Annotated in this window: 56 protein-coding genes and 4 pseudogenes (1 of these 60 running past the window's edge); 24 read left to right on the plus strand and 36 right to left on the minus strand. The window is 59.0% G+C overall.

The window, feature by feature from the left end; all coding sequences use genetic code 11:
• Nucleotides 1–309: 309 nt before the first annotated feature.
• From F8N21_RS15085 to F8N21_RS30905, 10 genes are all read left to right on the plus strand, one after another.
• Nucleotides 310–2,250: a putative nucleotidyltransferase substrate binding domain-containing protein gene (locus F8N21_RS15085; protein WP_150642896.1), complete on the plus strand. Its 1,941-nt coding sequence runs from the start codon at nt 310–312 to the stop codon at nt 2,248–2,250.
• Nucleotides 2,247–2,954, plus strand: a complete 708-nt coding sequence (locus F8N21_RS15090) for a PolC-type DNA polymerase III (RefSeq protein WP_150642897.1) — start codon at nt 2,247–2,249, stop codon at nt 2,952–2,954. The genes F8N21_RS15085 and F8N21_RS15090 overlap by 4 nt, the downstream gene beginning before the upstream one ends.
• Before the next feature lie 294 nt (nt 2,955–3,248).
• Nucleotides 3,249–3,767 carry an RNA polymerase sigma factor gene (locus F8N21_RS15095; protein WP_150642898.1) on the plus strand — a complete coding sequence of 173 codons (519 nt, stop codon included), beginning with the start codon at nt 3,249–3,251 and terminating at the stop codon, nt 3,765–3,767.
• Entirely contained in the window at nt 3,764–4,744 is a 981-nt protein-coding gene (locus F8N21_RS15100) for a FecR family protein (RefSeq protein ID WP_150642899.1), read from the plus strand. The genes F8N21_RS15095 and F8N21_RS15100 overlap by 4 nt, the downstream gene beginning before the upstream one ends.
• Nucleotides 4,745–5,137: 393 nt before the next feature.
• Nucleotides 5,138–7,546: a TonB-dependent siderophore receptor gene (locus F8N21_RS15110; RefSeq protein ID WP_150642900.1), complete on the plus strand. Its 2,409-nt coding sequence runs from the start codon at nt 5,138–5,140 to the stop codon at nt 7,544–7,546.
• A gap of 69 nt (nt 7,547–7,615) precedes the next feature.
• Nucleotides 7,616–8,746 carry a PepSY-associated TM helix domain-containing protein gene (locus F8N21_RS15115; protein ID WP_150642901.1) on the plus strand — a complete coding sequence of 377 codons (1,131 nt, stop codon included), beginning with the start codon at nt 7,616–7,618 and terminating at the stop codon, nt 8,744–8,746.
• Complete coding sequence (locus tag F8N21_RS15120) at nt 8,743–8,931, plus strand: hypothetical protein (protein ID WP_150642902.1); 189 nt, start codon at nt 8,743–8,745, stop codon at nt 8,929–8,931. The genes F8N21_RS15115 and F8N21_RS15120 overlap by 4 nt, the downstream gene beginning before the upstream one ends.
• 221 nt (nt 8,932–9,152) lie before the next feature.
• Nucleotides 9,153–9,782, plus strand: coding sequence for a glutathione S-transferase (locus tag F8N21_RS15125; RefSeq protein ID WP_150642903.1), 630 nt, complete (start codon nt 9,153–9,155; stop codon nt 9,780–9,782).
• A gap of 334 nt (nt 9,783–10,116) precedes the next feature.
• Nucleotides 10,117–11,175, plus strand: coding sequence for an RHS repeat-associated core domain-containing protein (locus F8N21_RS15130; RefSeq protein WP_150642904.1), 1,059 nt, complete (start codon nt 10,117–10,119; stop codon nt 11,173–11,175).
• A 194-nt stretch (nt 11,176–11,369) separates the two neighbouring features.
• Nucleotides 11,370–12,401, plus strand: coding sequence for an RHS repeat-associated core domain-containing protein (locus F8N21_RS30905; protein WP_224788227.1), 1,032 nt, complete (start codon nt 11,370–11,372; stop codon nt 12,399–12,401).
• 102 nt (nt 12,402–12,503) lie between these two features.
• Here the strand turns inward: F8N21_RS30905 and creD are convergent, their stop codons facing one another.
• The 4 genes from creD to F8N21_RS15155 form a co-directional block, all read right to left on the minus strand.
• Entirely contained in the window at nt 12,504–13,880 is a 1,377-nt protein-coding gene (gene creD / locus F8N21_RS15140) for a cell envelope integrity protein CreD (protein WP_150642905.1), read from the minus strand.
• 235 nt (nt 13,881–14,115) lie between these two features.
• Entirely contained in the window at nt 14,116–15,534 is a 1,419-nt protein-coding gene (gene creC / locus F8N21_RS15145) for a two-component system sensor histidine kinase CreC (protein WP_150642906.1), read from the minus strand.
• Complete coding sequence (creB, locus tag F8N21_RS15150; RefSeq protein WP_150642907.1) at nt 15,534–16,214, minus strand: two-component system response regulator CreB; 681 nt, start codon at nt 16,212–16,214, stop codon at nt 15,534–15,536. Before creB ends, creC begins: the two co-directional genes overlap by 1 nt.
• A 59-nt stretch (nt 16,215–16,273) precedes the next feature.
• Nucleotides 16,274–16,780 (minus strand): ATP-dependent zinc protease, encoded by a 507-nt coding sequence (locus F8N21_RS15155; protein ID WP_150642908.1) that lies wholly within the window; start codon nt 16,778–16,780, stop codon nt 16,274–16,276.
• Nucleotides 16,781–17,100: 320 nt separating this feature from the next.
• Between F8N21_RS15155 and F8N21_RS31485 the strand changes: the two are divergent.
• A pseudogene (locus F8N21_RS31485) lies at nt 17,101–17,193 on the plus strand (acyltransferase); the annotation flags it as partial.
• Between the two features lie 5 nt (nt 17,194–17,198).
• Here the strand turns inward: F8N21_RS31485 and F8N21_RS15160 are convergent.
• Entirely contained in the window at nt 17,199–17,777 is a 579-nt protein-coding gene (locus tag F8N21_RS15160; RefSeq protein WP_150642909.1) for a DUF2780 domain-containing protein, read from the minus strand.
• Nucleotides 17,778–17,938: 161 nt separating this feature from the next.
• On the opposite strand from F8N21_RS15160, the pseudogene F8N21_RS15165 reads away from it, so the two are divergent.
• The 4 genes and pseudogenes from F8N21_RS15165 to F8N21_RS15180 form a co-directional block, all read left to right on the plus strand.
• Nucleotides 17,939–18,445: pseudogene (locus F8N21_RS15165) on the plus strand (anti-sigma factor domain-containing protein); the annotation flags it as partial.
• A gap of 551 nt (nt 18,446–18,996) precedes the next feature.
• Nucleotides 18,997–19,269 (plus strand): hypothetical protein, encoded by a 273-nt coding sequence (locus tag F8N21_RS15170; protein ID WP_150642911.1) that lies wholly within the window; start codon nt 18,997–18,999, stop codon nt 19,267–19,269.
• 240 nt (nt 19,270–19,509) lie between these two features.
• Complete coding sequence (locus F8N21_RS15175; RefSeq protein ID WP_150642912.1) at nt 19,510–19,845, plus strand: hypothetical protein; 336 nt, start codon at nt 19,510–19,512, stop codon at nt 19,843–19,845.
• A gap of 37 nt (nt 19,846–19,882) precedes the next feature.
• Nucleotides 19,883–20,884, plus strand: coding sequence for an RHS repeat-associated core domain-containing protein (locus F8N21_RS15180; protein WP_150642913.1), 1,002 nt, complete (start codon nt 19,883–19,885; stop codon nt 20,882–20,884).
• Nucleotides 20,885–20,957: 73 nt separating this feature from the next.
• On the opposite strand, the gene fdhA is transcribed toward F8N21_RS15180, so the two are convergent.
• From fdhA to F8N21_RS15220, 8 genes are all read right to left on the minus strand, one after another.
• Nucleotides 20,958–22,157: a formaldehyde dehydrogenase, glutathione-independent gene (gene fdhA, locus F8N21_RS15185; protein WP_150642914.1), complete on the minus strand. Its 1,200-nt coding sequence runs from the start codon at nt 22,155–22,157 to the stop codon at nt 20,958–20,960.
• A gap of 224 nt (nt 22,158–22,381) precedes the next feature.
• Nucleotides 22,382–23,239 carry a formyltetrahydrofolate deformylase gene (gene purU / locus F8N21_RS15190; RefSeq protein ID WP_150642915.1) on the minus strand — a complete coding sequence of 286 codons (858 nt, stop codon included), beginning with the start codon at nt 23,237–23,239 and terminating at the stop codon, nt 22,382–22,384.
• A 254-nt stretch (nt 23,240–23,493) separates the two neighbouring features.
• Complete coding sequence (locus F8N21_RS15195) at nt 23,494–24,126, minus strand: sarcosine oxidase subunit gamma (protein ID WP_150642916.1); 633 nt, start codon at nt 24,124–24,126, stop codon at nt 23,494–23,496.
• Nucleotides 24,127–24,335: 209 nt separating this feature from the next.
• Complete coding sequence (locus F8N21_RS15200) at nt 24,336–27,353, minus strand: sarcosine oxidase subunit alpha (protein WP_150642917.1); 3,018 nt, start codon at nt 27,351–27,353, stop codon at nt 24,336–24,338.
• Nucleotides 27,350–27,676 (minus strand): sarcosine oxidase subunit delta, encoded by a 327-nt coding sequence (locus tag F8N21_RS15205; RefSeq protein WP_150642918.1) that lies wholly within the window; start codon nt 27,674–27,676, stop codon nt 27,350–27,352. The genes F8N21_RS15200 and F8N21_RS15205 overlap by 4 nt, the downstream gene beginning before the upstream one ends.
• Before the next feature lie 14 nt (nt 27,677–27,690).
• On the minus strand, nt 27,691–28,941 hold the full coding sequence (locus tag F8N21_RS15210; RefSeq protein WP_150642919.1) for a sarcosine oxidase subunit beta family protein: 1,251 nt from the start codon (nt 28,939–28,941) through the stop codon (nt 27,691–27,693).
• A gap of 23 nt (nt 28,942–28,964) precedes the next feature.
• On the minus strand, nt 28,965–30,218 hold the full coding sequence (glyA, locus tag F8N21_RS15215) for a serine hydroxymethyltransferase (protein WP_150642920.1): 1,254 nt from the start codon (nt 30,216–30,218) through the stop codon (nt 28,965–28,967).
• 326 nt (nt 30,219–30,544) lie between these two features.
• Nucleotides 30,545–31,282 (minus strand): TraX family protein, encoded by a 738-nt coding sequence (locus F8N21_RS15220; protein WP_224788228.1) that lies wholly within the window; start codon nt 31,280–31,282, stop codon nt 30,545–30,547.
• Nucleotides 31,283–31,398: 116 nt separating this feature from the next.
• Here F8N21_RS15220 and F8N21_RS15225 point away from each other — a divergent pair, with 116 nt between their 5' ends.
• The 6 genes and pseudogenes from F8N21_RS15225 to F8N21_RS15250 all read left to right on the plus strand — a co-directional run bounded on the left by F8N21_RS15225 (nt 31,399) and on the right by F8N21_RS15250 (nt 36,972).
• On the plus strand, nt 31,399–32,439 hold the full coding sequence (locus F8N21_RS15225) for a low specificity L-threonine aldolase (RefSeq protein ID WP_150642921.1): 1,041 nt from the start codon (nt 31,399–31,401) through the stop codon (nt 32,437–32,439).
• Between the two features lie 30 nt (nt 32,440–32,469).
• Nucleotides 32,470–32,625, plus strand: a pseudogene (locus F8N21_RS15230) (MFS sugar transporter); the annotation flags it as partial.
• Nucleotides 32,626–32,964: 339 nt separating this feature from the next.
• A complete protein-coding gene (locus F8N21_RS15235) occupies nt 32,965–33,891 on the plus strand; it encodes a DUF72 domain-containing protein (RefSeq protein WP_150642922.1) in 927 nt (308 codons plus the stop codon).
• On the plus strand, nt 33,888–34,685 hold the full coding sequence (locus F8N21_RS15240; RefSeq protein WP_150642923.1) for an endonuclease/exonuclease/phosphatase family protein: 798 nt from the start codon (nt 33,888–33,890) through the stop codon (nt 34,683–34,685). The genes F8N21_RS15235 and F8N21_RS15240 overlap by 4 nt, the downstream gene beginning before the upstream one ends.
• Entirely contained in the window at nt 34,682–35,989 is a 1,308-nt protein-coding gene (clsB, locus tag F8N21_RS15245) for a cardiolipin synthase ClsB (RefSeq protein ID WP_150642924.1), read from the plus strand. Before F8N21_RS15240 ends, clsB begins: the two co-directional genes overlap by 4 nt.
• The gene (locus tag F8N21_RS15250; RefSeq protein WP_150642925.1) at nt 35,986–36,972 is read left to right on the plus strand and encodes a lysylphosphatidylglycerol synthase domain-containing protein; all 987 of its coding nucleotides are present in this window, start codon (nt 35,986–35,988) and stop codon (nt 36,970–36,972) included. The genes clsB and F8N21_RS15250 overlap by 4 nt, the downstream gene beginning before the upstream one ends.
• Nucleotides 36,973–37,173: 201 nt before the next feature.
• Here F8N21_RS15250 and F8N21_RS15260 read toward each other — a convergent pair whose 3' ends face one another.
• Nucleotides 37,174–37,929: an alpha/beta hydrolase family protein gene (locus tag F8N21_RS15260; protein ID WP_150642927.1), complete on the minus strand. Its 756-nt coding sequence runs from the start codon at nt 37,927–37,929 to the stop codon at nt 37,174–37,176.
• Nucleotides 37,919–39,028, minus strand: a complete 1,110-nt coding sequence (locus F8N21_RS15265; protein ID WP_150642928.1) for a DUF3182 family protein — start codon at nt 39,026–39,028, stop codon at nt 37,919–37,921. Before F8N21_RS15265 ends, F8N21_RS15260 begins: the two co-directional genes overlap by 11 nt.
• A gap of 235 nt (nt 39,029–39,263) precedes the next feature.
• Here F8N21_RS15265 and F8N21_RS30910 point away from each other — a divergent pair.
• Nucleotides 39,264–39,371 (plus strand): annotated as a pseudogene (locus F8N21_RS30910) (cysteine hydrolase); the annotation flags it as partial.
• 38 nt (nt 39,372–39,409) lie between these two features.
• Nucleotides 39,410–40,234, plus strand: a complete 825-nt coding sequence (locus F8N21_RS15275) for an alpha/beta fold hydrolase (RefSeq protein ID WP_150642929.1) — start codon at nt 39,410–39,412, stop codon at nt 40,232–40,234.
• Nucleotides 40,235–40,302: 68 nt separating this feature from the next.
• Here F8N21_RS15275 and F8N21_RS15280 read toward each other — a convergent pair whose 3' ends face one another.
• From F8N21_RS15280 to F8N21_RS15300, 4 genes are all read right to left on the minus strand, one after another.
• Nucleotides 40,303–40,749, minus strand: coding sequence for an RES family NAD+ phosphorylase (locus F8N21_RS15280; protein ID WP_150642930.1), 447 nt, complete (start codon nt 40,747–40,749; stop codon nt 40,303–40,305).
• Nucleotides 40,746–41,195: an antitoxin Xre/MbcA/ParS toxin-binding domain-containing protein gene (locus F8N21_RS15285; protein WP_150642931.1), complete on the minus strand. Its 450-nt coding sequence runs from the start codon at nt 41,193–41,195 to the stop codon at nt 40,746–40,748. Before F8N21_RS15285 ends, F8N21_RS15280 begins: the two co-directional genes overlap by 4 nt.
• 280 nt (nt 41,196–41,475) lie before the next feature.
• Complete coding sequence (locus F8N21_RS15295) at nt 41,476–42,000, minus strand: single-stranded DNA-binding protein (protein ID WP_150642932.1); 525 nt, start codon at nt 41,998–42,000, stop codon at nt 41,476–41,478.
• A 9-nt stretch (nt 42,001–42,009) separates the two neighbouring features.
• Nucleotides 42,010–43,407 carry an MFS transporter gene (locus tag F8N21_RS15300; RefSeq protein WP_150642933.1) on the minus strand — a complete coding sequence of 466 codons (1,398 nt, stop codon included), beginning with the start codon at nt 43,405–43,407 and terminating at the stop codon, nt 42,010–42,012.
• 177 nt (nt 43,408–43,584) lie between these two features.
• On the opposite strand from F8N21_RS15300, the gene uvrA reads away from it, so the two are divergent.
• Nucleotides 43,585–46,419 carry an excinuclease ABC subunit UvrA gene (gene uvrA, locus F8N21_RS15305; RefSeq protein WP_150642934.1) on the plus strand — a complete coding sequence of 945 codons (2,835 nt, stop codon included), beginning with the start codon at nt 43,585–43,587 and terminating at the stop codon, nt 46,417–46,419.
• Nucleotides 46,420–46,579: 160 nt separating this feature from the next.
• On the opposite strand, the gene bfr is transcribed toward uvrA, so the two are convergent.
• The 17 genes from bfr to rplE all read right to left on the minus strand — a co-directional run.
• A complete protein-coding gene (bfr, locus tag F8N21_RS15310; RefSeq protein ID WP_150642935.1) occupies nt 46,580–47,044 on the minus strand; it encodes a bacterioferritin in 465 nt (154 codons plus the stop codon).
• Between the two features lie 154 nt (nt 47,045–47,198).
• Nucleotides 47,199–48,647: a catalase gene (locus tag F8N21_RS15315; protein ID WP_150642936.1), complete on the minus strand. Its 1,449-nt coding sequence runs from the start codon at nt 48,645–48,647 to the stop codon at nt 47,199–47,201.
• A 226-nt stretch (nt 48,648–48,873) separates the two neighbouring features.
• Complete coding sequence (rplQ, locus tag F8N21_RS15320) at nt 48,874–49,260, minus strand: 50S ribosomal protein L17 (protein WP_150642937.1); 387 nt, start codon at nt 49,258–49,260, stop codon at nt 48,874–48,876.
• A gap of 41 nt (nt 49,261–49,301) precedes the next feature.
• A complete protein-coding gene (locus tag F8N21_RS15325) occupies nt 49,302–50,303 on the minus strand; it encodes a DNA-directed RNA polymerase subunit alpha (RefSeq protein WP_003176403.1) in 1,002 nt (333 codons plus the stop codon).
• 22 nt (nt 50,304–50,325) lie between these two features.
• The gene (gene rpsD, locus F8N21_RS15330; RefSeq protein WP_003210056.1) at nt 50,326–50,946 is read right to left on the minus strand and encodes a 30S ribosomal protein S4; all 621 of its coding nucleotides are present in this window, start codon (nt 50,944–50,946) and stop codon (nt 50,326–50,328) included.
• Between the two features lie 17 nt (nt 50,947–50,963).
• Nucleotides 50,964–51,353 carry a 30S ribosomal protein S11 gene (rpsK, locus tag F8N21_RS15335; protein ID WP_002555466.1) on the minus strand — a complete coding sequence of 130 codons (390 nt, stop codon included), beginning with the start codon at nt 51,351–51,353 and terminating at the stop codon, nt 50,964–50,966.
• Between the two features lie 30 nt (nt 51,354–51,383).
• Nucleotides 51,384–51,740, minus strand: a complete 357-nt coding sequence (rpsM, locus tag F8N21_RS15340) for a 30S ribosomal protein S13 (protein ID WP_003186020.1) — start codon at nt 51,738–51,740, stop codon at nt 51,384–51,386.
• A gap of 129 nt (nt 51,741–51,869) precedes the next feature.
• Nucleotides 51,870–51,986 carry a 50S ribosomal protein L36 gene (rpmJ, locus tag F8N21_RS15345; RefSeq protein ID WP_002555468.1) on the minus strand — a complete coding sequence of 39 codons (117 nt, stop codon included), beginning with the start codon at nt 51,984–51,986 and terminating at the stop codon, nt 51,870–51,872.
• A 28-nt stretch (nt 51,987–52,014) separates the two neighbouring features.
• Nucleotides 52,015–53,343, minus strand: a complete 1,329-nt coding sequence (gene secY, locus F8N21_RS15350) for a preprotein translocase subunit SecY (protein WP_150642938.1) — start codon at nt 53,341–53,343, stop codon at nt 52,015–52,017.
• Nucleotides 53,344–53,778: a 50S ribosomal protein L15 gene (gene rplO / locus F8N21_RS15355; protein ID WP_150642939.1), complete on the minus strand. Its 435-nt coding sequence runs from the start codon at nt 53,776–53,778 to the stop codon at nt 53,344–53,346. It lies immediately after the preceding gene.
• Nucleotides 53,779–53,781: 3 nt separating this feature from the next.
• Nucleotides 53,782–53,958, minus strand: coding sequence for a 50S ribosomal protein L30 (gene rpmD / locus F8N21_RS15360; protein ID WP_003444363.1), 177 nt, complete (start codon nt 53,956–53,958; stop codon nt 53,782–53,784).
• 2 nt (nt 53,959–53,960) lie between these two features.
• The gene (gene rpsE, locus F8N21_RS15365) at nt 53,961–54,461 is read right to left on the minus strand and encodes a 30S ribosomal protein S5 (RefSeq protein ID WP_003186035.1); all 501 of its coding nucleotides are present in this window, start codon (nt 54,459–54,461) and stop codon (nt 53,961–53,963) included.
• Between the two features lie 3 nt (nt 54,462–54,464).
• The gene (rplR, locus tag F8N21_RS15370) at nt 54,465–54,815 is read right to left on the minus strand and encodes a 50S ribosomal protein L18 (RefSeq protein WP_003186037.1); all 351 of its coding nucleotides are present in this window, start codon (nt 54,813–54,815) and stop codon (nt 54,465–54,467) included.
• Between the two features lie 10 nt (nt 54,816–54,825).
• Entirely contained in the window at nt 54,826–55,359 is a 534-nt protein-coding gene (gene rplF / locus F8N21_RS15375) for a 50S ribosomal protein L6 (protein ID WP_003176412.1), read from the minus strand.
• Nucleotides 55,360–55,372: 13 nt separating this feature from the next.
• The gene (gene rpsH, locus F8N21_RS15380; RefSeq protein ID WP_003186040.1) at nt 55,373–55,765 is read right to left on the minus strand and encodes a 30S ribosomal protein S8; all 393 of its coding nucleotides are present in this window, start codon (nt 55,763–55,765) and stop codon (nt 55,373–55,375) included.
• 208 nt (nt 55,766–55,973) lie between these two features.
• The gene (rpsN, locus tag F8N21_RS15385; protein WP_150642940.1) at nt 55,974–56,279 is read right to left on the minus strand and encodes a 30S ribosomal protein S14; all 306 of its coding nucleotides are present in this window, start codon (nt 56,277–56,279) and stop codon (nt 55,974–55,976) included.
• A gap of 13 nt (nt 56,280–56,292) precedes the next feature.
• Nucleotides 56,293–56,393, minus strand: partial view of a 50S ribosomal protein L5 gene (gene rplE / locus F8N21_RS15390; protein WP_003186044.1) — the 3' portion only. It continues 439 nt past the right edge of the window; only the last 101 of its 540 coding nucleotides appear in the window; its start codon lies off the right edge, out of view; it ends in the stop codon at nt 56,293–56,295.

The following is a 56,393-nucleotide window of genomic DNA, read 5'->3' on the forward strand; positions in this document are numbered from 1 at the left end:
ACTTGTGCGAGGCAAGGCGCGGGATGCCGCTAATGGTTGTTCCCTTGGCAAATCCCGCAACGCAGCCTCGCGCAAGTTGGCGCGCAACCCGAAGGGACGAGGCCCACTTGGCGCAGGGCTGCGTTGCTCGGAACTTATTTGGAACAACCAAACCACGTGGATCCGGCCTTGCCCTGCGCCAAGTGGGCCCCGTCACGGTCGTTACCAAACGTCAACAGACCCTTAGACTTACGTCCAATGGGCACCCGGGGCAGAGGGGTCGAGGATGACTGATGACTCGACAACAACAATTCCGAGAAAACTGCGGTAATGGCTATGAATAAAGCGGATGCCTTCACCCAGGCCGGGAAAACCGCGGTGTTGCAGAACATCCACGGCACCATGCAATTCCTTCAACGGTTCCCGCCCTTCAATCAGATGGAAAACGCTCATCTGGCCTACCTGGTCGAGCAATGCCAACTGCGCTTCTACGCACCGGGCGACAGCATCATCAAGCCCGCCGACGGCACGGTTGAGCACTTCTACATCGTCAAACAAGGACGAGTCGTCGGTGAGCGCCCGCATACCGCCAAGGGTGGCACCGAAACCACGTTTGACATCGCCACGGGCGAGTGTTTCCCACTCGCCGCGCTGCTCGGCGAACGTGCGACCCGCACTGAACACCTGGCGGCCGACGACACGTTTTGCCTGCAACTGAACAAGCCGGCCTTTATCAAGCTGTTCGCCCTGTCCAGCGAGTTCCGTGACTTCGCCCTGCGCGGGGTCAGCAGCCTGCTGGATCAGGTCAACCAGCAGGTTCAACAAAAAGCCGTGGAAACCCTCGGCACCCAGTATTCGCTCAATACCCGCCTGGGTGAATTGGCCATGCGCCATCCGGTGTCTTGCAGCCCGGACACACCGCTGCGTGAAGCCGTGACCCTGATGCACGAGCAACAGGTCGGCAGCATTGTGGTAGTCGATGAGCACAAAACCCCGGTCGGTATTTTCACCCTGCGCGACCTGCGCCAGGTGGTCGCCGATGGCACCGGTGATTTCAACCAGGGCATCGAACGGCACATGACCCAGGCGCCGTTTTCCCTGACACCCGATCACAGTGCGTTCGATGCAGCCATTGCCATGACCGAACGGCATATCGCCCATGTCTGCCTGGTCAAGGATCATCGCCTGTGCGGCGTGGTCTCGGAGCGCGATCTGTTTTCCCTGCAACGGGTCGACCTGGTGCATCTGGCGCGAACTATCCGCAACGCACCGCGGGTAGACCACCTGGTGGCGATTCGCGGCGAAATCGGCCAACTGGTGGAACGCATGCTCGCCCATGGCGCGTCTTCGACCCAGATCACCCATATTATCACCCTGCTCAACGACCATACCGTGTGCCGGGTCATCGAACTGACCCTGGCCGAGAAAGGCGACCCCGGCGTACCCTTCAGCTGGCTGTGTTTCGGCAGCGAAGGTCGTCGCGAGCAGACCCTGCATACCGATCAGGACAACGGCATCCTCTTCGAGGCCAGAGACGCCGCTCACGCCGCCGAGATCCGTGGCAAGTTGCTGCCATTGGCGCAGCAGATCAATCAGAGCCTGGCGCTGTGCGGTTTTACCCTGTGCAAGGGCAACATCATGGCCGGCAACCCCGAGTTGTGCCTGTCCCGCGCCGAATGGGCCCGCCGTTTCGCGGCGTTTATTCGTGAAGCAACGCCGGAGAACCTGCTGAGCTCTACCATCTATTTCGACTTGCGGGTGGTCTGGGGCGATGAACATGGCTGCGAGCAATTGCGTCACGAGATTCTCGGCCAGGTCGCCGACAATCGCTTGTTCCAGCGCATGATGGCCGAGAACGCCTTGCGCCAGCGTCCACCAGTGGGACGTTTCCGCGACTTTGTATTGACCCGCAACGGTAACGAGAAAGCCACCCTCGACCTGAAAGTGCAGGGCCTCACCCCCTTCGTCGACGGCGCCCGGCTATTGGCCCTGGCCAATGGCATCGAAGCCAACAATACCTTGGAACGCCTGCAGCAATTGGTGGCCCGGGACGTCATCGAACGACTGGACGGCGCGGCGTACGAGGAGGCCTACCACTTTATTCAGCAGACCCGCATGCAGCAGCATCAACTGCAAACCCGCGAGAACCTACCCTACTCCAACCGGGTCGACCCTGACAGCCTCAATCACCTGGATCGGCGAATCCTGCGTGAATCCCTGCGCCAGGCCCAACGGCTGCAAAGCAGCCTGGCCCTGCGGTACCAGCTATGAGCCTGTTCTCCTGGCTACGGCCTGATGGCCCGAAACTGACACTCGAGCAGCAACAGCGACTGGAGCACTTGATTGTCGCTGCGAACCTGAGCGAATGCAGCCTGCGCGAGCAGCGTTGGGTGGTGATGGACCTGGAAACCACCGGGCTCAACCTGCACAAGGACCTGGTGCTGTCCATCGGCGCGGTGGCGATCGAAGACGGGGCGATCGACTTCAGCCAGCAATTCGAACAAACCTTGCAGCGCGACGATCACAAGCTCAGCCCCAGCGTGTTGCTCCACGGTCTGGGTCCCAGCGCGATTGCCGCCGGGAGCGATCCGGCCGAAGCCTTGCTGGACTTCATGGAGTTCGTCGGCGACAGCCCGTTACTGGCCTTTCATGCACCGTTCGATCAGCACATGCTCCGGCGGGCCTTGAAGGACAGCCTGGGTTATCGCCTGCAGCATCCGTTTCTCGATGTCGCGGATATGGCGCCGCTGCTCTGCCCCCGAGCGCACGTCAGCAAAGCCGGGCTGGATCAATGGATTGATTACTTCAAACTGCAGGTCGGCGAACGCCACCACGCCAGTGCCGACGCCCTGGCCACCGCTGAACTGGCACTGATCCTGTTCAGCCGCGCGCGGCAGCAGCAAATTCACAGCCCGCTGAACCTGCAACAGCGGCTGAGCCAGTGGAAGCGTCGCAAGCAGGCGCATTCGTTCTGAGCGATACATATCACTGTGGTGAGGGGGCTTGCCCCCGCTCGCCTGCGCAGCAGGCGTAAAACCTGAGAATGCGGTGTGCCTGGCACAACGGGGATTACCGATTTTAGGGCCGCTTCGCGTCCCAGCGGGGCGATGCGGCGTTCCGACAAGCCCCCTCGCCACAGCAAGCACAGAATTTCGCCACACCCCTGAGTCCAGTCCTCGCCCGACCAGCGCCAATTGCTTACATCTCCCGCCTCTGACACAATCGCGAATAATTCTCGTTAGTTTAAACTTCTCGATTGGTGATGTTCCGTGTCGTCAGCCCAAAGTCCGCACAGTGAGCTTGTCGGCGCGTTATACCGCGACCATCGCGGCTGGCTGCTGGCCTGGCTGCGGCGCAATGTGGCCTGTCCACAGCGAGCCGAAGACCTGAGCCAGGACACCTTCGTTCGCCTGCTGGGCCGTGACGAGTTGAAAACCCCACGTGAACCGCGGGCGTTTCTGGTGGCCATCGCCAAAGGCCTGCTGTTCGACTACTTCCGCCGCGCCGCGCTGGAACAGGCCTACCTCACCGAGCTGATGCTGATCCCCCAGAACGAACAACCCTCTGTGGAAGAACAGCAGCTGATCCTCGAAGACCTCAAGGCCATCGACCGCCTGCTCGGCCAGCTCTCGAGCAAGGCCCGTGCGGCCTTCCTCTTTAACCGTATCGATGGCCTGGGCCACGCCGAAATCGCCGAGCGCCTCGGGGTGTCCGTGCCTCGAGTGCGGCAGTATCTGGCCCAGGGCATTCGTCAGTGCTACATCGCCCTGTACGGTGAGCCGGCATGAGCCAGGTCAGCTCCAAAGCGGTCTCGGCCAAGGTCCTGGATGCCGCCATCGCCTGGCAACTGTCACTGGACTCCGGCAACGGCAGCGCTTCAGAGCGCGAAGAATTCGCCAAATGGCACGCCGCCGCCGAGGAACACGCCCGCGCCTGGCGGCAGCTGGGCATGCTCGATCAACGCTTCAGTGCCGCCAGCGGTCCGGCCCGCTCGGCCTTGCTGCAATCACGCGAAAGCATTCGCCGGCGAGTACGCAAGCTCGGCAGCAGCCTGGCCAGTGTGGCGCTGATCTGCGGTCTGGCGCTGTTCGCCGGTGAACGTTATCTGCCGCTCGACTACTGGCTGGCCGACCAACGCACCGCTACCGGCGAGCAACGCACCCTGCGGCTGGCCGATGGCACGCTGATCAATCTCAACACCCACAGCGCGCTGGATGTGCGCTTCGATGAGAAACAGCGGCGAATCGTGCTGCTGGAAGGTGAAATTCTCATCGAAACCGGTCACCACGATGCCCGGCCGTTTATCGTCGAAACCCGCGAAGGCAGCATGCGCGCGCTGGGTACGCGGTTCCTGGTCAAGCTCGAGGAGCAAGGCACGCGGCTGAGCGTGTTGCAATCGGCGGTGGCCGCGCATCCGCAATCCACTGCGGATGAACGGATTCTGCATGAAGGCCAGCAAGTGCTGATACGCCGCGACGGCCTGGGTCCGCTGCTCGCATTGAACCCGGGGGCCGACGCCTGGACCCGCGGCATGCTGGTGGTAGATAACGCCCGGTTGGAGGATCTGGTCAACGAACTCAGCCGTTATCGCCGCGGCCATCTGGGCGTCGCGCCACAAGTGGCGGACCTGCGAATCACCGGCAGCTTCCCGCTGCACGACACCAACCTGGCGCTGACCGCCCTGCTGCCGACCCTGCCAGTGCAGATCGAACAGCACACGCCATGGTGGGTGACGGTGGCGGCCAAGGCCGAAACCAAACCCTGAAGCTGAATGCACAACCCCGTGGCGAGTGGACTTGCCCCGATGTCAGTCCGTTAAGACGTTACGCGAACTGTAGCAGCTGCCGAGCCTGCAAGGCCTGCATCCGGCTGCGCGTAGCAGCTGCCGAGCCTGCGAGGCTGCGTTCGGCTGCGCAGCAGTCGTAAAATCAGGCACTGCGGTGTGTCAGGTTGACCGCAGCCTCAGGATTTACGACTGCTTCGCAGCCGAACGCAGCCTCGCAGGCTCGGCAGCTGCTACGGACATTGGGGCTTGCCCCCTCGCCACGGGGTTCAACACATTTCCTGAATCTAAATTATTTTCAATCAGCCCTATCACTTTTTGAATCTCGTCCGGCACATAGGCAATTGAGAAATGTTTCCATTCAGGAGCCGTTGTATGTCCCGCTCGCTAGACACCTTGTTGCGCCCCTGCCTGTTGGCCGTGGCCATTGCCCTTTGCGCCCCGTTGGCCGGTACCCAAGTGATGGCCGCCGAGCAGGCGTCCAGCGTGCGCGCCTACAACCTGCCGGCTGCGCCGTTGGCCAGCACCCTGAACCAGATCGCCAGCCAGGCCGGCCTGGCCCTGAGTCTGAATCCGTCGCTGGCCTCGGGCAAAACCTCGGCCCCGGTCAACGGCCAGTTCGACGCTGCCGGCGCCCTGCGTGAAGCCTTGCGCGGCACCGGCCTGCAACTGGAACAAAGCAGCGCCGGCACGTTCAGTCTGGTAGCGATCCCGGACGGCATTGTGGCGCTGCCGGAAACCAGCATCACCGGCCAGGAAAGCTACGAAAGCGCCTGGGGCCCGGTAGAGGGTTACGTCGCCACCCGCACCGCGGCCGGGACCAAGACCGACACCCCGATCGTCGAAGTGCCGCGCTCGATTTCGGTGATTACTCGCGAGCAGATGGACGATCGCTCAGTCCTCAATCTCAATGACGCACTGCGTTATACCGCCGGAGTCGTCAGCAGTGGTTATGGCTCTGACTCCCGCGCCGACTGGCTGAGGATTCGCGGCTTCGAGCCTACCCAGTTCCTCGACGGCCTGCCACTGCCCAAGGGCTCGTTCTCCAATCCCAAGGTCGAGCCCTGGAACCTGGAGCGCATCGCGGTGCTGCGCGGCCCGGCGTCTTCGGTGTACGGCCAGACGCCTCCCGGCGGCATGCTGGACATGGTCAGCCGGCGGCCGGAGGAACAAAGCAGCCATCAAGTCGAGCTGCAAGCCGGCAGCAACGAACACAAACAGATCAACTTCGACAGCACCGGCAAGATCGATGACGAAGGTCAGTTTCTCTACCGGGTCAGCGGCACCGTGCGCGACAGCAATGCACCGGTCGACCACATTCCAGACAAGCGCTACAACATCGCCCCCAGCCTGACCTGGAATATCAACGACGATACCCACCTGACCTTCATCTCGCAGTACACCCGCGACGACACCGGGATTACCGGGCAGTTTCTGCCCCTGCAAGGCACCAAGCTGCCCTCGGCGGCCGGCAAGATTTCCCATCACAAGAACCTCGGTGATCCGGACTGGGAATTCTACGACCGCACCTACTATGCGCTGGGTTACGCCTTCGATCATCGCCTGAACGATGTCTGGCAATTCCGTCAGAATCTGCGTTACACCAAGAGCGACCTGTCGTTTCAGGGCATCAACGCCGCCACGTTCAACACGGTAGAAGCCGACGGCACCCTTAACCGTGAATCCGGCATCGTCAATGAAGACATCAGCCAGTTCGCGGTGGATAACAACTTCCAGGCCGATTTCCAGACCGGTGAACTGAGCCACACCCTGCTGCTGGGTCTGGATCACCAGCGTTCGAACACCAACTACCAATGGCTTTACGGCTTCGCGGGCGTGCCACCGACCAACGTGAACAAGCCGGTGTATGGCCAGGATTTCTCCAACGTCAGCTATTTCGCGATGAATGACTTTGCGCAAAAGACCCGGCAAACCGGCCTCTACGTTCAAGACCAGATCGCCCTGGACAAATGGCGCCTGACCCTCGGCGGTCGTGAAGACTGGGTACACACCGGTACCACCTTCAATCAGACCGATGCCACCAACACCCAGCGTGACAAGGCCTTCAGTGGCAATGCCGGCCTGAGTTATGTGTTCGACAGCGGCCTGACGCCTTACCTCTCCTACACCGAGTCGTTCCAGCCCTCCACCGGCGCTTCGGCCAGTGCCGAGCAGTCGTTCAAACCGACAGAAGGCCGACAGTATGAAGCGGGACTCAAATATCAGCCTCCCGGGAGCAGGATGTTGCTCACCGCCGCCGTATTCGATCTGCGCCAGAAGAATGTGAAAGTCACTGAAGGCAACATCACCAGCCAGACCGGTGAGGTCCAGCTGCGCGGCCTCGAACTGGAAGCCACCGCCGATGTGACCGACAACCTCAAGGTAATCGGCTCTTACAGCTACACCGACAGCGAAGTCCTGGAAGGCGCCGGCAAAGGCAACCGCATGCAGCAGATTCCACGCAACCAGGCGACCCTGTGGGGCGACTACACCTGGCATAACGGCGTGCTCGACGGCTTCGGCGTCGGTGCCGGCGTGCGCTACGTCGGCGACACTTACGGCGATGTGGCCAACACCGACCTGGGCCATGTCGGCTCCAACACCATCTACGATGCGTCGGTCCACTATGATCTGGGCCGCCTGAGCAACAGCCTCAAAGGCGCGTCGCTCGCGGTGGATGCCAAGAACATTTTCAACAAGGACTATTTGTCGACCTGTGACGGCTACTGGTGCTACTACGGCGACGAACGCAACGTCGTCGCCAGCGTGAGCTACAAGTGGTAATCCGCTAGCCCCACCGCAGCAATACAAGGGTCACGGAATAACCGTGGCCCTTTTGCATCTGGATGATTCATGAAAAGTAAAACCATCCGTCGTTGGTCCTTTATCCACACCTGGACCAGCCTGATCTGCACCGTCTTCCTGCTGATGTTGGCGTTGACCGGCTTGCCGTTGATTTTTCATCACGAGATCGATCACCTGCTGGGTGACGCGCCCGAGCTCAAACAGCTGCCGGCCGACACCCCGCAGCTGGATTTACAGCAGCTGGTGCGCGCCGCCGAGGCCCATCGGCCAGGCGAGGTGATGCAGTATTTCGGCTGGGATGAAGAAGATCCCAACGGCGTGATCGCGATCATGGCACCCACCGCCGGCACCGAACCCAACTCGTCCCACACCTTCATGCTCGACGCCCGCACCGGCGAGGCACTGGAACTCCCCTCGGCCAACGGCGGCCTGATGATGGTCATGCTGCGCCTGCATGTGGACATGTTCGCCGGTCTGCCGGGCAAGCTGCTGCTGGCGTTCATGGGGATTCTGTTCGTGCTGGCGATCATTTCCGGCACAGTGTTGTACCTGCCGTTCATGCGCCGGCTGAAATTCGCCAGCGTGCGCCAGGACAAGTCGACCCGGCTGCGCTGGCTCGACCTGCACAATCTGATCGGCGTGGTCACCCTGACCTGGGCCTTGGTGGTCGGTGTGACCGGGGTGATCAGCGCCTGCGCCGACCTGCTGATCGCCGCCTGGCGCAATGACAGCCTCAGCGCAATGATCGAACCTTATCGGGGCGCTCCGGCCATGACTCAACTGGCACCGGCCAGTCGTCTGCTCGAGATTGCCGAAAGCGTCGCGCCGGGCATGCAGCCGGACTTCATTGCTTTCCCCGGCACGCGGTTTTCCAGCGAGCATCACTACGCGGTATTCATGAAAGGCAGCACCCACCTGACCTCGCACCTGCTGACCCCGGTATTGATCGACGCCAGCACCCTGCAGGTCACCGCCGTCGCCGAACGGCCGTGGTACATGGACGCCATGGGCATGTCGCAACCGCTGCACTTCGGTGACTACGGCGGCATGCCGATGAAAATCCTCTGGGCGGCGCTGGATGTGTTGACCATCATCGTCCTGGGCAGCGGCGTGTACCTGTGGGCAGTGCGGCGCAAGGCCGTACAACCGGTGATCGCTCCAGCGGAAACTGCCTTATGAAGCCCAGACAATCGAACTTCTGGAAGGTCTTCGGTACGCCCCTGGTCCTCGGCCTGCTGACTGCCGCCGGCCTGTTCGCCGCGCTGCTCGGGGATGGAGTGTGGGATGGATTGAGCTGGATTGGCTTGGGGATACCGGCGGTGATTGGGCTGCGAGGATTGTTCAAAGGGCGCGCCCGGGCCTGAAATCCTCTGTGTCTGTCTGGACCCCATCGCGAGCAAGCTCGCTCCCACACTGGATTTGCGTCGTTTCACCATTGTGTGATCAACCCAGAACTAATGTGGGAGCGGGCTTGCTCGCGATGGCTGCCTCACCATCACCAAATCATTTTCCAGATTCAAACCCCTCGCCAGCCACCACAGAACTTAATAGGCTAACCCCCTTGCCCATCCCGTGAGAAAAACCCATGTCCGCCCCCACCATGACGTTGTTCCACAACCCGGCTTCGCCCTACGTTCGCAAAGTGATGGTGCTGCTCCACGAAACCGGCCAACTGAACCGCGTAGCGCTGCAAAACAGCCAACTCAGCCCGGTCAGCCCGGACGCCGCCCTCAACCGGGACAACCCCCTGGGCAAAATCCCGGCCCTGCGCCTGGCCGACGGCAACGTATTGCACGACAGTCGGGTAATCCTCGATTACCTCGATCACCAACACGTCGGCAACCCGCTGATCCCCCGCGACGGCTCGGCCCGCTGGCGGCGCCTGACCCTGGCCTCGATGGCCGACGGAATCCTCGACGCCTCGGTGTTGGTGCGATACGAAGTCGCCCTGCGCGCCCCGGAAAAACACTGGGCCGAATGGCTCGAAGCCCAACGCGACAAAATCCGCCGCGCCCTGGCCGTGTTCGAAGCCGATGCAATCGCCGAACTCACCTGCCATTTCGACGTCGCCGCCATCAGCCTGGCCTGCGCCCTCGGCTACCTGGACTTCCGCCACCCGGACCTGAACTGGCGCGCAGCCAACCCGAAACTCGCCGGGTGGTATGCCGAAGTCAGTCAGCGGCCGTCGATGCTCGAGACCCAGCCACCGGTTTGACTCTTGATTCATGGCTGAGCATACCGGCCTCAAAAGATCGCAGGCTTCGCCAGCTCCTACGCGGGCTCGCGTTCGCCTGTCCATCTCGGGTGCACACGGTCGGCGTAGGAGCTGCCGCAGGCTGCGATCTTTTGACTTCAAGGGGAACAACCCGGCAATCCACCTCGCCAAACCCCCATCCCACCTTCAGATCCTTGCGCAATCCCTGCGACCGCAACTTGGCCTTATTGAAACCAGCAAGCCCAAATCCCTAGCAGTTCTGCTAGCTAGGCAATGACTGAAAAAACTTCGATGCTAAAGGCCAGCTTTTCAGACCTTGCACGGAGCACAGCCAATGCCTGCTTCCCCTCGCGAAACCCTACTGTGTCACTACCACTACGACCCACTGGATCGCCTGGCAGACTGCACGCCATTCAAGCAGGCCGGCATCCAGCGCTTTTACTGCAAAACCCGCCTGGCCACCGAAATACAGGACGCGGCGCAGCGCAGCATCTTCCAGCACGACGACCAGCTATTGGCGCAACAGCAGTCCCGGAGTGGCAAGCTCGACACCACCCTACTGGCGACCGATCAACAACGCTCGATATTGAACGCGCTCGACGCGACCCAGCCTCATCCCCTCGCCTACACGCCCTACGGCCATCGCCCACTGGGGAATGGCTTGCTCAGCCTGCTCGGGTTTAACGGCGAACGGCCGGATCCGGTGACCGGGCATTATCATTTGGGTAATGGCTATCGGCAGTTCAATCCGGTGTTGATGCGGTTTAACAGCCCGGATAGTTGGAGTCCGTTTGGGAAGGGTGGGTTGAATGCGTATGGGTATTGCAATGGAGACCCAAGGAATCGGATGGATCCGAGCGGACATTGGTCGTTCAAGGGAATACTACAATCTATCGGTAGGAATCTTAGGCTAAGAAAATCAAAGAAAGCAGCAAATTTCGGATCGAATGCATCCAAAATAAACAAACCAGCGACAACTCCCCATCTAGCTGGAGCAACTCAAAATTCAGAAACAAAAAATGCCGTAAATCTTTGGGAGACGAATACCGCACCAAACAATAATCCCACAAGCGACATGAACTTTACACCTAAAAAAACCAAGAACCCCTTATTTACAACTCCAATCTCTTCTGAACGAGCGACACCTCCTTTACCAACTCGTCGATCGAAATCACTTGACCTGACTAACATCCCAAACACGTCTACTGAAGAGAGACAGAAGATGCTCCTTGGAGCGGCTAGAAATACCCCACAAGGCGACTACATGATTTCTATGTTCGCGGGCACTCCAGACACTACTCATGCGAAACTTTACTTTGCCATGAATTCAGAGCTTTTTAAGTTTCCTAACAAGAACATTCAAAGAACAATTAGAACCGGAGGGCAAAAATAAAACCCCTGCGCAAAAAAACATATTGATCGCTCCCATGTTCCCACGCAGTATGTGGGAACGTTCTGATCAAACCCCATCTGCTTGGTCGGGGGAACGTGCAAACCTAAAACCCTAGCAGTTCTGCTAGTAGGCAAAGCCTGAAAAAACTCCGATGCTGAAGGCCAGCTTTTTGAACCTTGCACGGAGCACAGCCAATGCCCGCTTCCCCTCGCGAAACCGTACTGTGCCGCTACCACTACGACCCGCTGGATCGCCTGGCCGACTGCACGCCATTCAAGCAGGCGGGCATCCAGCGCTTTTACTGCAAAACCCGCCTGGCCACCGAAATACAGGACGCGGTGCAATGCAGCATTTTCCAGCACGACGATCAGCTATTGGCGCAACAGCGGCATCAGGGCGATAAAGTCGACACAACCCTGCTGGCAACCGATCAACAACGCTCGATATTGAACGCGCTCGACGCTACTCAACCTCATCCCCTCGCCTACACGCCCTACGGCCATCGCCCACTGGAAAACGGCTTGCTCAGTTTGCTCGGGTTCAACGGCGAACGGCCAGACCCGGTGACCGGGCACTATCATTTGGGTAATGGGTATCGGCAGTTCAACCCGGTGTTGATGCGGTTTAACAGCCCGGACAGTTGGAGTCCGTTTGGGGAGGGTGGGTTGAATGCGTATGGGTACTGCGGTGGGGATTCGATTAATGAAGCAGACCCCACGGGGCATTTTTGGGGACTAGGCACACGGCTAAGAAATATGGGAATCATGAAAAATAGGCCAATTTTTGAAAACATCATTGAAGGTGCCGAACTGACATACAAAGGGAAATCCCTAGGCATTGAGTTACCCATTAATACAATTGCAGGAAAGGATAAGGCACCCCCTATAAATCTGAGAAAAATCAAAACCAAGAATATAGAAACCTATACCGCACGCATTCATAAAGAGACCGAAGACCTACACACATCCATAGCGAATAAGCTGAAACACCCTGAAAGTCTACACCCAGATTTGGTAAAAGATGTGAAGACCTCACTTTCAAAAACTATAGCATTCAACATGGAACTTGGCTCAAAACCGAAAGACAACGCGGTTAGAACATTGGCCGCTTCCGTACTCAGCCACAGGGAACTTAAACACGCAGAGTATTCACTACTCCAAGCAAGCAAATCCAACTCAAAGATCTCGACAAGTCAACAAGCCCTTGCCTTACGCGAAGCACCTTGAGTTTTTTGCACATAAACCGACAATCTGTGCTTGATGAACAAGCTGGCAATCTTTATCACCAGCTCTGCCCGCACTTGCTGATCCTCCCGCAATCCCAGCGATCTACTCATGATCCGCTTCCGAATAAAACGTCAATGGCTCAACCGCTTTACTCTGGCCAATCCCATACCAGTCCAGTTTTCGAGTCAGCACCATAAACACACCCAGCAGCCCAAACAGTAGCAACGAGCCCATCAACAACGCGTAATCCTCAGCACTGAGCAAGCCATAAAGCAGGCCATACAACGCCGCCAACCCAAAGGCGAAACTCAAGCCGTGCCCGAAACTGCGCAGCACATGGCAGACATAAAACCCGATCAACACCACACAGGCACTCGCCGACAACAGATAAGCCCAGGCAAACCCAATGTGCTCGGACAGCGACAACAGCAACAGGTAGAAAAACGCCAGCGCGACACCCACCAAAGCGTACTGAATCGGATGCACTGCCATGCTCTTGAGCACCTCGAACAGAAAAAATCCGGCGAAGGTCAGGGCAATGAACAACAGCGCATATTTGATCGCCCGGTCGCTCTTGAGGTACTGATCCACCGGTTCGATGAAGCTCACCCCAAAGCTGCGGCGCTTGAACTCGTCGCAACGCTCGCTGGCCAGGCAGTTGGACAGGGCTTCTTCGAGGTTGGTGGAGAAGAACGAGGTCTGCCAATTCGCGGCAAAGCCGTCTGCGCTGATTTCACGCTGGGTCGGCAGGTAGTTGCCGATGAAGCTTGGGTGAGGCCAGTTGGCCGCCAATTGCACCTTGCTGGTTTTGCCCACCGGGGTGATCTGCAACTGGCCGGTGCCTTGCAGGCGCAGGTCGAAGGCGAACGCCAGTTCCGTGGCCTGTCTAGCGTCCAGCCTCGGCAGCGTCACATGCACGCCTTCACCCAGCCAGGCCACTTGTGAGCCCGGAACAAAGTCCAGGTTCTGGCCATTGAGTTCAAGTTTCAGCGCGTTCTCAATCCCGCGGATGTCACTGATGCCGACCGCCAGAAACGTCTGGTCAAACTGATAGTCGACGAAATCTTCCTTGATCCCCAACTGCACGGGAATCGCGAAGTGGCCGCTGATGCGGTTGTCGGCATGGAACAGCCGCGCCTGGTATATCCCCCGCGACCGCAGCTCGGTCTGGACCTTGCCGTCGAGTTCGAACCGTTCAGGCAGGAAGTACAGCCGACCGCGCTCTTCGCCGATCTCCTGATAGCGTTCGCTGGTTTTTGCATCGATTTTCCAGGTACGCACCACTTTGCGATACGGCACCACCATGATCGGGCCGTTCAGTTGCTGGCTGTAGCTGGAGCTGCGGGCGATGTCTTCGAGAACACCGTCGCGCAATTGCTGACGGTCATTGATGATGCCGTTGATCATCAGCAGTGGGATCAGCAACAACAGAATCAAAAGGGCAATCGCCCCCAGTTTTAGGGTCAGGCTGCGGTTCATGGGTCTCTCCCCTGTTTGGATGGGGAGAGTCTGTGGTGGCTGTGTGGGGGTTTTATGGGGGGAATGTGGAGAGTGTGTGGAGAATAAGGATCCGATCTCCTGTGGCGAGGGGGCTTGCCCCCGCTGGGGCGCGTAGGGGCCCCAAAACCAGTCACCGCGGTGTTTCAGGTAAACCCAATGTGCTGGTTTTACGACTGCTGCGCAGCCGAGCGGGGGCAAGCCCCCTCGCCACAACTCAAGGCAGGAGCAGTGTCACCTCTACCCCACCCGGCACATTGCCGATGTGCAATTCACCACCGTGCAACTGCACCACCTCTTCAACAAAGTTCAGCCCAAGCCCGGTGCTTTTGCGCCCGCTGTCCGGGCGCGGCAGGGAGTAGAAGCGCTCGCTCAAACGTGGCAAGGCGTAATCGGGAATCGGGTCGGCCTGGTTGAACAGTTTGAGCTCGATCTGCTCACCCACCCGCTCGGCACTGAATCGCAACACCCCATGAGACGGGATGAAATCCAGCGCATTCTCCAGCAGATTGGCCAAGGCCTGGCGCAACAGAAACGGCTCGCCCAACAGTCTCAATCTCGACGCTATCTGCTGCTCGACCTGTAAATGCTTACGCTCGATCCGCGCACTTCGGGCGCTCAGCAACTCCTCCAGCAACGGCACCAAGGGCACTGCCACTCGCTCCTCCAGCCCCTGGCGCTGCTCGACCAGCGCGAGGTTCAACAGCCGTTCGATCAACTGCTGCATGCGCGCACTTTCGCTGTTGATATTGCTGACGAAGCGCTGCCGTTGCGCTGGCGGCATTTCGTCCTGGAGCAATTCGGCGGCGCCGCGAATCGCCGCCAGCGGGCTCTTCAACTCATGGGTCAGGGTGTGGACATATCGTTCGACGTAAGCCTTGCCCTCAAGCTGGGTACGCATGTGTTCGACCGCTGTGGCCAATTGCTCCAGCTCGCCGCCGCGATATTGCGGCAACTCGGCACGGCGGCCCTCGCTGACGGCCTGGGCATAGGCGGTCAAGCGCCGTAGCGCTGCGCTGAGCCACCAGGACAGCGCGGCGCCGAACAGCAAACCGAGGCTGATCAGCCCCGCGCCATACCACAGCAGACGCCGCTCGGTGCGGTCGACGTAAGGCTGCAACGAACTGTTGGGCTTGGCCACGGTGACCACGCCGATGATCTGGCCGTTGTCGCGGATTGGCGCGCCGACATGCATCACCGATGAGTCGGGATCTGCCGGATCGCTGCGGGTCGAACGGGCGCCGTATTCGCCGCGCAGAGTCAGATAGACGTCATTCCAGCGTGAATAATCCTGTCCCATCGCCACGCCGCTGGAGTCCAGCAGCACGATGCCTCGGGCGTCGGTGACATAGATGCGGTGATTGACCTGGTTCTTTGGCAAGCCCCAGATGGTCGCCGCCGGTTGCCGTTCGCCGTAGGCCTTGAGCAATTCGGCCCAGCGGCTTTGGGCAAGCGTCCCGGACTTGAGGTCATCGCGCAGGACCTCGGCCATCAGGTTGGCGGTGTCCACCAGGGTTTCCTCGGTGGACTGGCGTACGCCGGGGCGGATTTCTTGCATCACGGTGCTGAGCACGAAATAACCGGTGAAGCTGATAAACAGCAGATACACCAGGAAAATCCGCATCCCCAGCGGCATCAGCTGTGCCCCGGACTGTAGCTGTAACCGAGGCCGCGATGGGTCTGGATCGGCTCGGCGTCGGCGGCCACCCTGCGCAATTTCCCTCGCAGGCTTTTGATATGACTGTCGATGCTGCGCTCGTAACCCGCATCCGCGGCCACGCCCAGGGCATCCAGCAACTGCTCGCGGCTGAAGACCCGTTCGGGTTGCTCCACCAGGCATTGCAGCAGACGGAACTCATGACGGGTCAGGCTTAGCGGCTGGCGGCGATAGCTGATCTGCACGCGCTCGCGGTCTATCTGAAACACTCCGCTGGCCACAACGGCGGGTGCCCGCGGCAGGACCCGCTTGAGAATCGTCCGTACCCGTGCAGCGACTTCGCGAGGGCTGAACGGCTTGACCACATAATCGTCAGCACCGATTTCCAGTCCCACCACCCGATCGATCTCCCCGTCGCGGGCGCTGAGGAACATCACCGGCACTTCGCTGAAACGCCGTAATTGCTTGCAGGTTTCAAAGCCGCTGATATCCGGCAGGCCGATATCGAGAATGATCAGGTCTGCCGGCATCGCACGCTGATGCTCCAGAGCCGCCTGGCCGAGGCTCAGCCAAGTCGTGGCAAAGCCCTCGCCCTGCAAGGCGAATATCAGGGTATCGGCAATCGCGGCTTCGTCTTCGACAATCAGGATATGGGGCATGGCGTCCGAGCACAGAGATTTCGTTACCGAAAGGTGCAGGATCGTTCAATCGCCGTCAATCAGCAGTCGGGTTTGTCCGCCGTAAACCGTTTCGCCGGGTTCACCGCCGCATCAAACTCGCGCAAGGCCTTGGAACCGATCAGCAACGGATAATTAAAGCTGCTGCGGTCGGTCAGGTTGACCTCGACGGTGCGCTTGACCTTGCCCAGGCACAGTTCCAGGTCGACCACCGGGCGCTTGGTGGGTGCGGCCGTGTCCTCGTCATCCTCGTCTTCTTCGGTGCGGGTTTTGATTTTGCTGATGCGTGCGACCTTGTGCTCGTAGACCTTGTTGCTCGCGCCTTTGGTGGCCAGGCGGAAGCGCACCCAGTCTTCGCCGTCACGGGTAAAGGTTTCGATGTCCTTGGCCGACAGGGATGCGGTCAGGGCGCCGGTGTCCATTTTGGCCTTGAGGGTTTCACCGCCGATTTCCGGCAGTTGAATGTATTCGTAGCGCCCGTAAAGGGTCGGCTCGGCGGCCATGACCGGCAGGGCCAGGAGGGATAACAGTGCAAGGACGGATTTCACGATGGGAGGGTTCCTTGTGGGAAATGGAGCAGTGACGCTGAATTCTAGACCGCAGAAAACAGGGTAAGTTGGAAAGATGCCTGAGTTGACACAAATCCTGTGGCGAGGGAGCTTGCTCCCGCTGGGGCGCGTAGCGGCCCCAAAATCTGCAATCGCGATATATCAGGTAGATCGCATTTAGCAGGTTTTACGACTGCTGCGCAGCCGAGCGGGAGCAAGCTCCCTCGCCACAAGGGATTTGCGTCGTTAATAACAAACCACCCTACCCAACCAAAGGTGAAACATTTGTCAGTTGGCCGGATTGACCTGCCGCCTGAAGCAAGGATCTGCAGATCACCAAAACCGCCTGCAAGCTGTTCAAGCGCCAGCCAGTGACCGTGATCAACTACCGACGCCTTGCGCGCCGCGCGCCGTTGAATCAGCTGCCGATACCCGTGCCCCAGATCCCGCCCAGGTTTTGCAGCAGCGAGCCGCCCAAGCCCTGTTGACCGAGGTATTGCAGGATCACCGGGGCAAACTGGCCGATCATCCCGCTGTCCATGCCCAGGGCACTGAAGGCGTTGTTCAGGTCGTTGGTGTCTTTGACGTTGCCCAGCAAACCGTCCAGCGCCGACGATTCACCGGACTTGCCGAGCAACCCGCCCAAAGCGCCCAGGCCACCCAGCGCACCTAGCGCGCCATTGCCCGAGATCTGATCCAGGCCCGGCACGCTTTTGCTCAGCTGCGAATAGTCGGTGGTGCTCAGCTGATTCTTCGCCAGCCCGAGCATGGCGCCGGTGCCGCCGATCGCCTGCTCTGGGGTGATGTTGAGCTGCGACCCCAGGGTATTGAGCAACCCGGCGGCTTTGGGCGCGGCCTCCACTGTCGCGTCACCTTTGTTATTGCCTTGTGCGCCGGAGACTGCACTGGCCACATCGTTCAGGTTGAAAGCCGCGAAGACCGGGCTTGCCGCCAGGGTCAACAGCGAAGCCAGTGCAACACCGCGTGAAATCTTCATCGAGACAACCTCTTGGGCCATGAATACCACCCCGCAATGAGTGGTGCAAAACAGTCCGTTGGACTGGCCGGAATGGGGTTTGTTCCCAGCGTCCAGTGCGCTGCCTCAACTCGCCGAAAAATAGTTCCCACAGCCTGCATCCAGGATTCCCCAGCCTGCGTATATCAAAAGAACCGGTGCCGGATCACCTATGGCAGGCCATCACCGCACGGATCGAACCGCAACAATTGCATGTAGCAGAAAAACGCTCGCTCCGGCATTGGCTGCGCATCACTGCTGTGGTGTGTTCACTGGTGCTGGCCGTGACCCTGGGCATGCTCTACAACCGCGACGACACCCGCTACAGCGCCACCCTGCTCAGCGTCACCGAGCAACCGGCGTTGCGGATCCAGGCCCATGACGACTACCTGCAAGTCGAACCGCTGACCCTCGCCGCCATCGATCCGGGTCGCAGCCTGGAACTGTGGGCTATCAGGCCTGACGGCAAACCGGTGTCCCTCGGCGTACTGCCGGCCGGCGGCAAGGGGCGGGTCAGCCTGAGTGAAGAACAGCAAGCGTTGCTCGACACGCCGATTGCCCTGGCGGTCAGCCTTGAGCCACAAGGCGGTTTACCGACCGGGCATCCGACCGGGCCGGTGTTGTATCAGGGGCAGTTGGCGGCGTTGTAAAACCTTTGAGGAGGTGAATGTCAGTTAAGCACTGGGCGTCCCCAAAAGATCGCAGCCTGCGGCAGCTCCTACAGAAGCAGCGAAATACCCAGCCCCCTTGTAGGAGCTGTCGAGTGGAGCGAGGCTGCGATCTTGGCGATCTCGCACGCCCCGAAAGTCTTTGGTTTACGTCGAAGCACCGCGCATTTCTCATAACTGACCGCCAGCCCCCTCACCACAAGAAATTGCGCTCGGCGCAGGGTCTTACGTCAATCTCGGAAATCCCCTCGCGCTTGCGCCTTGCACCGTTCGGAGCATGAAGTTTATAGTCCGCTCGTCGCCCACATAGCGACCAGGTTTGGCGACCTGACGAATATATGGTCAAAAGCTTCCTGCTTTTTTGACAGGATCTTTTGCACCCGCAAAGCTGCGTTATGGCGGCTGTGCGCGGGAGACCTTCGGGTCTGCCGGTTTTTTCCGTGTGTTCCCGGTTCGCCAACCTGCGTACAGCTGCCACCCTTTCGTTTGGCGACGATTGAGTGGTGGCCCTAACCGAATCGCGGAGCTTCCTTATGAACCGTTACATGCCTATCACCGGAATCGACAACGACTTCCACTCCCTGCTGATCGACACCCAAGCCCCACTCGACGTCCTGCACGACACCGCCACCTACCGCATCCTCGCCGTGACCCAACTGCTGGAAAACCTCGCCCTGCGCGAAGAAATCCACTCCGACACCGTAGTCCTCCACGACTTTGCTCGGGTCCTCGCCATCCCCTTGCGCGACGGCTGCGACCTGATGGACGTGATCGGGCGGCGCTTGCAGGCCCAGGCGTCCTCATAAACGAAAACGGGCGACATCAAGGTCGCCCTTTTTGTAGCCGATAACGGATAGGCAGTTGATAACTCTGTCTTTTTATTATTCAGACTCCCCACTATTTTTGCGACAGACAACCGTCTATCCGAAATCCCTGACGTGACGATGCAACCTGTAATTTCTGACAGTAGACGAAATATCGCCCGGAATTTATAACTTTATCGACAGGCTCTACTTCGCTGCATGATCAATAATAAGGATATACCGATGGCCCTCTTTGACTACGCTGCATACCCGAAGAACCACATTCACAAAACCAAATATGGCGAAGTAGTAGCCAATACATTCAAAGAAGCAGATGAGAAAATCAAAAAGCTCTTCCCCTATCCATTAGAAAGAACGGAGTTATCCCTACTCCTCGAATCTTCTGACACTGAAACTGAGTTTGAAACTGAAGAGCTTTCTGAGAAAAGCAATAACGGACATATTCTACTGTCTCAGGATGAAGATGAGCAATTGAATGTCTCCCCTATAAAAACCAGGAAACCCGCACACCCTAGCAGTTCTGCTAGTAGGCAGCGCTGGCCAATTGCGCGAGAGTAGTAGCCTGAATCGACGGACCTTTCAGGGAACCCACCCCATGCCGACGAACCGCGAAGTTCTGCTCTGCCGCTACCACTACGACCCTCTGGATCGCCTGGCCGCTTGCACGCTATCGAAGCAGACGAGCACCCAGCGCTTCTACCTGAAAGACCGCCTGACCACCGAGATTCAAGACCAGGTGCACCGTTCGATCTTCCAGCACGAGGATCAACTGCTGGCGCAACAACAGCGCCAGGACGACACCGTCGAAACCACCTTGCTTGCCATCGATCAACAACGCTCGGTATTGAACGCACTCGACGCAACGCAGCCTCATCCCCTCGCCTACACAGCCTACGGCCATCGCCCAACGGAAAACGGCTTGCTCAGCCTGCTCGGCTTCAACGGCGAACGGCCTGATCCTGTGACCGGACATTATTTATTGGGCAATGGTTATCGGGCGTTTAACCCGGTGCTGATGCGGTTCAACAGCCCGGACAGTTGGAGCCCATTTGGGAAGGGAGGGTTGAATGCGTATGCATATTGCGTGGGGAATCCGGTGAATCGAGTGGATCCGACAGGGCATGCAGGTTTTTGGAAGTTTCTGCAAAGGACTTGGAAAAATCTTGGGCCAAAGCCAAAGCCAAAGCCAACGCCAACGCCAACGCCAACGCCAACGCCAACGCATATCGGTCTTGACGACATGCCCAATGAAATATTGGAGAACATATTTGGAAACCTTCAGGGCAAAGATCTTGCAAACGTCTCCCGTACTTCAAAGCGTATGAACGAGTCTGTTGATGCTTTATCCTCTAGAAACATGACAGACCTTATTGCAAAAACACCTGAGAATCGCCTCTTGCCACTCATATTAGATACCGGACTCGGGAATACCAGAGGAGTAGCACCCTCCGCAGCCGTCCAATCGGGTTTAACCCTTCCAGATGTACAAAGAAACTATCCATCAGCGCTGGTAATGGGTATAGGTTCTGAACTCCACGCATTTGGTCCTATGTTTGCGATACTTGAACCACCCGCCCAATTGGCATCAAGCTTATGAAGTGGAAATTGGCTTTGATCGACAATCGCAAAAAGGGCGACATCACGTCGCCCTCTTCTCTTGCATAAAGCCCTTACGCCGCACTAAACAACTTATGCGGATCAATCACAAATTTCTTTGGCACGCCCGCATCGAACTCACCATACCCACGTGGCGCGTCATCCAAGCTAATAACCTCAACCCCAACGATGTCGGCAATGTGAATACGGTCCCACATGATCGCCTGCATCAACTGACGGTTGTACTTCATGACCGGGGTCTGGCCGGTGTGGAAGCTGTGGGATTTGGCCCAGCCCAGACCGAAGCGGATGCTCAGGCTGCCCATTTTTGCGGCAGCGTCGACAGCACCTGGATCTTCAGTAACGTAGAGGCCGGGGATGCCGATTTTGCCGGCTACGCGGACCACGCCCATCAACGAGTTGAGAACGGTGGCCGGTGCTTCGTGTTTCACGCCGTCATGGCCGTGACCGCGGGCTTCGAAGCCTACGGCGTCGACGGCGCAATCGACTTCTGGTTCGCCCAGTAGTGCAGCGATCTGTTCGTGCAGCGGGGTGTCCAGGGACAGGTCGGCTATTTCGAAGCCCTGGGCCTTGGCGTGGGCCAGGCGGACCGTGTTGACGTCACCGATGATCACTACCGCCGCGCCCAGCAGGCGAGCGGAAGCGGCAGCGGCCAGACCGACCGGGCCGGCGCCAGCGATGTACACGGTGCTGCCTGGACCAACGCCAGCGGTCACTGCGCCGTGGTAGCCGGTCGGCAGGATGTCGGAGAGGCAGGTCAGGTCGCGGATTTTTTCCATGGCCTTGTCGCGATCAGGGAGCTTCAGCAAGTTGAAGTCGGCATATGGCACCATCGCGTATTCGGCCTGGCCACCGGTCCAGTCGCCCATGTCGACATAGCCATAGGCACCGCCGGGACGTGCCGGGTTGACGCTCAGGCAGACACCGGTGTGCTGCTCTTTGCACGAACGGCAACGGCCACATGCAACGTTGAAGGGTACCGATACCAGGTCGCCGATCTGCAGGTTCTCGACATCACGGCCCTTCTCGATCACTTCACCGGTGATCTCGTGGCCCAGGACCAGGCCGGTCTGGGCGGTGGTGCGGCCGCGCACCATGTGCTGGTCGGAACCACAGATGTTGGTGGACACCACACGCAGGATGACACCGTGTTCGATCTTCCTGCCGCGCGGGTCCTGCAATTTGGGATAGTCGATTCTCTGTACTTCGACCTGGCCATTGCCGAGATACACGACACCACGATTACCAGACATGCTTTCACCTCGCTGTTGTTTTTATGTTGCGGTCGCGTTGCCCTGGAGCGGCAGCGCGTTGATTGCTTGGGTTATTGCCTGTGTGTTTTTGTGTTGTTGGGGAGGGCCTCATCGCGAGCAAGCTCGCTCCCACATTGGATTTAGGGTGTGTCTGAGATTTGTGTACTCACACAAATCCCCTGTGGGAGCGAGCTTGCTCCGGGCGGCGTTCCGACGATGGCGATCTAAAGAACAACCGTTCTGTTTGCGTTGAGAAACACACGCCTTTCAATGTGATACCCAACCGCCCGCGCCAACGTCAGCCCTTCGATATCCCGCCCTTTGGCGATCAAGTCTTCGGGGTAATGACTGTGGTCCACCACTTCCACGCCCTGGGCGATGATCGGGCCTTCGTCCAGGTCGTTGTTGATGTAGTGCGCGGTGGCGCCGACCAGTTTCACGCCCTTGTTGTAGGCCTGGTGATAGGGCTTGGCGCCTTTGAAACCGGGCAACAGGGAGTGATGAATGTTGATCGCCTTGCCGTCGAGTTTGCGGCACAGCTCCGGCGACAGCACTTGCATGTAGCGGGCAAGGATCACCAGTTCGGCGCCGGACTCTTCGATGACCTGCCAGACCTGACGCTCTTGGGACGGCTTGTCGTTCGGGTCCAGCGGGAAGTGGTAGTAGGGAATCTGGTGCCAATCGGCCAGCGGCTTGAGGTCCGGGTGGTTGGAGACCACCGCGGCCACGTCCATGGACAACTGGCCGATGCGCTGGCGGTAGAGCAAGTCGTTAAGGCAGTGATCGGCCTTGGAGACCATGATCACTACTTTGGGCCGGTGGTGCGGCGGAGTCAGTTCGAAGATCATGCCGAACGCGTCAGTCCGCTCGGCCAGACCGGCGCGGAATGCCTGTTCGTCAAAGCCGTCGGGCTGACGGAATTCCACGCGAATGAAAAAGCGGCCGGAAAGCCGATCATCGAAGGAATGGTGTTCGGTGACGTAGCAACCCTGTTCGAACAGAAAACGGGTCACCGCATCCACGGTGCCGAGGACGCTTGGGCAATCGGCGGTCAGAATCCATGTGTCTGGGGCGCGGCTCATAGTGCGGTGACTCCTGATTTGTTGTTTAGGGTGTCAGGGAGATCGACCCCTCACCCCAACCCTCTCCCCAGAGGGGCGAGGGAGCTGACCGAGTTGTTCTCGGGACTTACTGCGACCTGCGAGATTCGGTCGAACTCAGGACTTGAAAACGCTAGAGATCTGCTCCCTTTCCCCCCTCTCCCACTGGGGAGAGGGCTGGGGTGAGGGGTCGATCTTCAGGGAGCCCTCCATCTCCAGGTCAACTCGCCCTGCTTTTAAGCCTGAACGCTCAGACCGTATTCAGCAGCCGCATCCTGCAACCACAGCCACCAGTAATCGGCGAAGCTGCGACGGATCACCAGTTCCCAGGTGTCTTCGGCGGTATGGCGGATCACCAGTTGTGACTTGGCGAACACCGTGCCGACGGCTTTGCCCACCGGGAAGTTGTTGGGGTGGACGTCGTAGCTGGTGGATTTCATCAGCACTTCGCGGACTTTCGGGCCGCTCAGTTCGAGCAGCTGTTGGCCGCCGCTGACGTTGACGATGGAGATGTGCAGACTACCCAGCGCTTCACGGAGTTTTTTCTCGGCTGCGAATTCTTCACCGGTCGGGACGATCAGCAGCCATTCATCCGGCCCCAGCCATTGCAGGCTGGTTTCGCCCTTGGCGACGACGGTCAGGGCCACTGGCAATTCCAGGCCCAGGGCCTTGTGCACGCCAGCGGCGAACGCTGGATCATGACCGTTGCCACGGAGGGTCAGATGGCCGAGGAGTTTCTTGTCACGCACGGTCACGCCGGCGTTTTTGCGACCCTTGCCCACCAGGCTGGCGAGGTCTGCGTGATGCAGCGGCGACTCGGCCTTGGCCCCGGTGGTTGGGCGTTGTTGGTAAACATTGGCTGCGGTCATAAAGCACCTGTCTTGAATTCTGTTGTGCTTGCGAAAGTGGTGTCGATCACTAAACCCGTAGCAGCTGGCGAAGCCTGCGTTCGGCCGCGAAGCGGTCGTAAACAACCCAACCGCGATTCGCCTGCCGAAACCGAGAGCAACGGATTGCGACCGCTCCGCGCTCGAACGCAGCCTGCGGCAGCTGCTACAGGGACTGCGTCAACCCAGCATCAAATGTTCTGGCGATCACCTTTCGGATCGAAGAACACCGAAGAAACGATTTCCGCTTCGATCACGCTGCCGTCTGCCAGCGGTGCGAACACGCGCTCACCGATACGCTTCAAGCCGCCCTTTACCACGCCCATGGCAAACGAATAGCCCAAGGAGTTGTGCAGGTAGCTGGAAGTAACGTGACCGACCATGCTCATCGGGATCGCTTGCTTGGTGTTGAACACAAGCTGCGCGCCTTCAGGCAGCCATTTGGTCGGGTCGATGGGTTTGAGGCCCACCAACTGTTTGCGTTGATCACGCACGCAGTCTTCACGGTTCATACCGCGCCAGCCGATCCACGAGAACGGTTTGGTCCGGCCAACGCACCAGCCCATGTTCAAGTCGTCCGGGGTCATCGAGCTGTCGGTGTCCTGGCCGACGATGATGAAGCCCTTCTCGGCCCGCAGGACGTGCATGGTTTCGGTGCCGTACGGGGTCAGGTTGTATTTTTTGCCCGCCTCGACGATTTTCTCGAGCACGCCCATGGCGTAGTCGGCCTGGACGTTGACTTCGTACGACAGCTCACCGGTAAACGAGATCCGGAATACCCGCGCCGGCACACCGCCGACCAGACCTTCTTTCCAGGTCATGAACGGGAAGCCGTCCTTGTCCAGGTCGATGTCGGTGACTTCGCTGAGCAGCTTGCGGCTGTTCGGCCCGGACAGGGTCATGGTCGCCCAGTGGTCAGTGACCGAGGTGAAGTACACCTTGAGGTCTGGCCATTCGGTCTGCTGGTAGATTTCCAGCCATTGCAGCACGCGTGCAGCGCCGCCGGTAGTGGTGGTCATCACGAAGTGGTTGTCCGCGAGACAGGCCGTAACGCCGTCGTCGAAGACCATGCCGTCTTCTTTGCACATCAGCCCGTAACGGGCCTTGCCCACATCGAGCTTGGTCCAGGCGTTGGTGTAGACGCGGTTGAGGAACTCCCGCGCATCCGGGCCCTGGATATCGATCTTGCCCAGGGTCGATGCATCGAGCAGGCCGACGCTGTCGCGCACGGCCTGGCATTCGCGTTTGACGGCGGCATGCAGGTCTTCACCGTTTTTCGGGAAGTACCATGGACGCTTCCACTGGCCGACGTCTTCGAACTCGGCGCCGTTTTTCACGTGCCAGGCTTGCAAGGCGGTATAACGCACCGGTTCGAAGATATGACCACAGTGACGACCGGCTACTGCGCCGAAGGTTACCGGCGTGTAGTTCGGGCGGAACATGGTGGTGCCCATTTGCGGGATGGTCACGTTCAGCGAACGCGCCGCGATGGCCAGACCGTTGACGTTGCCCAGTTTGCCCTGGTCGGTACCGAAGCCCAGTGCGGTGTAGCGTTTAACGTGTTCGACCGACTCGAAGCCTTCGCGGGTCGCCAGTTCGATGGCGGCGGCGGTGACGTCGTTCTGCAGGTCGACGAATTGCTTCGGCGCCCGTGCGGTGGTTTTTTCGTGGGGCACCTGGAACAGCGCCAGGGTTGGCTCTTCCAGACGGCTGAGGGCTTTGGGCAGCACGCCTTCGACCGCTTTGAAGCCGGCTTCGCTGGCAGCGCGCACGCCGCCTTCAAAACCGTCGGCCAAGGTATCGCCGAGGCTGTACACGCCATTCACGCCGCCGACGCACACGCGTTTCTGCGGTGCTTCGCCCGGTACGAAACCGAGGATATCTTCACGCCAGATTGGCTTGCCGCCCAGGTGCGAAGCCAGGTGAACCACCGGGCTGTAGCCGCCGGAACTGGCCATCAGGTCGCAGTCCAGCCATTCACCAGGACTGGTCACGGCATGCGCTTTGACATCGATGGCGGCAACGCGAACTGCGGTCACGTGTTTGCTGCCGCGCGCTTCAATCACTGCGCTGCCGGTCAGGATGCGGATGCCTTTGGCCCGAGCTTCTTCTACCAGCGCGCCGCGAGGATTGCTCCGTGCGTCGGCGATGGCCACCACTTGCAGGCTGGCGTCGAGCCAGTCCAGCGCCACGCGGTAAGCGTGATCGTTGTTGGTGGAGAGCACGAGTTTTTTGCCCGGTGCCACGCCGTAACGACGCACGTACGTCGAGACTGCACCGGCCAGCATGTTGCCCGGCACGTCGTTGTTGCCGTAGACCAGTGGACGCTCGTGGCTGCCTGTGGCCAGCACCACGCGTTTGGCGCGAACCCGGTGAATACGCTGACGCACTTGACCGATCGGTGCGCGGTCGCCGAGGTGATCGGTGAGGCGCTCGTGAATGGTCAGGAAGTTATGGTCGTGGTAGCCGTTGACCGTGGCGCGTGGCAACAGCAGCACGTCCGGCAGGGATTTGAGCTCAGCGATGACGCTGGCGACCCATTCGGCGGCCGGTTTGCCATCGAGGCTTTCACGGGAATCGAGCAGGCTGCCGCCGAACTCTTCCTGCTCGTCCGCCAGAATCACCCGGGCACCGCTGCGTGCCGCCGCCAAAGCAGCCGCCAGGCCAGCAGGGCCGCCGCCGACGATCAGCACGTCGCAGTGCCGGTTCATGTAGTCGTAGGTGTCCGGATCGTTCTCGGTCGGCGAGCGGCCAAGACCTGCGGCCTTGCGAATGTACTTCTCGTAGGTCATCCAGAACGATTGCGGGTACATGAAGGTTTTGTAGTAGAAGCCCGGCGGCATCAGCTTGCCGCCGACCTTGCCGAGAATCCCCATCATGTCGTTGTTGACGCTCGGCCAGCCGTTGGTGCTGGTGGCGACCAGGCCCTGGTACAGCGCTTGTTGCGTGGCGCGTACGTTCGGGATCTGCGTGGCTTCGGTGGCGCCGATCTGCAGCACCGCGTTCGGCTCTTCGGCACCGGCGGCGAAAATGCCGCGCGGCCGGGAGTATTTGAAGCTGCGACCGATGATGTCGACACCGTTGGCCAGCAAGGCTGCGGCCAGGGTGTCGCCTTCGAAGCCTTTGTAGCTCTGGCCGTTGAAGGTGAAGCTCAAGACTTTGTTGCGGTCGATCCGGCCGCCGTTGGACAGACGATTGATCTGGCTCATACCTTCTCTCCCAGACCAGTGGCGACTTTCGTCGTTTCTGTCTTGCCGGTGAATTGCGGCTTGGCGCCGATCTTGTAGGTTTCGAGAATCTCGTAAGTCACGGTGTCACGGGTAGCGTTGAAGTACTGACGGCAACCGGCGACGTGGTCCCACAGTTCGTGGTGCAACCCGCGTGGGTTGTCACGGAAGAACATGTAGTCGCCCCACTGTTCGTCGGTGCAGGTGTTCGGGTCCAGTGGGCGCGGGATGTGCGCCTGGCCGGAGGCGTGGAATTCCTCTTCGGAGCGCAACTCGCCGCAGTGAGGACAGAAGATGTGCAACATAGGGATTTCTCCTGTTAGTGGGCGACAGCTGCAGCGCCGTGTTCGTCGATCAACGCACCGTTGTGGAAACGGTCGATGGAGAATGGAGCAGCCAATGGGTGCATTTCACCCTTGGCCAGGCTTGCGGCAAATACGTTGCCCGAGCCAGGTGTCGCTTTGAAGCCACCGGTACCCCAACCGCAGTTGAAGAACATGTTCGGCACCGGCGTCTTGGAGATGATCGGGCACGCGTCCGGCGTGGTGTCGACGATGCCGCCCCACTGACGGTTCATGCGCACGCGGGACAACACCGGGAACATCTCGACGATGGCCTGAATGGTGTGTTCGATCACCGGGTATGAACCACGCTGGCCATAGCCGTTGTAGCCGTCGATACCGGCACCGATCACCAGGTCGCCCTTGTCGGACTGGCTGATGTATCCGTGTACGGCGTTGGACATGATCACGCTGTCGATAATCGGCTTGATCGGCTCGGACACCAGCGCTTGCAGCGGGTGGGATTCGATCGGCAGACGGAAACCGGCGAGCTTGGCCATGTGCCCGGAGTTACCGGCAGTGACCACGCCGACGCGCTTGGCGCCGATGAAGCCCTTGTTGGTTTCAACGCCGATGCACACGCCGTTTTCCTTGCGGAAACCGATCACTTCGGTCTGTTGAATCAGGTCCACGCCCAGGGCGTCGGCGGCACGGGCAAAGCCCCAGGCCACGGCATCGTGACGGGCGACGCCGCCGCGACGCTGAACGGTCGCGCCGATGATCGGGTAACGGGTGTTCTTCGAGCAATCCAGGTACGGAATCTCGTCCGCCACCTGCTTGGCGTTGAGCAGTTCGCCATCGACGCCGTTGAGGCGGTTGGCGCTGACCCGACGCTCGGAATCACGAATATCCTGCAGGGTGTGGCACAGGTTGTAGACGCCACGCTGGGAGAACATCACGTTGTAGTTCAGGTCCTGGGACAGGCCTTCCCACAGTTTCATCGCGTGTTCGTACAGGTGCGCCGACTCGTCCCACAGGTAGTTGGAGCGAACGATGGTGGTGTTGCGCGCGGTGTTACCGCCGCCCAGCCAGCCTTTTTCGACCACGGCCACGTTGGTGATGCCGTGTACCTTGGCCAGGTAGTAAGCGGTCGCCAGACCATGCCCGCCACCGCCGACGATGACCACGTCATAGACCTTTTTCGGGGTCGGCGTGCGCCACATTTTCTGCCAGTTTTCATGGTGGCTGAGGGAGTGCTTGAAGAGGCCGAAGCCCGAGTAGTGCTGCATAGTCATTTACTCCAAAACTGCTCTCAGCGGTAAACCGGGAAGTCCGCGCACAGGGCTGCCACATTCTTCGCCACATCGGCCTCGACATCGGCATCGCCGAGGTTATCGAGGATGTCGCAGATCCAGCCGGCCAGCTCGACACACTGAGCGACCTTGAAGCCGCGAGTGGTGACTGCAGGGGTGCCGATCCGCAGGCCCGAGGTGACGAATGGCGACTGTGGATCGTTCGGCACGGCGTTCTTGTTCACGGTGATGTGAGCACGACCCAAGGCGGCGTCGGCTTCTTTACCGGTGAGGCCCTGACGAATCAGGCTGACCAGGAACAGGTGGTTGTCGGTGCCGCCGGACACTACATCGTAGCCGCGTTTGATAAATACGCTGGCCATGGCCTGGGCGTTGTCGATCACTTGTTGCTGATAGACCTTGAAGCCGGGCTCCAGCGCTTCCTTGAAGCACACTGCCTTACCGGCGATCACGTGCATCAACGGGCCGCCCTGGCCGCCGGGGAAGACCGCGGCCTGGAGCTTTTTCTCAAGGTCCGGGTTGGCCTTGGCCAGGATCAGGCCGCCACGTGGGCCACGCAGGGTTTTGTGGGTAGTGGTGGTGACCACGTCGGCATACGGCAGTGGGTTCGGGTACAGACCGGCAGCCACCAGACCGGCAACGTGAGCCATGTCGACGAACAGATAGGCACCCACCTTGTCGGCGATCTGACGGAAGCGTGGGAAATCCAGGGTTTTCGAGTAGGCCGAGAAGCCGGCGATGATCATTTTTGGCTTGTGCTCGACCGCCATGCGCTCGACTTCGTCGTAATCGATCAGCCCGGTGACCGTGTCGATGCCATATTGCACGGCGTTATAGAGCTTGCCGGAGAAGCTGACCTTGGCGCCGTGGGTCAGGTGACCGCCGTGGGCCAGGCTCATGCCCAGTACGGTATCGCCGGCCTGCAACAGAGCGAGGAACACCGCGGCGTTGGCCTGGCTGCCGGAGTGCGGCTGGACGTTGGCGTAGTCGGCACCGAACAGCTGCTTGGCGCGTTCGATGGCCAGCGCCTCGACCTTGTCGACGTGTTCGCAACCGCCGTAGTAACGCTTGCCCGGATAGCCTTCGGCGTATTTGTTGGTCAGGCCGCTGCCTTGCGCTTCCATGACGCGTTTGCTGGTGTAGTTCTCCGACGCGATCAGCTCGATGTGATCTTCCTGACGCTGCTCCTCGGCATTCATCGCTGCCAACAGTGCATCGTCATAACCCTGGATTTGGTCTTGTTTGCTGAACATCGCGTCTCTCCCAGCGGCGGCGGTGCGCCATTCGTCTCGGTGAGGCCCCTGCCCTGAGACAGTGCCCTTTGGATGCGATGGTATGGCTGGCGCAGACAGGCCAAATGCCCATGGACGCCACGCAAAGGTGCGTTTACGACATGGGGTGTGGGAGCGGGCTTGTGAGGGGGCTTGTCGGAACGCCGCATCGCCCCGTTCGGCTGCGAAGCAGTCGTAAAATCGGCTAGTGGGATTGTCCAGACAGACCGCATTCGCTGACTTTGGGCCTGCTGCGCAGTCCAGCGGGGGCAAGCCCCCTCGCCACAGGTGATGTGTGCCACAGGGGATTACGCCAAGACTTCTCGAAGCGCCGAAAGAGCGAGGAAATGCACGGGATAGAGCGCATACGCCCAGCGACGCATCGGGGGTGGCGAGCATTGGCCCATATGCCGCAACAGCAGCAGGCCGATCAACGGTGCGACCAGGCAGGCGGTGAGACCGAGGATCGCCACGCTATCGCCATCAGCGACGCCGGGCAGCAGAATTTGCCACTGATTGGCCGCCAGACATACCGCCCCTGGCAACAGGCTGTAATACCAGGGCCGCCGCAGCACCAGCAGGGTGGCCAGCGGCAGCAAGACTCCGAAGAAACCGAACATCAGTCGCTCAGGGAACAGCCAGGCCAAAAGCAGCGCCGCCACCGCCAGCAGCTGCGCCTGAGCCGTTCGATGCTGCCAGCCACGCGCAACCAGCAAACCCAGGATCAGGCTGGGCAAGACGTTGAGGGTGTCCGGGTGGAGAATGAACAGCCGATAGGGAATCTCGCTCAGCAGGCTGAACAGCAGTAGCCAGCCCAGGTAACGCCACTGCCCATCGGCGCCCGGCCGGACAGCCCGGGCCAGATTGACCGCCATCGCCAGGCAGAACCACGGAAACGCCAGGCGTCCGGGCACATAAAGCCCATCGAGGCTCAAACCGACGTACCGCAGGTGATCAAGCACCATGCTCAACAGCGCCAGCCATTTGAGCAGATCCAACGCACCGTCGCGGACAGGTGTTGCAGGCTTCATGGAAGAGTCGCGCATAATCCCTCAAGTAGTTTGCATTTTTCCTACAGAAACTGGGCGTGTGCTACTCCGCCAATCTTGGGTAAAGTGCCCACCATCATCGACCACGCTGCTCTCAACCACGGAAGACGGCCATGACCGACAAGAGCCAACAATTCGCCAGCGACAATTATTCCGGCATCTGCCCTGAAGCCTGGGCCGCCATGGAGCAGGCCAATCATGGCCACCAACGCGCTTATGGCGATGATGAGTGGACCGCCCGCGCCGCCGATCATTTCCGCAAGCTGTTCGAAACCGACTGCGAAGTGTTCTTCGCCTTCAACGGCACCGCGGCCAACTCCCTGGCCTTGTCTTCGTTGTGCCAGAGTTACCACAGCGTGATCTGCTCGGAAACCGCCCACGTCGAAACCGATGAATGCGGCGCTCCGGAGTTTTTCTCCAACGGCTCCAAGCTGCTCACCGCCCACACTGAAAACGGCAAGCTGACCCCGGAATCGATCCGCGAGATCGCCCTCAAGCGCCAGGACATCCACTACCCGAAACCACGGGTAGTGACCCTGACCCAGGCGACCGAGGTCGGTAGTGTTTATCGCCCGGAAGAAATCCGTGCCATCAGCGCCACGTGCAAGGAGCTGGGCCTGAACCTGCACATGGACGGCGCGCGTTTCTCTAACGCCTGTGCGTTCCTCGACTGCTCGCCAGCAGACCTGACCTGGAAGGCCGGGGTCGACGTGCTGTGTTTCGGCGGCACAAAAAATGGCATGGCGGTGGGTGAGGCGATTCTGTTCTTCAACCACAAGCTGGCCGAAGACTTCGACTACCGCTGCAAACAGGCCGGGCAGCTTGCTTCCAAGATGCGTTTCCTCTCCGCCCCCTGGGTCGGCATTCTGGAACACGACGCCTGGCTCAAACACGCGCATCACGCCAACCACTGCGCGCAACTGCTGAGCAGTCTGGTCGAGGACATTCCAGGGGTGGAATTGATGTTCCCGGTGGAAGCCAACGGAGTATTCCTGCAACTCTCGGAACCGGCCATCGCTGCCCTGACGGCCAAGGGCTGGCGCTTCTACACCTTCATAGGTAATGGCGGCGCGCGCTTCATGTGCTCGTGGGACACCGAGGAAGACCGGGTACGAGAACTGGCGGCCGATATTCGCGAAGTGATGTCGCACTGAATCCGCCCAAGGGCTGGCTTGCGGACGCCCGTCGCCCACATAGGCCTGATACATACCGCGTGAATCGGCGGCCTGGTGGTGCTGGTCGCCCTGGCACTGACCGCCTGGAGCGGTCGCCTCGATCGCCTGGGACCGGTGTATGCAGGGTCTGCCAAAGGTATGGCACGGGTGGTGGGCGGTCATTGAGCCGCCGCCGCTGAACCAACGCAGCCTTCAGCGTGGGAGCGAGCTTGCTCGCGATGGACTCAAGGGCGGCGCGTTTATTCAGAAAACACGCGTTATCGTTAACGACCATCGCGAGCAAGCTCGCTCCTACAGGGCGGCGCGTTTATTCAGAAAACACGCGTTATCGTTAACGGCCATCGCGAGCAAGCTCGCTCCCACAGGCATTGGAGCAGGCTCGCTCCCACAGGGGTTGGTGGTAGTAGATATCTGCGCCGTCCGTAAACCCGTCGAAACTTTCCCGCCCACAACACAGTCATCAAAAGAACGGAGGTCATCCGGCGCGACACGACGGGAGGACGCATGGCGGCGATTCATATCGGTATTTCCGGCTGGCGCTATAAACCTTGGCGAGGTGACTTCTACCCCGAAGGACTGACCCAGAACCGCGAGTTGCAGTTCGCTTCGCGGGCGGTCAACAGCATTGAAATCAACGGTTCGTTCTATGCGCTGCAAACGCCTCAGCGCTATGCCGACTGGTACGCCGACACCCCGCAAGACTTCGTCTTCAGCGTCAAGGCACCCCGCTACATCACCCATATTCTGCGTCTGCGGGACGTTCATAAACCCCTGGCCAATTTTTTCGCCTCCGGGGTGCTGGAGCTCAAGGAAAAACTCGGCCCGATCCTCTGGCAGTTCCCACCGAGTTTTAAGTTCGACCCCGAATTGTTCGAAGCCTTTCTGGCCCAGATCCCGGCGAATACCCAACAGGCAGCAGCCCTCGCCCGCCAGCATGAAACCCGCTTGAACGGCAAAGCCAGCATGAAGGCTCACGGAAAAAAACCACTGCGGCACGCCGTGGAAATCCGCCACGAAAGTTTTGTGGTCCCGGAGTTTGTCACCCTGCTCAAGCGCTATGGCGCCGCGCTGGTCATCGCCGATACGGCCGGCAAGTGGCCCTATCGTGAGGACCTGACCAGTGACTTTGTGTATGTGCGTCTGCATGGCGACAAACAGCTCTACGCCAGCGGTTACACAACCGAGGCACTGAAGCGCTGGGGCGAGCGGATCAACGCCTGGAGCCACGGCAAACAACCGTCCGATGCGCAATTGATCGATCGCCAGCACAAGCCTGAAGCGCGGAAAACCCGCGAGGTATTTTGTTATTTCGACAATGACCTCAAGGTTCGCGCGCCCTTCGATGCTCGCAGCCTATTGCAACGTCTGGGTCTGGATCACGCGCTGGCGACCGAGCCGGGCAAATCGCCGGAACCCGGGGTATTGCCATGAGCCTGCGGGAGCCGACAAGCGAACATTGCGATATCACACCAGGCACCACGCAGGTCTGCCGCTTCACCGTGCTGACCGTCAATATCCACATGGGTTTCACCGCCCTCAACCGACGTTTTATCTTGCCGGAACTGCGCGAAGCGGTGCGTAGCGTGTCCGCCGATGTGGTGTTTCTCCAGGAGGTGCACGGCCTCCACGAGCCTCATTCACGGCGGTACAACAACTGGCCGACAATGCCGCAGTACGAATTCCTCGCCGACAGCATCTGGCCGCAGTTCGCCTATGGACGCAATGCGGTCTATCCCGCGGGCGACCATGGCAATGCGCTGTTGTCGAAATTCCAGATCATTCGCCATGACAATCTCGACGTATCGATCTCCGGGCGGGAAAACCGCGGGCTGTTGCATTGCGTATTACGCTTGCCCGGTGACGGCCGTGAAGTCCACGCGATTTGCGTCCACCTTGGGTTGCTCGAATCCCATCGCCGCCAGCAGTTGCAACTCTTGGCGCAACGTTTGGGAGAACTGCCCGCAGACACCCCCGTGATTGTCGCTGGCGACTTCAACGATTGGCGCCAGCGTGCCGATGCGCTACTCCAACCCTGCGGCTTGCGCGAAGTATTCGCCGAACACTTTGGCAAACCGGCGCGCAGTTTCCCGGCGCGCCTGCCTGCATTGCGTCTGGACCGGATTTACGTGCGCAATCTGAAGGCGCAGCATCCGCAAGTATTGAAGGCACGCCCGTGGTCCCACCTGTCTGATCATGCGCCGCTGTCGGTGGAGGTCGAGCTATGAGCAGCACGCCGATGGAAAAAAATCCGCTGGACCACTTATCCACAACCCAATCCCTTCGGGACCGGACGGTTGAAGATATCGAGTACGACTGGCAGAGCAACAACCGGGTCGTGCTGCTGGAAAATGGCGAAGCGTATTTTCCCAGAGTGTTCGAAGCCCTGCGCCAGGCGCAGAGCGAAATCCTCATCGAGACCTTCATTCTGTTTGAGGACAAGGTGGGCAATGAGCTGCAAAGCATCCTGATCGAGGCAGCACAACGAGGCGTGCGGATCACCATGAGCCTGGACGGATTCGGCTGCGGCGAGCTGAGCACTGAATTCCTCGCAGCCCTGAGCGCCGCCGGAGTACGCCTGCAAATATTCGATCCGGCGCCGCTGACCCTCGGCTTGCTGCGGACTAACTGGTTCCGTCGCCTGCATCGCAAGATCGTGGTGGTCGACGGCGAAATCGCCTTCCTTGGCGGGATCAATTTTTCCGCCGATCACCTCGCCGACTTCGGTCCCGAAGCCAAGCAGGATTACGCGGTCGAGGTGCAGGGCCCGGCGGTGGTCGACATCCATCATTTCGCCCTGCTGCAAAGTGGCCGGCCGGCCCATGCCAAATACTGGTGGCAACGCCGCCGCAGACGTCGCTCGGAATTGGCCTTCAGCGAACATGACGGTCAGGTGCGACTGGTCTATCGCGACAATCGCGAACATCAGACCGATATCGAAGAGGTTTACCGCCAGGTCTTGCGCAGCGCAAAACGTCGGGTGGTGATCGCCAACGCCTACTTCTTTCCGGGCTATCGCTTGCTGCGCGAAATCCGCAACGCGGCACGACGCGGGGTTGAGGTTCGTCTGATTCTGCAAGGCCAGCCGGACATGCTGATCGCCAAACTGGCGGCGCGTATGACCTATGACTACCTGCTCAAGGATGGCGTGGCCATCTACGAGTATTGCGACCGACCACTGCACGGCAAAGTCGCGCTGGTGGATGAGGAATGGAGCACTGTAGGTTCGAGCAACCTGGACCCCTTGAGCCTGTCGCTGAATCTGGAAGCCAATGTGCTGATTCGCGACCGCGAGTTCAATCGCGAACTGTTCGAGCGCCTGGATCAGCTAAGCCGCGAGCATTGCAAGTGCATGCCGCAAAACCGCTCCCCGCGCGGACTGCTATGGCGGATGACGATAGGCTTTCTGGTGTTCCACTGCCTGCGGCACTTCCCGGCCTGGGCCGGTTGGCTGCCGGCGCATAAACCGCGGCTCAAACCTTTTGCCCATCCGCAGCAAACGTCGAAGGCTACTCGGGAGCAAGCACCATGAGCCAACCCGAATCACACCCGGCGCAAAATGGCTCCGATGCCAAACATGGTTGGAAACGCTGGAAGCGGCCACTGACGGTGGTGTTTTTTTTACTGCTGATTGTGCTGTTCACCCTGCTGGCAAGGCGTATCGACTGGAGCGAGGTAATCGGCACCCTGGCTGACTTCAAGGTGCGCACGCTGATCATCGCCGCCAGCCTGACCCTGGTGAGTTTCCTGGTGTACGCCTGCTTTGATCTGATCGGCCGCACCTATATCCGCCAGAATCTGGGCTGGCGGCAGATTCTGCCCGTGGGAATCATCAGTTATGCCTTCAACCTCAACCTTAGCGCGTGGGTCGGCGGTATTGCCATGCGCTATCGACTGTATTCGCGGCTGGGGGTAAGTACAGCCAATATCGCGAAAATTCTCGGCCTGAGCCTGGCCACCAACTGGTTGGGTTACATGTTGCTGGCCGGATCGGTGTTCAGCAGCGGGCTGGTCAGGCTGCCACCCAGCTGGAAGCTCAGCAGCGATGCCTTGCAAGGGGTGGGGCTGCTGTTGTTGTTACTGAGTGCGAGCTATCTGGTGGCCTGCCGCTTTTCCAGGCGACGCACCTGGACTCTGCGCGGTATCGAAATCAACCTGCCATCGCTGCGCATGGCCTTGTTGCAATTATTCCTGGGGGCGCTGAACTGGTCGTTGATGGCCGCGGTGATTTTCACTTTGCTGCCCAAGCAACTCGACTACCCGCTGGTGCTGGGGGTGTTGTTGATCAGCAGCATTGCCGGGGTGATAACTCATATCCCGGCCGGGCTCGGCGTGCTGGAAGCGGTGTTCATCGCGCTGCTGCAACATGAGGTGTCACGGGGCAGTCTGCTGGCCGGGCTGATTGCCTACCGTGCGGTCTATTTCATTGTGCCGCTGTTGATTGCGCTGGTGATGTTCCTGGTGGTCGAGGCCAAGGCGAAGGCGTTGCGGGTGGAGAAGAAGCCGGCGGGGTGAGCTGAGATTGTGGTGAATCGGAGGCCGTTGTCATCGCGGGCAATTGTGGCGAGGGGGCTTGCCCCCGCTCGGCTGCGAAGCAGTCGTAAAATCGGCTGATGCGTTCTGACTGAAGAATCTCGAAAGCTGATTTTAGGACCGCTTCGCGCTCCAGCGGGGGCAAGCCCCCTCGCCACAGGAATTGTGTCGCAAACAACCTCGTCATCGCGATTGAATAAGACTCAACCGCTCACCCACCACCATTTCGGTTATCCAGCCCACCAGGATCGAGGTGTAGGCCTGTTGGGAGACCGGCTCGCTCAACGCATGATCGGCGCCGTCAATGATCCGGTGGGTCAGCGAGTGGGTCTGCTGACAGGCCGCGCGATAACTCATGATGGTGGCGTGGGGTATATGTTCATCATGTTCGGACTCAACGATCAGCACGTCCCCGGTAAACTCGGTACAGGCGTGCAGCGCACGGTTGCTACCGGCATGTACCCGGCTGCTGCGGTAATCGAACAAGTCGGCTTTATCCAGGTCACGCTTGGGTGTCAGCCACAGGTCATCGCGGTACAGGGCCGGAACCCTCAGCGCCAGCCAGCGCACCGGGCGCAATGAGGTCAGGATGCTTGCCAGGTAACCGCCATAGCTGGTGCCCACCACGGCCACCGCCGAGGTGTCGATGGCCGGATGAGCGAGCAAGCGGTCATAGGCCGCCAGCAAGTCCCGCAGGTTGTCTTCGCGGGTCACCTGCGTCAGAGCTATGCCGTTGCCTGCATGGCCGCGCAGGTCAAAGGTCAGACACACGCAGCCCAGCCCGGCAATGCCTTTGGCCCGTTCCAGGTCACGCTCCTGGCTGCCGCCCCAACCGTGCACAAACAACACCCCTGGGACTTTCGATTTGGGACTGAGGAAGGTCCCGCTCATCTGCTCATGGTCGATCTCGATCTGAATCGTTTCGCTTCTAGCCGTCATAGGATTTGACCGTTACGTACTTGAGAAGAAAATCGCTGCTTTCAGCCGGGCCACGGAACACTTCGATGGCATCCGCCGGTAACGCCTGTTGAGTATAGGTTTCCACGGAGGACACGCGGATTGCGCGCATTCCCGGGTCGTTGACGAACGCCTGCAGTGCCGCCACTTCCGCGCTGCTGGCGCCGCCCATGCGCCACGACTGTTCCAGCACGCCACTGCGCCGCTGGCCATCGGCATCCAGGCCCTGGGCGATGTCGTAATTGCGCCGCGAGGCGAAGAATGCCGGATAGGCCTCATCCGCCGCGGCATCGAATACCTGGGCCTGGCGGATGGCCAACCGCACGTCATCCGACAGCTCGAGGGCGAGCAACTCGTCGTAGCCGCCCTGCACTACCAGCAGGTCCGAACCGCCGTAGACCTTTTCGCCAACGCCGTCTTCCGTCAGGTATTGCTCACCACAATAGCTCAGGTGTTTGCCGGCGATAGCGGTCTGGCCGACGCTGTGGGTCATGACATTTTGCAAATCTTGCTCAAGCACCACGCCTTCGCTGAACAGCTTGGCGGCTTCTGGCCGGGCGATGATTTCATCGAATTGATCGAGGCTGTGGATCACTTTCTGCCCCCGACCGGCACAGCCGTGAATCGGTTTCATCCGGATCGGCCCGTTGTAGAGCAGATGGGTGGCCGCCGGCCGGGCATCTCTCAACGAAAAAACGCTGACGCCGTCCAGCACCACAGTGCGAACTCTTTCGCAAAACAGCGGCGCCCATCCTTCAGGCGCTACCGCGTCTTTGTTCAACAAGCCATGGGTGATGGCTTTGGTGCAGATAAAGTCGTGCTCGACGTAGCCGCCCCATAGGTCTTCCGGACCCTTGATCCCGAATTGCCGTGCGTCTTCTGCGCCGACAATGGTTTGCGTGGGCAGCAGATAGAGGTCGCGAGAGGCGTGACGTTCGGCGTCATAACTGCCACCGAACTTGAGTCCGAGAATCTGCGCCAACCATCGAGCCAGCGCACGGTTGGTTTCGACTTCATGCAACGGCGCCTGAGGGCGGACCGAATGGGCGACCACCAGTTTCTTTCGTTGTACCGGGGTCATGCGTCCCCCCTTGGCCATGCGTAATGGGTGTCCTGGGATAGGTGCAGGGATCAGGCCAACAGACCCGCCGAGAACAGGCTCCACTGATCAGTAGTGTGTCGGCACCGATACTGGCATTTGGCCTGTCGTATTTTGCACGACCGTTGTGACAGGCAACGCATTTTGCACGACCGAGGATTCAACCCCGCACGGCCGTCGCGGATGCAGTGAAGCCGAACCGGCTCGGTAATAACCCCCTGGGTCTGAAGGCGCGCCCCCTGAAGTCATCAACCGCGCCGATGGTCCGGTGGTGATCAAACACTTCGTTAACTCAATCCGCGAAACCGAACTACAGTCAATCCTCTGCCAGCCACTGACGCAAACTCATTGGAGACTACAGACATGGCAACGCTTACGACTCGCGAAGGCAATACTCTTTATTACAAGGATTGGGGCAGCGGACAACCGGTCGTGTTCAGCCACGGCTGGCCGCTGAGCGCCGACAGCTGGGAATCGCAGATGTTGCACTTTGCGGACAACGGCTACCGGGCCATCGCCCACGACCGCCGCGGCCACGGGCGCTCCAGCCAGCCGTGGGACGGCAACGACATGGATCACTACGCCGACGATCTGGCCGAGCTGATCGAACACCTGGACCTCAAGGAGGTGATCCTCTTCGGTTTCTCCACCGGCGGCGGCGAAGTTGCCCGTTACATCGGTCGCCACGGCACCGGTCGCCTGGCCAAGGCCGGGCTGATTTCCGCCGTGCCACCGCTGATGCTGAAAACCGACAGTAACCCCAAAGGCTTGCCCATCGAAGTCTTCGACGGCATCCGCGCCGGCTCCATCGCAGATCGCTCGCAGCTCTACAAAGACATCGCCAGCGGGCCGTTCTTCGGTTTCAACCGCCCTGGAGCCAAAATCTCCCAAGGCTTGATCGACTCGTTCTGGATGCAAGGCATGATGGGCGGACACAAGAACACCCTGGACAGCATCAAGGCCTTCTCGGAAACCGATTTTCGCGAAGATCTGAAGAAATTCGACATCCCGACCCTGATCATCCATGGCGACGATGACCAGATCGTGCCGATTCAGGCTGCCGGACTGGAAAGCGCCAGGCTGATCGAGCACGCCAAGTTGATCGTCTACCCCGGTGCGCCTCATGGGCTGACGGATACCCACAAGGAAAAGGTCAACGCCGATATGCTGGCGTTTGCCAAGAGCTGATAGAAGCGCCAGAAACCAAAAGGCCCATAGGGTTTGAGCGCTGCGGGCCTTTTGTTTGCCATTGGAGCCTAGGGTTTCTTGAGCAGGCGATTGTCCAGTTTGAAAATCTCGCCAGTCAGAACTGCCTTCGCCGAGTCCATGTGCATGGGGTTGTAGAGGTAGTTTTGAGTGTGCGGCATGATGGCGCTTGGGATCGGCATCAGAAGTGCCGCGGCGGTCTTGAGAAACGCATCGCCCAGACCCTTGGTGTGACGAAGATCGTCTGCCCAATCTGTCTTGAGTTGTGGTGCTGTGGCAATGCTGATGTCGTCCGGGATCTCCACCTTGAGCAGCTGCAGCGTTTCAGGGAAGTCCTCCTGATCCACCTCAAGATGGACCAGGATTTCAAGCATGGCCCCGGCAGGCGTTCCAGCGAGATAGACGACAGGCCTACCGGCAGTATGCCACCGCCCACTGGCAAGAAGGCCTCCCCGTCCTGTCAGATCGGCGAACGCGCTTATCCGCCAGAAAGTCAAAAGGTAAAGCCTTCTGCCAGTTGAATGAGCATCTCCTCGACCTGGCGGGTACCCTGAATGGTCGAAAGCATCGCCATTGGGCTTTTGCCTGAGAAACGATCCTTGGGTTTCGATAACCAGCGCTTGGCCTTTTCATCGTTTCCGAACAGAGCGTCGGCCATGGCGGTGATGTGCGCGGCACGGAACAGCCGATCACTCTCGTCGACCGTCAGCTTCTGGTCTTTGGCAATCCGCGTCTTCAGCGTTTTGAGGGGGATGATCTGATCACGCTCCAAGGGGGTCACATCGCCTTGGTCGCAGAGTTTCATCAGTCGATCGGCCGCGAAACCACACTGGATTATCTCGTGAATCTCCAGCTCGCTGGCATCGGTCGGAATCTGCAGAAGAGCTTCCAGTCGGATTCGGTATGCAGCGTAGGCAGGCTCTCGCATCACTTCAGCTAACATTCGGCACCTCCACTGACTCGGCATTTGCCATGTAGTATCCGGCAAACGCCGTAAAATTGGAAGTATCCGTTATCCGCCGGTCAGGAAAGACTCACAACGCCACCTACCGCGAAGGCAGGGAATTTCAATGCGAATAGTGGCCGCCGGGATGGCTTGCGACGTTGGCGCAAGCGATTGCACCCGTCTTTAAAATACAAAACGCCCGATGCACTGCATCGGGCGTTTGGGTGAAACAGGTGTAACCCTGTTTCAGGACTAGACACATCGCGTTTCTAAAAATCTAGAACGGAATATCGTCATCAAAGCTGTCGAAATCCGCAGCCGGCTGCGGTGCAGCCTGCTGTTGTGGCGCTGGACGCGACTCACGTTGTGGCTGCTGGGTCGGCTGTGGACGGGACTGCTGTTGAGGACGCGGTGCCGAGTTGGACATGCCGCCCTGGCCTTGCTGGTCGCCCTGTTGTGGACGGCCGCCGAGCAGTTGCATGGTGCCTTGCATGTCGACCACGATTTCAGTGGTGTAACGCTTGATGCCGTCTTTTTCCCACTCGCGGGTTTGCAGTTTGCCTTCGATGTAGACCTGCGAACCTTTGCGCAGGTACTCGCCGGCGATTTCCGCTACCTTGCCGAACATCGACACACGGTGCCATTCGGTCTTCTCGACCTTCTGTCCGGTTTGCTTGTCAGTCCACTGTTCGCTGGTCGCCAGACTCAGGTTGGTCACGGCGTTACCGTTAGGCAAGTAGCGAACTTCGGGATCCTGGCCGCAAGTGCCGACCAATATGACTTTGTTAACCCCACGGGCCATAACGTTCTCCTAGGCTTCGCACGGTACCGGCGCCGGGTTGTTGACCAGGCGCTCGAGGGTCGTACGATCCAATAGTTCGGTGTCCAATTTGATATAAATGGCGGCCTCCTCGGCCACCACCACTGCATCTGTTACCCCAACAACAGCCAGTAAACGCTCGGTCAAACCTGATTCGCGGATGGCTTCAGGTGATAACGGCAAGCGCAGACTCGTAACGTAGGGTGGTTCGCGCATGGTAACAGCAAAGGCCAGCCAGAGGGCAGCCAGACCTGCGCATCCGAGGAACACAACGGACAGACCGCCATGCTGGAACAGCCACCCACCCATGATCCCGCCCAATGCCGAACCGAGGAACTGGCTGGTGGAATAAACCCCCATGGCCGTGCCTTTGCCGCCCGCCGGTGAAACCTTGCTGATCAGCGATGGCAAGGAGGCTTCCAGCAGATTGAATGCGGTGAAGAACACCACCGTCCCGATCACCAGAGCCCGCAAGCTATCGCCGAACTGCCAGAAGAATAGCTCAGTGAGCATCAGCGTCAGCACCGCGCCCAATAAAACTCGTTTCATTTTGCGTTTCTTCTCGCCGTAGATGATGAACGGGATCATCGCGAAGAAGGAAATCAACAACGCAGTCAGGTAGACCCACCAATGCTCTTCTTTAGGCAACCCGGCTTTTTCCACCAGGGCCAGCGGCAAGGCGACGAAGCTCGACATCAACATCGCGTGTAACACAAAAATGCCCAGGTCCAGGCGCAGCAGGTCCGGGTGCTTGAGCGTCGGAATCAGCGCCTGACGCGCGACGCCGGATTCGCGGTGCTGCAACGGGCCGGTGGAGCGCGGGACCATGAACATGACGATCACGATGCCGAATAGCGCCATCCCGCCTGTGGCGAGAAACAACCCGGACAGACCGAAGGCGCGGGTCAGCAACGGTCCTACAACCATCGCGACAGCGAACGACAGACCGATCGTCATGCCGATCATGGCCATGGCTTTCGTCCGATGCTGTTCCCGGGTCAGGTCTGACAGCAAGGCCATGACCGCGGCGGAAATCGCCCCGGCGCCCTGCAGGATCCGTCCGGCAATCACGCCCCAGATGGAATCGGCATTGGCTGCCAGCACACTACCGAGGGCGAAGATGATCAACCCCAGATAAATCACCGGACGTCGACCGATACGATCGGAAATGAAGCCGAAAGGAATTTGAAAGATCGCCTGGGTCAGGCCGTAAGCGCCAATCGCCAGCCCGATCAGGGCCGGGGTCGCTCCCGCGAGATCCATGCCATAGGTCGCCAGGACCGGCAACACCATAAACATGCCAAGCATACGGAAGGCGAACACCAGGGCCAGACCGCTTGCCGCGCGGGTCTCGCCGCCACTCATGCGTTCGCTGTGGGGATCGTGCATGGATAAACCTCATGTGAACCGGCGGCGATTCTACCAGTCCCATCGATTGACGGGGTACATCGCGACGCTTTGACGCGCAGCTTTGATATATGGCTACGCCACGCTCATTTGATAGTGTGCATCCATCCAGTATTTGGCCTTATACTCCTATGTTTACGCCCGCCGAGCGAGGCCACTTTGGACAAGATCCTGATTCGTGGGGCCCGAACCCACAACCTGAAGAATATCGACCTGACCCTGCCACGGGACAAACTGATCGTCATCACCGGCTTGTCCGGATCCGGCAAGTCGTCCCTGGCTTTTGACACGCTGTACGCCGAAGGTCAGCGACGTTACGTCGAATCGCTGTCGGCCTACGCCCGGCAGTTCCTGTCGATGATGGAAAAGCCTGACGTCGATACCATCGAAGGTCTGTCACCGGCGATCTCCATCGAACAAAAGTCGACCTCGCACAACCCGCGTTCGACCGTCGGCACCATCACCGAAATCTACGACTACCTGCGCCTGCTGTACGCTCGCGTCGGCATGCCACGCTGCCCGGACCACGATATCCCACTGGAGGCGCAAACCGTCAGCCAGATGGTCGATCTGGTGATGGCGCAGCCCGAAGGCAGCAAGCTGATGCTGCTGGCACCGGTCATTCGCGAGCGCAAAGGCGAGCACCTTTCGGTGTTCGAAGAGCTGCGCGCCCAGGGCTTCGTGCGGGCCCGGGTGAATGGCAAGCTCTGCGAGCTGGATGAGCTGCCGAAGCTGGATAAACAGAAGAAGCATTCGATCGATGTGGTGGTCGACCGCTTCAAGGTTCGCCCCGACTTGCAGCAACGTCTGGCCGAGTCCTTCGAAACCGCCTTGAAACTCGCCGACGGCATTGCCCTGGTGGCGCCGATGGACGATGAGCCCGGCGAAGAAATCATTTTTTCCGCGCGCTTTGCCTGCCCGATCTGCGGCCACGCCATCAGCGAGCTGGAACCCAAGCTGTTCTCCTTCAACAACCCGGCCGGCGCCTGCCCGACTTGCGACGGTCTGGGGGTGAAGCAGTTCTTTGATATCAAGCGTTTGGTCAATGGCGAACTGACCCTGGCCGAGGGCGCGATTCGCGGCTGGGACCGGCGCAATGTTTATTACTTCCAGATGCTCGGGTCGCTGGCCTCCCATTACAAGTTCAGCCTGGAGGAGCCATTCAACGAGCTACCGGCTGATCAGCAGAAGTTCATTCTGCATGGCAGCGGTTCACAGAATGTCGACTTCAAATACCTGAACGACCGTGGGGACATCGTCAAACGCTCGCACCCGTTCGAAGGCATCGTGCCGAACCTTGAGCGGCGCTACCGGGAAACCGAGTCGGCCTCCGTGCGCGAAGAACTGGCCAAGTTCCTCGCTACCCAGGCGTGCCCGGATTGTCGTGGCACCCGCCTGCGGCGCGAAGCGCGGCATGTGTGGGTCGGCGAGAAGACCCTGCCGGCGGTCACCAGCTTGCCGATTGGCGATGCGTGCGAGTACTTTGGCGGCCTGAAACTGACCGGTCGACGTGGCGAAATCGCCGACAAGATCCTCAAGGAAATCCGCGAGCGCTTGCAGTTCCTGGTCAACGTCGGGCTGGACTACCTGTCCCTGGATCGCAGTGCCGACACCTTGTCCGGCGGCGAAGCCCAGCGTATCCGTCTGGCCAGCCAGATCGGCGCCGGCCTGGTCGGGGTGCTGTACATCCTCGACGAGCCGTCGATCGGCTTGCATCAGCGCGATAACGATCGACTGCTCGGTACGCTGAAACACCTGCGCGATATCGGCAACACAGTGATTGTGGTCGAGCACGACGAAGATGCGATTCGTCTGGCCGACTATGTAGTGGATATCGGCCCGGGGGCCGGCATACACGGCGGGCATATCGTCGCTGAAGGTACGCCGGCCGAAGTCATGGCCCACCCTGATTCACTGACCGGCAAATACCTGTCCGGCCGGGTGAAGATCGCCGTGCCGGCCAAACGTACGCCGCGCAACAAGAAGCTCTCGCTGTCGCTCAAGGGTGCCCGTGGCAACAACCTGCGCGATGTCGACCTGGATATTCCGATCGGCCTGCTGACCTGCGTCACCGGCGTGTCCGGCTCGGGCAAGTCGACCTTGATCAACAACACGCTGTTTCCGCTCAGCGCCACGGCACTGAACGGCGCGACTACCCTTGAGGCCTCGGCCCACGACAGCATCAATGGCCTGCAGCACCTGGACAAGGTGGTGGATATCGACCAAAGCCCGATCGGTCGCACCCCGCGCTCCAACCCGGCGACTTACACCGGGTTGTTCACCCCGATTCGCGAGTTGTTCGCCGGCGTACCGGAGTCGCGTTCCCGTGGTTACGGCCCGGGGCGCTTCTCGTTCAACGTCAAGGGTGGGCGCTGCGAGGCCTGCCAGGGCGATGGCCTGATCAAAGTGGAAATGCACTTCCTGCCGGACATCTATGTGCCCTGCGACGTCTGCAAGAGCAAGCGCTACAACCGCGAAACCCTGGAGATCAAGTACAAGGGCAAGAACATCCACGAAACCCTCGAGATGACCATCGAGGAAGCACGGGTGTTCTTCGATGCGGTTCCGGCCCTGGCACGCAAGCTGCAGACCTTGATGGATGTAGGCCTGTCGTACATCAAGCTGGGGCAATCGGCGACCACCCTGTCCGGTGGCGAGGCGCAGCGGGTCAAGCTGTCCCGCGAACTGTCCAAGCGCGATACCGGCAAGACCCTGTATATCCTCGACGAGCCAACCACCGGTCTGCACTTCGCCGATATCCAGCAACTGCTGGACGTGCTGCATCGCCTGCGTGACCACGGCAACACTGTGGTGGTGATCGAACACAACCTGGACGTGATCAAGACCGCCGACTGGCTGGTGGACCTGGGTCCTGAAGGGGGCTCCAAGGGCGGGCAGATCATTGCTGTCGGCACACCGGAAGAAGTGGCGGAAATGGAACAGTCGTACACCGGCTTCTACTTGAAGCCGCTGCTGGAACGCGACAGGGCCTGAGCCCCATGAAAAAGCCCCTGTCACTGATGAAGTGACAGGGGCTTTTTTATTGCGGCGTCCGCTAAAAGATCGCAGCCTGTGGCAGCTCCTACAGGGGAACGCGGCCCGGCGTAGGAGCTGCCGCAGGCTGCGATTCTTGGCGATCTTGACCGCACCGATATCAGAACTGCGACTGCAGGTAGTTCTCCAGACCCACCAGCTTGATCAGACCCAGCTGTTTCTCCAGCCAATAGGTGTGATCTTCTTCGGTGTCGGCCAACTGGATACGCAGGATCTCGCGACTGACATAGTCCTTGTGCAGTTCGCAGAGCTCGATGCCCTTGCACAGCGCGGCACGCACCTTGTATTCCAGGCGCAGATCGCTGGCGAGCATCTCAGGCACCGTCGTGCCGACGTCCAGATCCTCCGGACGCATGCGCGGTGTGCCTTCGAGCATCAGGATCCGGCGCATCAGGGCGTCAGCGTGCTGGGTCTCTTCTTCCATCTCGTGGTTGATGCGCTCGTAGAGCTCGGTAAAGCCCCAGTCCTCATACATCCGCGAATGGATGAAATATTGATCACGCGCCGCCAGTTCGCCCGTCAGCAACGTGTTGAGATAATCGATTACATCCGGGTGCCCTTGCATTGCCTGAATCTCCCTGCTTGAAAGTCTATAGTTTGAACCAAGCTGACTTGCAGGTCACTCGTCCATCGCAACAAAAGCGAAGATATTCTTAGAAAAGCAGGTTAAATAACGCAAAAACCGCCCAAATGAGGGCGGTTCTACTTCTCGTTTAGACTTAGCCAAGCGCTACGCCCAAGGCCTTTGCGACTCGTTCTCCATAAGCGGCATCTGCCCTGAAGAAATGTTGCAGCTGACGCTGAATCACATCGGCCGAAACCCCAGCCATGGCACCTGCAATGTTATTGATCAGCAGGGTTTTCTGCTCCTCGTTCATCAAACGGAACAAGGCGCCGGCGTGGCTGTAGTAGTCGGTGTCTTCGCGATGATCGTAACGATCTGCCGCACCGCCAAGGGCCAGCGCAGGTTCGGCGTATTGCGAAGCCTGCTTCGGTGCGTCGGCGTAACTGTTGGGCTCGTAGTTCGGAGTTCCGCCGCCGTTGCCGCCAAAGGCCATGGAGCCATCACGCTGGTAAGTATTGACCAGGTTGCGTGGGGCATTCACCGGCAGCTGCTGGTGATTGGTGCCGACACGATAGCGGTGTGCATCCGCGTAAGCGAACACCCGCCCCTGAAGCATGCGATCCGGCGATAGTCCGACACCTGGCACCATGTTGCTTGGCCCAAACGCCGCCTGCTCGACTTCCGCGAAGTAGTTCTGCGGATTGCGGTTCAGTTCCAGCTCACCGACTTCAATCAGCGGGAATTCCTTCTGCGACCAGGTCTTGGTCACGTCGAACGGGTTCTCGTAGTGCGCCCCGGCCTGGGCCTCGGTCATGATCTGAATGCACACGCGCCATTTCGGGAAATCACCGCGCTCGATGGCACCGAACAGGTCGCGCTGGGCGTAGTCAGGGTCAGTGCCGGCCAGGCGTGCCGCTTCTGCCGGAGCCAGGTTCTTGATGCCTTGCCTGGTTTTGTAGTGCCATTTCACCCAATGCCGCTCGCCATTGGCGTTGATCAGGCTGTAGGTGTGACTGCCGAAGCCGTGCATATGACGGTAGCCGTCCGGGATCCCGCGATCCGAGAACAGGATAGTGACCTGGTGCAGTGCCTCAGGTGAATGCGACCAGAAGTCCCACATCATTTGCGCGCTCTTCAGATTGCTCTGCGGCAAGCGCTTTTGGGTGTGGATAAAGTCAGGGAATTTCAGCGGGTCCCGGATAAAGAACACTGGGGTGTTGTTGCCAACGATGTCCCAGTTGCCTTCTTCGGTATAGAACTTCAGCGCGAAACCCCGTGGGTCGCGCTCGGTATCCGCCGAGCCGCGCTCACCGCCTACGGTAGAGAAGCGCAGGAAGGTCGGGGTTTGCTTGCCAACAGACTCGAACAGCTTGGCGCTGGTGTACTGGGTGATATCACGGGTCACCGTGAACGTACCGTAAGCGCCCGAACCTTTGGCATGGACTCGCCGCTCCGGGATGTTTTCGCGGTTGAAGTGGGCAAGTTTCTCGAGCAGATGGAAATCGTCGAGCAGCAGCGGGCCACGGGGGCCGGCGGAACGGGAATTCTGGTTATCGGCGACTGGAGCGCCACTGGCTGTCGTTAGCGTTTTACTCTGGCTCATGCTCAAACTTCCTCTGTCAGTCTTTCAACGGCCGGCTAATCGGCTGGGAGGGAGTATTGACCATCAACATGTCACCATCAAATTCATTAAATTGCGGGCATCGATAGAATATAACTAATGACGCCAATGAACAGACAGCAGTCGAGAGACTGAGAAAGAAGAAGGTTTGCTTATCGAGCAGGCACAAAAAACCGGGCACTAGGCCCGGTTTTTTGTATTTGACGTCTTACTCAGCGGATACAGCTTCACCGCCGACAGGACGATCAATCAACTCGACGTACGCCATAGGCGCGTTGTCGCCAGTGCGGAAACCGCACTTGAGGATGCGCAGGTAGCCACCCTCACGGGTAGCGTAACGCTTGCCCAGGTCGTTGAAGAGCTTACCAACGATGGCTTTCGAACGAGTACGGTCGAAAACCAGGCGACGGTTAGCCAGGCTGTCTGTCTTGGCCAAAGTGATCAGCGGCTCAGCAACGCGACGCAGTTCTTTGGCTTTCGGCAGTGTAGTTTTGATCAGCTCGTGCTCGAACAGCGACACCGCCATGTTTTGAAACATGGCCTTGCGGTGCGAGCTGGTACGGCTCAGGTGACGACCACTTTTACGATGACGCATGGTTCATTCCTTACCAAACTCACGTTCGGTGATTACGACGATCAGGCAGTCGCCTTGTCGTCCTTCTTAAGACTTGCAGGCGGCCAGTTGTCGAGGCGCATGCCGAGGGACAGACCGCGGGAGGCCAGAACGTCCTTGATTTCAGTCAAGGATTTCTTGCCCAGGTTCGGAGTCTTCAACAGTTCTACTTCGGTACGCTGAATCAGGTCGCCGATGTAGTAAATGTTTTCCGCCTTAAGGCAGTTAGCCGAACGTACAGTCAGTTCCAGATCGTCAACCGGGCGAAGCAGGATCGGATCGATCTCGTCTTCTTGCTCGATTACCACTGGCTCACTGTCACCCTTGAGGTCGACGAACGCAGCCAACTGCTGTTGCAGGATGGTTGCAGCACGACGGATAGCCTCTTCAGGATCCAGGGTACCGTTGGTTTCCAGATCAATAACCAGCTTGTCCAGGTTAGTACGCTGTTCGACACGGGCGTTTTCCACCACGTATGCGATACGGCGAACCGGGCTGAACGAAGAGTCAAGCTGCAAGCGACCGATGCTGCGGCTTTCGTCTTCATCGCTCTGACGCGAGTCGGCCGGTTCATAACCACGACCACGAGCTACGGTGAGCTTCATGTTCAGGGCGCCGTTAGACGCCAGGTTAGCGATTACGTGATCGGGATTAACGATCTCGACATCATGATCCAGCTGAATATCGGCAGCGGTAACCACCCCCGAACCCTTCTTCGACAAGGTCAGCGTAACTTCGTCACGGCCGTGCAGCTTGATAGCCAGACCTTTAAGGTTCAACAGGATTTCAATTACGTCTTCCTGTACACCTTCGATGGCGCTGTACTCGTGGAGCACACCGTCAATCTCGGCCTCGACTACTGCACAGCCGGGCATTGAGGACAACAGGATGCGGCGCAGCGCGTTGCCCAGGGTGTGGCCAAAACCACGCTCGAGAGGCTCGAGAGTGATCTTGGCGCGGGTTGGACTGACAACCTGCACATCAATGTGACGGGGTGTCAGGAACTCATTTACCGAAATCTGCATGGATGCACCTATTTTCTAGCCCTTACTTGGAGTAGAGCTCGACAATCAGGCTTTCGTTGATGTCGGCGGACAGATCACTGCGAGCAGGAACGTTCTTGAAAACGCCCGACTTCTTCTCAGTGTCTACTTCTACCCATTCTACGCGGCCACGTTGGGCACACAGATCGAGAGCTTGGACAATGCGAAGCTGGTTCTTTGCTTTCTCGCGAATCGCGACCACGTCACCAGCACGAACCTGGTACGACGGGACGTTTACGGTCTGACCGTTAACGCTGACGGATTTGTGCGATACCAGCTGACGGGATTCGGCACGAGTCGAACCAAAGCCCATACGGTATACAACGTTGTCCAGACGGCATTCGAGCAGCTGCAACAGGTTTTCGCCGGTTGCGCCTTTCTTGCCAGCAGCTTCTTTGTAGTAGCCGCTGAATTGACGCTCGAGAACGCCATAGATACGACGGACTTTCTGCTTTTCACGCAGTTGGGTGCCGTAATCGGACTGACGACCGCGGCGTTGGCCGTGGATACCAGGTGCTGCTTCAATGTTGCACTTCGATTCGATCGCGCGCACGCCGCTCTTCAGAAAGAGATCGGTGCCTTCGCGACGAGCGAGTTTGCATTTTGGACCAATGTAACGAGCCATTCTTTACAATCTCCTGATTACACGCGGCGCTTCTTCGGCGGACGGCACCCGTTGTGCGGGATTGGCGTCACGTCGGTGATGCTGGCGATCTTATAGCCACAGCCGTTCAATGCACGGACAGCAGACTCACGACCTGGACCTGGACCTTTGACGTTGACGTCGAGGTTTTTCAGGCCATATTCCAGCGCAGCTTGACCAGCACGTTCAGCAGCTACTTGAGCAGCGAACGGGGTGGACTTGCGAGAACCGCGGAAACCCGAACCACCGGAGGTAGCCCAAGAAAGCGCATTACCTTGACGGTCGGTGATGGTCACGATTGTGTTGTTAAAAGACGCGTGGATGTGGGCGATGCCATCAACCACTGTCTTTTTGACTTTTTTACGAGGACGAGCAGCAGGTTTTGCCATGATTAATTTCCTGTCGATTCGCTGGGGCGATTACTTGCGGATCGGCTTACGCGGACCTTTACGGGTACGCGCGTTAGTCTTGGTACGCTGACCGCGTACTGGAAGACCACGACGATGACGCAGACCGCGATAGCAACCGAGGTCCATCAAACGCTTGATTTTCATGTTGATTTCGCGACGCAGGTCACCTTCAGTGGTGAACTTCGCCACTTCGCCACGCAGCTGTTCAATCTGCTCGTCGCTCAGATCCTTGATCTTTGCGGCTGGGTTTACCCCAGTCACTGCACAAATTTTCTGTGCAGTAGTGCGACCAACACCATAGATGTAGGTCAGCGAGATAACAGTGTGCTTGTTATCTGGAATGTTAACGCCTGCAATACGGGCCATTCAGTGGGACTCCAATTGACAGCTACCTACGCCCCGGAAGCCAAGAAATAGGGCGCGAGATAATATCGCTGTAATAACAAATAATCAACCCAGCAGCGCACTAGCTGCTGGGCTTCAAGCGGATCACACTCAGCCTTGGCGCTGTTTGTGACGCGGTTCCGCGCTGCAAATTACTCGAACAACACCTTCGCGGCGAATAATTTTGCAGTTACGGCACAGCTTTTTCACCGATGCACGAACTTTCATCACCAACTCCTCGAACCTTATGGGTGCTTCAGCGCAGCATGCCGCTGCCGTAGCCCTTCAGGTTGGCTTTCTTCATCAGGGATTCGTACTGGTGCGAAACGAGGTGCGATTGTACTTGGGACATGAAGTCCATCACAACCACGACCACGATCAGCAACGAGGTCCCGCCAAGGTAGAACGGAACGTTTGCTGCAACCACCAGGAACTGGGGCAGCAGGCACACGGCCGTCATATATAGAGCACCGAACATGGTCAAGCGGGTCAGAACGCCATCAATATAGCGCGCAGACTGCTCACCTGGACGGATGCCCGGAATAAAGGCACCGGACTTCTTCAGGTTTTCCGCTACGTCTTTCGGATTGAACATCAACGCCGTATAGAAGAAGCAGAAGAAAATAATCCCTGCACTAAACAGCAGAATATTCAACGGCTGACCAGGAGCGATCGACTGCGAGATGTCCTGCAACCAGCCCATACCTTCAGACTGACCGAACCAGGCACCCAACGAAGCCGGGAACAGCAAAATGCTGCTCGCGAAGATAGCAGGAATAACACCGGCCATATTCACTTTCAGCGGCAAGTGGCTAGTCTGCGCGGCAAACACCTTGCGGCCCTGCTGACGCTTGGCGTAATGAACGGCGATTCGCCGCTGACCACGCTCAATGAACACCACAAAACCGATAATCGCTACTGCCAGCAAACCGATGGCAACCAGGGCGAAAATGTTGATATCACCCTGACGCGCAGACTCGAAAGACTGCCCGATCGCTCTCGGAAGACCGGCGACGATACCTGCGAAAATCAACATCGAGATACCGTTGCCAACACCACGCTCAGTAATCTGTTCACCCAGCCACATCATGAACATCGCACCAGCCACAAAAGTGGATACCGCGATGAAATGGAAGCCAAAGTCACCAGTGAACGCAACGCCCTGCCCCGCCAGGCCAACGGACATGCCGATAGCCTGAACAAGAGCAAGGACGACGGTGCCGTAGCGGGTGTACTGGCTAATCTTGCGACGGCCAGCTTCACCTTCCTTCTTCAACTGCTCCAGCTGCGGGCTGACGGCGGTCATCAGTTGCATGATGATCGATGCCGAAATGTACGGCATGATCCCCAGTGCAAAGATGCTCATCCGTTCCAGCGCACCGCCGGAAAACATGTTGAACAAGCTAAGAATGGTCCCCTCATTCTGTCGAAACAGGTCTGCGAGTCGGTCCGGGTTGATACCTGGAACCGGGATGTGTGCGCCTATTCGGTAGACGATAATCGCCAGGAACAGAAAACGCAGACGAGCCCAGAGTTCAGACATACCGCCTTTGCCGAGCGCAGAGAGAGCACCTTGCTTAGCCATTTATTCCTCGAACTTGCCGCCAGCTGCTTCGATAGCCGCACGCGCACCTTTGGTGGCGGCGATACCCTTGATGGTGACTGCGCGAGTAACTTCACCGGACAACATGATTTTCACACGTTGTACGTTTTGGTTAATCACGTTGGCATCCTTCAGGGACTGCACGGTGACGATGTCGCCTTCCACTTTAGACAGCTCGGACAGACGCACTTCTGCGCGGTCCATGGCCTTCAGGGAAACGAAACCGAACTTCGGCAGGCGACGATGCAGCGGCTGTTGACCGCCTTCAAAGCCCGGAGCAATAGTGCCACCGGAGCGGGAGGACTGACCTTTGTGACCACGGCCACCAGTCTTACCCAAACCACTACCGATACCACGGCCCGGACGATGCTTCTCGCGACGGGAACCCGGCGCAGGACTCAGATCATTGAGTTTCATCGATTAACCCTCGACACGCAGCATGTAGTAAGCCTTGTTGATCATCCCGCGATTCTCGGGAGTATCAAGTACTTCTACAGTGTGACCGATGCGACGCAGACCCAGACCCTTGATGCACAATTTGTGATTAGGGATACGGCCGGTCATGCTTTTGATCAGCGTTACTTTAACGGTAGCCATGATCAGAAGATCTCCTTGACGCTTTTGCCACGCTTGGCGGCAATGGACTCAGGAGACTGCATAGCTTTCAAACCTTTGAAAGTGGCGTGAACCACGTTTACCGGGTTAGTCGAGCCGTAGCACTTGGCCAGAACGTTCTGAACGCCAGCAACTTCGAGGACAGCACGCATAGCGCCGCCAGCGATGATACCGGTACCTTCAGAAGCAGGCTGCATGTACACCTTCGAAGCGCCATGAGCGGACTTCATTGCGTACTGCAGCGTGGTGCCGTTCAGATCAACTTGGATCATGTTGCGGCGAGCAGCTTCCATTGCCTTCTGGATCGCGGCAGGCACTTCACGTGACTTGCCACGGCCGAAGCCAACGCGCCCTTTACCATCACCTACCACGGTCAACGCGGTGAAAGTGAAGATACGGCCGCCTTTAACGGTTTTGGCTACGCGGTTAACTTGAACCAGCTTCTCGATGTAGCCTTCGTCGCGCTTTTGGTCGTTATTTGACATAACTTAGAACTCCAGCCCAGCTTCACGAGCAGCATCAGCCAGCGCCTTGACGCGGCCGTGGTACTTGAAGCCAGAGCGGTCGAAAGCCACCTGCGAGACGCCAGCGGCTTTAGCACGCGTAGCGACCAGCTGGCCAACCTTAGTGGCCGCGTCGATGTTGCCAGTGGCGCCATCACGCAGTTCTTTATCCAAAGTCGAGGCACTTGCCAGGACTTTGTTGCCGTCGGCCGAAATGACCTGGGCGTAGATGTGCTGCGACGAGCGGAACACGCAGAGACGCACGACTTCGAGTTCGTGCATTTTCAGGCGTGCTTTGCGAGCGCGACGCAGTCGAGTAACTTTTTTGTCGGTCATTTGCTATGCCCTACTTCTTCTTGGCTTCTTTACGACGGACGACTTCGTCCGCGTAGCGCACACCTTTGCCTTTGTACGGCTCTGGTGGACGGAAGTCGCGGATCTCGGCGGCCACTTGACCTACCAGCTGCTTATCGATGCCCTTGATCAGGATATCGGTCTGGCTAGGAGTCTCAGCGGTGATGCCTTCCGGCAGTTCATAATCCACTGGGTGCGAGAAGCCAAGAGCCAGGTTCAGCACTGTGCCTTTTGCTTGCGCTTTGTAACCAACACCGACCAGCTGGAGCTTGCGCTCGAAGCCTTGGCTTACGCCTTGGACCATGTTGTTTACCAACGCACGAGTGGTACCGGCCATTGCGCGAGTCTGTTGATCGCCATTGCGAGCAGCGAAACGCAGCTCACCAGCTTCTTCAACGATCTCAACGGACGAATGGATGTTCAGTTCTAGAGTACCCTTGGCACCCTTCACCGAAAGCTGTTGGCCTGCGAATTTGACTTCGACACCGGCTGGCAGCTTAACGGGGTTCTTAGCGACGCGTGACATGCTTATCCCCCCCTTAGAACACTGTGCAAAGAACTTCGCCGCCGACACCGGCAGCGCGCGCAGCACGATCCGTCATCACACCTTTGTTGGTGGAGACGATAGACACACCGAGACCGCCACGAACTTTTGGCAGATCATCGACGGACTTGTACTGACGCAGGCCTGGACGGCTAACGCGCTTCACTTCTTCGATGACCGGACGGCCTTCGAAATATTTCAGCTCGATGGATAGCAACGGCTTGATTTCGCTGCTGATCTGATAACCCGCGATGTAACCTTCGTCCTTGAGGACTTTTGCTACAGCTACCTTCAACGTGGAAGATGGCATGCTTACGACGGACTTTTCAGCCATCTGGGCATTACGGATTCGAGTTAGCATGTCCGCTAACGGGTCCTGCATACTCATGGGCTAGACGCTCCTAATACAAAAAAATTAGCCTTGCGGCTACTACCTTCGCCGAGAAACTCCGCACGAAAAAAGCACGGGCTCAGGCGAGCCGGGTATTCTAGACACACCCCACAAATGAATCAAGCCCCAATAGGGGCTTGATTCAGATTCAAGGCCACCGGCGGTCAGGATCTTGCGATTCTGAACGCCGAGACTTTGACAGTACTTACCAGCTGGCTTTAACCAGACCTGGTACGTCACCACGCATTGCCGCTTCACGCAGTTTGTTACGGCCAAGGCCGAACTTGCGGTAAACGCCGTGTGGACGACCAGTCAGGCGGCAGCGGTTACGCATGCGCGAGGCGCTTGCGTCACGTGGCTGCTTCTGCAGAGCTACTGTAGCTTCCCAACGTGCTTCTGGACTTGCGTTCAGATCAACGATGATAGCTTTCAGTGCTGCACGCGCCTTGGCGTACTTGGCAACCGTGAGCTGACGTTTCAGCTCGCGGTTTTTCATGCTCATCTTGGCCATGGTCCTACTCCAATCAGTTGCGGAACGGGAATTTGAAAGCGCGCAGCAGTGCACGACCTTCATCATCCGTCCGAGCAGTGGTGGTCAGGGTAATGTCCAGACCGCGGAGAGCAT

Origin of the sequence: Pseudomonas fluorescens, from assembly GCF_902497895.1 — a bacterium.
Classification (GTDB): domain Bacteria; phylum Pseudomonadota; class Gammaproteobacteria; order Pseudomonadales; family Pseudomonadaceae; genus Aquipseudomonas; species Aquipseudomonas fluorescens_BP.

What these genes read in the sequence shown, in the direction of transcription:
- F8N21_RS15085 (WP_150642896.1), top strand. Translation starts at nt 310, where the DNA reads ATGGCTATGAATAAAGCGGATGCCTTCACCCAGGCCGGGAAAACCGCG.
- F8N21_RS15090 (WP_150642897.1), top strand. Translation starts at nt 2,247, where the DNA reads ATGAGCCTGTTCTCCTGGCTACGGCCTGATGGCCCGAAACTGACACTC.
- F8N21_RS15100 (WP_150642899.1), top strand. Translation starts at nt 3,764, where the DNA reads ATGAGCCAGGTCAGCTCCAAAGCGGTCTCGGCCAAGGTCCTGGATGCC.
- F8N21_RS15110 (WP_150642900.1), top strand. Translation starts at nt 5,138, where the DNA reads ATGTCCCGCTCGCTAGACACCTTGTTGCGCCCCTGCCTGTTGGCCGTG.
- F8N21_RS15115 (WP_150642901.1), top strand. Translation starts at nt 7,616, where the DNA reads ATGAAAAGTAAAACCATCCGTCGTTGGTCCTTTATCCACACCTGGACC.
- F8N21_RS15120 (WP_150642902.1), top strand. Translation starts at nt 8,743, where the DNA reads ATGAAGCCCAGACAATCGAACTTCTGGAAGGTCTTCGGTACGCCCCTG.
- F8N21_RS15125 (WP_150642903.1), top strand. Translation starts at nt 9,153, where the DNA reads ATGTCCGCCCCCACCATGACGTTGTTCCACAACCCGGCTTCGCCCTAC.
- F8N21_RS15130 (WP_150642904.1), top strand. Translation starts at nt 10,117, where the DNA reads ATGCCTGCTTCCCCTCGCGAAACCCTACTGTGTCACTACCACTACGAC.
- F8N21_RS30905 (WP_224788227.1), top strand. Translation starts at nt 11,370, where the DNA reads ATGCCCGCTTCCCCTCGCGAAACCGTACTGTGCCGCTACCACTACGAC.
- creD (WP_150642905.1), bottom strand. Translation starts at nt 13,880, where the DNA reads ATGAACCGCAGCCTGACCCTAAAACTGGGGGCGATTGCCCTTTTGATT.
- creC (WP_150642906.1), bottom strand. Translation starts at nt 15,534, where the DNA reads ATGCCGCTGGGGATGCGGATTTTCCTGGTGTATCTGCTGTTTATCAGC.
- creB (WP_150642907.1), bottom strand. Translation starts at nt 16,214, where the DNA reads ATGCCCCATATCCTGATTGTCGAAGACGAAGCCGCGATTGCCGATACC.
- F8N21_RS15160 (WP_150642909.1), bottom strand. Translation starts at nt 17,777, where the DNA reads ATGAAGATTTCACGCGGTGTTGCACTGGCTTCGCTGTTGACCCTGGCG.
- F8N21_RS15170 (WP_150642911.1), top strand. Translation starts at nt 18,997, where the DNA reads ATGAACCGTTACATGCCTATCACCGGAATCGACAACGACTTCCACTCC.
- F8N21_RS15175 (WP_150642912.1), top strand. Translation starts at nt 19,510, where the DNA reads ATGGCCCTCTTTGACTACGCTGCATACCCGAAGAACCACATTCACAAA.
- F8N21_RS15180 (WP_150642913.1), top strand. Translation starts at nt 19,883, where the DNA reads ATGCCGACGAACCGCGAAGTTCTGCTCTGCCGCTACCACTACGACCCT.
- fdhA (WP_150642914.1), bottom strand. Translation starts at nt 22,157, where the DNA reads ATGTCTGGTAATCGTGGTGTCGTGTATCTCGGCAATGGCCAGGTCGAA.
- purU (WP_150642915.1), bottom strand. Translation starts at nt 23,239, where the DNA reads ATGAGCCGCGCCCCAGACACATGGATTCTGACCGCCGATTGCCCAAGC.
- F8N21_RS15195 (WP_150642916.1), bottom strand. Translation starts at nt 24,126, where the DNA reads ATGACCGCAGCCAATGTTTACCAACAACGCCCAACCACCGGGGCCAAG.
- F8N21_RS15200 (WP_150642917.1), bottom strand. Translation starts at nt 27,353, where the DNA reads ATGAGCCAGATCAATCGTCTGTCCAACGGCGGCCGGATCGACCGCAAC.
- F8N21_RS15205 (WP_150642918.1), bottom strand. Translation starts at nt 27,676, where the DNA reads ATGTTGCACATCTTCTGTCCTCACTGCGGCGAGTTGCGCTCCGAAGAG.
- F8N21_RS15210 (WP_150642919.1), bottom strand. Translation starts at nt 28,941, where the DNA reads ATGCAGCACTACTCGGGCTTCGGCCTCTTCAAGCACTCCCTCAGCCAC.
- glyA (WP_150642920.1), bottom strand. Translation starts at nt 30,218, where the DNA reads ATGTTCAGCAAACAAGACCAAATCCAGGGTTATGACGATGCACTGTTG.
- F8N21_RS15220 (WP_224788228.1), bottom strand. Translation starts at nt 31,282, where the DNA reads ATGCGCGACTCTTCCATGAAGCCTGCAACACCTGTCCGCGACGGTGCG.
- F8N21_RS15225 (WP_150642921.1), top strand. Translation starts at nt 31,399, where the DNA reads ATGACCGACAAGAGCCAACAATTCGCCAGCGACAATTATTCCGGCATC.
- F8N21_RS15235 (WP_150642922.1), top strand. Translation starts at nt 32,965, where the DNA reads ATGGCGGCGATTCATATCGGTATTTCCGGCTGGCGCTATAAACCTTGG.
- F8N21_RS15240 (WP_150642923.1), top strand. Translation starts at nt 33,888, where the DNA reads ATGAGCCTGCGGGAGCCGACAAGCGAACATTGCGATATCACACCAGGC.
- clsB (WP_150642924.1), top strand. Translation starts at nt 34,682, where the DNA reads ATGAGCAGCACGCCGATGGAAAAAAATCCGCTGGACCACTTATCCACA.
- F8N21_RS15250 (WP_150642925.1), top strand. Translation starts at nt 35,986, where the DNA reads ATGAGCCAACCCGAATCACACCCGGCGCAAAATGGCTCCGATGCCAAA.
- F8N21_RS15260 (WP_150642927.1), bottom strand. Translation starts at nt 37,929, where the DNA reads ATGACGGCTAGAAGCGAAACGATTCAGATCGAGATCGACCATGAGCAG.
- F8N21_RS15265 (WP_150642928.1), bottom strand. Translation starts at nt 39,028, where the DNA reads ATGACCCCGGTACAACGAAAGAAACTGGTGGTCGCCCATTCGGTCCGC.
- F8N21_RS15275 (WP_150642929.1), top strand. Translation starts at nt 39,410, where the DNA reads ATGGCAACGCTTACGACTCGCGAAGGCAATACTCTTTATTACAAGGAT.
- F8N21_RS15285 (WP_150642931.1), bottom strand. Translation starts at nt 41,195, where the DNA reads ATGTTAGCTGAAGTGATGCGAGAGCCTGCCTACGCTGCATACCGAATC.
- F8N21_RS15295 (WP_150642932.1), bottom strand. Translation starts at nt 42,000, where the DNA reads ATGGCCCGTGGGGTTAACAAAGTCATATTGGTCGGCACTTGCGGCCAG.
- F8N21_RS15300 (WP_150642933.1), bottom strand. Translation starts at nt 43,407, where the DNA reads ATGCACGATCCCCACAGCGAACGCATGAGTGGCGGCGAGACCCGCGCG.
- bfr (WP_150642935.1), bottom strand. Translation starts at nt 47,044, where the DNA reads ATGCAAGGGCACCCGGATGTAATCGATTATCTCAACACGTTGCTGACG.
- F8N21_RS15315 (WP_150642936.1), bottom strand. Translation starts at nt 48,647, where the DNA reads ATGAGCCAGAGTAAAACGCTAACGACAGCCAGTGGCGCTCCAGTCGCC.
- rplQ (WP_150642937.1), bottom strand. Translation starts at nt 49,260, where the DNA reads ATGCGTCATCGTAAAAGTGGTCGTCACCTGAGCCGTACCAGCTCGCAC.
- F8N21_RS15325 (WP_003176403.1), bottom strand. Translation starts at nt 50,303, where the DNA reads ATGCAGATTTCGGTAAATGAGTTCCTGACACCCCGTCACATTGATGTG.
- rpsD (WP_003210056.1), bottom strand. Translation starts at nt 50,946, where the DNA reads ATGGCTCGTTACATTGGTCCAAAATGCAAACTCGCTCGTCGCGAAGGC.
- rpsK (WP_002555466.1), bottom strand. Translation starts at nt 51,353, where the DNA reads ATGGCAAAACCTGCTGCTCGTCCTCGTAAAAAAGTCAAAAAGACAGTG.
- rpsM (WP_003186020.1), bottom strand. Translation starts at nt 51,740, where the DNA reads ATGGCCCGTATTGCAGGCGTTAACATTCCAGATAACAAGCACACTGTT.
- rpmJ (WP_002555468.1), bottom strand. Translation starts at nt 51,986, where the DNA reads ATGAAAGTTCGTGCATCGGTGAAAAAGCTGTGCCGTAACTGCAAAATT.
- secY (WP_150642938.1), bottom strand. Translation starts at nt 53,343, where the DNA reads ATGGCTAAGCAAGGTGCTCTCTCTGCGCTCGGCAAAGGCGGTATGTCT.
- rplO (WP_150642939.1), bottom strand. Translation starts at nt 53,778, where the DNA reads ATGAAACTCAATGATCTGAGTCCTGCGCCGGGTTCCCGTCGCGAGAAG.
- rpmD (WP_003444363.1), bottom strand. Translation starts at nt 53,958, where the DNA reads ATGGCTACCGTTAAAGTAACGCTGATCAAAAGCATGACCGGCCGTATC.
- rpsE (WP_003186035.1), bottom strand. Translation starts at nt 54,461, where the DNA reads ATGTCAAATAACGACCAAAAGCGCGACGAAGGCTACATCGAGAAGCTG.
- rplR (WP_003186037.1), bottom strand. Translation starts at nt 54,815, where the DNA reads ATGACCGACAAAAAAGTTACTCGACTGCGTCGCGCTCGCAAAGCACGC.
- rplF (WP_003176412.1), bottom strand. Translation starts at nt 55,359, where the DNA reads ATGTCACGCGTCGCTAAGAACCCCGTTAAGCTGCCAGCCGGTGTCGAA.
- rpsH (WP_003186040.1), bottom strand. Translation starts at nt 55,765, where the DNA reads ATGAGTATGCAGGACCCGTTAGCGGACATGCTAACTCGAATCCGTAAT.
- rpsN (WP_150642940.1), bottom strand. Translation starts at nt 56,279, where the DNA reads ATGGCCAAGATGAGCATGAAAAACCGCGAGCTGAAACGTCAGCTCACG.